The sequence below is a fragment of the Chryseobacterium nepalense genome, from assembly GCF_023195755.1.
GTDB lineage: Bacteria > Bacteroidota > Bacteroidia > Flavobacteriales > Weeksellaceae > Chryseobacterium > Chryseobacterium nepalense.
This window is the reverse complement of sequence record NZ_CP096203.1, coordinates 2537546-2595216: the sequence shown is the minus strand read 5'-3', so window position 1 is coordinate 2595216 and position 57671 is coordinate 2537546. Positions and strand designations below refer to the sequence as shown.

The 57671-nt window shown below is 35.8% G+C and carries 55 protein-coding genes, 3 tRNA genes and 1 pseudogene (2 of these 59 running past the window's edge); 27 read left to right on the top strand and 32 right to left on the bottom strand.

Annotation, left to right across the window (positions count from 1 at the left end):
* The 6 genes from M0D58_RS11455 to M0D58_RS11430 all read right to left on the bottom strand — a co-directional run.
* On the bottom strand, positions 1-330 hold the 5' portion of the coding sequence (locus M0D58_RS11455; protein ID WP_248389353.1) for an NlpC/P60 family protein. It extends 312 nt beyond the left edge of the window; 330 of the gene's 642 nt are visible here — the first part of the coding sequence; its start codon is at positions 328-330; the stop codon falls past the left edge of the window.
* Positions 331-619: 289 nt separating this feature from the next.
* Positions 620-1681 (bottom strand): PKD domain-containing protein, encoded by a 1062-nt coding sequence (locus tag M0D58_RS11450; protein ID WP_248389351.1) that lies wholly within the window; start codon positions 1679-1681, stop codon positions 620-622.
* A 74-nt stretch (positions 1682-1755) separates the two neighbouring features.
* On the bottom strand, positions 1756-2598 hold the full coding sequence (locus M0D58_RS11445; RefSeq protein WP_248389349.1) for a thiopeptide-type bacteriocin biosynthesis protein: 843 nt from the start codon (positions 2596-2598) through the stop codon (positions 1756-1758).
* A gap of 18 nt (positions 2599-2616) precedes the next feature.
* Positions 2617-4815: a lantibiotic dehydratase family protein gene (locus tag M0D58_RS11440; RefSeq protein ID WP_248389347.1), complete on the bottom strand. Its 2199-nt coding sequence runs from the start codon at positions 4813-4815 to the stop codon at positions 2617-2619.
* Between the two features lie 2 nt (positions 4816-4817).
* Positions 4818-7022, bottom strand: coding sequence for a prolyl oligopeptidase family serine peptidase (locus M0D58_RS11435; protein WP_248389345.1), 2205 nt, complete (start codon positions 7020-7022; stop codon positions 4818-4820).
* Between the two features lie 114 nt (positions 7023-7136).
* Complete coding sequence (locus tag M0D58_RS11430) at positions 7137-7349, bottom strand: hypothetical protein (RefSeq protein WP_248389343.1); 213 nt, start codon at positions 7347-7349, stop codon at positions 7137-7139.
* A 130-nt stretch (positions 7350-7479) separates the two neighbouring features.
* Between M0D58_RS11430 and M0D58_RS11425 the strand changes: the two genes are divergently transcribed.
* The 10 genes and pseudogenes from M0D58_RS11425 to M0D58_RS11380 all read left to right on the top strand — a co-directional run bounded on the left by M0D58_RS11425 (position 7480) and on the right by M0D58_RS11380 (position 16982).
* Positions 7480-9243 carry a helix-turn-helix domain-containing protein gene (locus M0D58_RS11425; RefSeq protein ID WP_248389341.1) on the top strand — a complete coding sequence of 588 codons (1764 nt, stop codon included), beginning with the start codon at positions 7480-7482 and terminating at the stop codon, positions 9241-9243.
* Between the two features lie 224 nt (positions 9244-9467).
* Complete coding sequence (locus tag M0D58_RS11420) at positions 9468-9662, top strand: hypothetical protein (protein WP_248389339.1); 195 nt, start codon at positions 9468-9470, stop codon at positions 9660-9662.
* A 50-nt stretch (positions 9663-9712) separates the two neighbouring features.
* On the top strand, positions 9713-10207 hold the full coding sequence (locus M0D58_RS11415; RefSeq protein WP_248389337.1) for a hypothetical protein: 495 nt from the start codon (positions 9713-9715) through the stop codon (positions 10205-10207).
* An 85-nt stretch (positions 10208-10292) separates the two neighbouring features.
* Positions 10293-11201 carry a grasp-with-spasm system ATP-grasp peptide maturase gene (gwsG, locus tag M0D58_RS11410; protein WP_248389335.1) on the top strand — a complete coding sequence of 303 codons (909 nt, stop codon included), beginning with the start codon at positions 10293-10295 and terminating at the stop codon, positions 11199-11201.
* Positions 11191-11391, top strand: a complete 201-nt coding sequence (locus M0D58_RS11405; protein WP_248389333.1) for a hypothetical protein — start codon at positions 11191-11193, stop codon at positions 11389-11391. Before gwsG ends, M0D58_RS11405 begins: the two co-directional genes overlap by 11 nt.
* The gene (gwsS, locus tag M0D58_RS11400; RefSeq protein ID WP_248389331.1) at positions 11388-12485 is read left to right on the top strand and encodes a grasp-with-spasm system SPASM domain peptide maturase; all 1098 of its coding nucleotides are present in this window, start codon (positions 11388-11390) and stop codon (positions 12483-12485) included. Before M0D58_RS11405 ends, gwsS begins: the two co-directional genes overlap by 4 nt.
* Entirely contained in the window at positions 12463-13290 is an 828-nt protein-coding gene (locus M0D58_RS11395) for a GLPGLI family protein (protein WP_248389329.1), read from the top strand. Before gwsS ends, M0D58_RS11395 begins: the two co-directional genes overlap by 23 nt.
* 144 nt (positions 13291-13434) lie before the next feature.
* A pseudogene (locus tag M0D58_RS11390) lies at positions 13435-15626 on the top strand (peptidase domain-containing ABC transporter).
* Between the two features lie 178 nt (positions 15627-15804).
* A complete protein-coding gene (locus M0D58_RS11385) occupies positions 15805-16329 on the top strand; it encodes an HlyD family secretion protein (RefSeq protein WP_248389327.1) in 525 nt (174 codons plus the stop codon).
* Between the two features lie 65 nt (positions 16330-16394).
* On the top strand, positions 16395-16982 hold the full coding sequence (locus M0D58_RS11380) for an HlyD family secretion protein (RefSeq protein ID WP_248389325.1): 588 nt from the start codon (positions 16395-16397) through the stop codon (positions 16980-16982).
* 116 nt (positions 16983-17098) lie between these two features.
* Here the strand turns inward: M0D58_RS11380 and M0D58_RS11375 are convergent.
* The 3 genes from M0D58_RS11375 to M0D58_RS11365 all read right to left on the bottom strand — a co-directional run bounded on the left by M0D58_RS11375 (position 17099) and on the right by M0D58_RS11365 (position 17351).
* A tRNA-Leu gene (locus M0D58_RS11375) sits at positions 17099-17182 on the bottom strand.
* Between the two features lie 5 nt (positions 17183-17187).
* Positions 17188-17263 (bottom strand) — tRNA-Gly (locus M0D58_RS11370).
* A 6-nt stretch (positions 17264-17269) separates the two neighbouring features.
* A tRNA-Leu gene (locus tag M0D58_RS11365) sits at positions 17270-17351 on the bottom strand.
* Between the two features lie 179 nt (positions 17352-17530).
* Here M0D58_RS11365 and M0D58_RS11360 point away from each other — a divergent pair.
* The 3 genes from M0D58_RS11360 (at position 17531) to M0D58_RS11350 (ending at position 19502) form a co-directional block, all read left to right on the top strand.
* Positions 17531-17908, top strand: coding sequence for a DUF3127 domain-containing protein (locus M0D58_RS11360; RefSeq protein ID WP_066438267.1), 378 nt, complete (start codon positions 17531-17533; stop codon positions 17906-17908).
* A gap of 63 nt (positions 17909-17971) precedes the next feature.
* The gene (gene aat, locus M0D58_RS11355; RefSeq protein WP_248389323.1) at positions 17972-18622 is read left to right on the top strand and encodes a leucyl/phenylalanyl-tRNA--protein transferase; all 651 of its coding nucleotides are present in this window, start codon (positions 17972-17974) and stop codon (positions 18620-18622) included.
* Entirely contained in the window at positions 18612-19502 is an 891-nt protein-coding gene (locus M0D58_RS11350) for a DMT family transporter (protein WP_248389321.1), read from the top strand. Before aat ends, M0D58_RS11350 begins: the two co-directional genes overlap by 11 nt.
* Positions 19503-19547: 45 nt before the next feature.
* On the opposite strand, the gene M0D58_RS11345 is transcribed toward M0D58_RS11350, so the two are convergent.
* From M0D58_RS11345 to M0D58_RS11325, 5 genes are all read right to left on the bottom strand, one after another.
* Positions 19548-20936, bottom strand: a complete 1389-nt coding sequence (locus M0D58_RS11345; protein WP_248389319.1) for a tetratricopeptide repeat protein — start codon at positions 20934-20936, stop codon at positions 19548-19550.
* A gap of 123 nt (positions 20937-21059) precedes the next feature.
* Entirely contained in the window at positions 21060-22442 is a 1383-nt protein-coding gene (gene glmM, locus M0D58_RS11340; RefSeq protein WP_248389317.1) for a phosphoglucosamine mutase, read from the bottom strand.
* A 234-nt stretch (positions 22443-22676) separates the two neighbouring features.
* Positions 22677-24710, bottom strand: coding sequence for a ferrous iron transport protein B (feoB, locus tag M0D58_RS11335; protein ID WP_248389315.1), 2034 nt, complete (start codon positions 24708-24710; stop codon positions 22677-22679).
* Entirely contained in the window at positions 24710-24916 is a 207-nt protein-coding gene (locus M0D58_RS11330; RefSeq protein ID WP_248389313.1) for a FeoA family protein, read from the bottom strand. The genes feoB and M0D58_RS11330 overlap by 1 nt, the downstream gene beginning before the upstream one ends.
* Positions 24917-25093: 177 nt before the next feature.
* On the bottom strand, positions 25094-26002 hold the full coding sequence (locus tag M0D58_RS11325) for a GLPGLI family protein (RefSeq protein ID WP_248389311.1): 909 nt from the start codon (positions 26000-26002) through the stop codon (positions 25094-25096).
* A 204-nt stretch (positions 26003-26206) separates the two neighbouring features.
* Here M0D58_RS11325 and M0D58_RS11320 point away from each other — a divergent pair, with 204 nt between their 5' ends.
* The 7 genes from M0D58_RS11320 (at position 26207) to M0D58_RS11290 (ending at position 32238) form a co-directional block, all read left to right on the top strand.
* Positions 26207-26701 (top strand): hypothetical protein, encoded by a 495-nt coding sequence (locus tag M0D58_RS11320; RefSeq protein WP_248389309.1) that lies wholly within the window; start codon positions 26207-26209, stop codon positions 26699-26701.
* Between the two features lie 23 nt (positions 26702-26724).
* On the top strand, positions 26725-27564 hold the full coding sequence (locus tag M0D58_RS11315) for a YoaK family protein (protein ID WP_248389308.1): 840 nt from the start codon (positions 26725-26727) through the stop codon (positions 27562-27564).
* Positions 27565-27824: 260 nt separating this feature from the next.
* On the top strand, positions 27825-29612 hold the full coding sequence (gene mutL / locus M0D58_RS11310; RefSeq protein WP_248389307.1) for a DNA mismatch repair endonuclease MutL: 1788 nt from the start codon (positions 27825-27827) through the stop codon (positions 29610-29612).
* A gap of 3 nt (positions 29613-29615) precedes the next feature.
* Positions 29616-30344 (top strand): rhomboid family intramembrane serine protease, encoded by a 729-nt coding sequence (locus M0D58_RS11305; RefSeq protein ID WP_248389306.1) that lies wholly within the window; start codon positions 29616-29618, stop codon positions 30342-30344.
* Positions 30345-30350: 6 nt separating this feature from the next.
* Positions 30351-31346, top strand: coding sequence for an endonuclease/exonuclease/phosphatase family protein (locus M0D58_RS11300; RefSeq protein ID WP_248389305.1), 996 nt, complete (start codon positions 30351-30353; stop codon positions 31344-31346).
* A gap of 111 nt (positions 31347-31457) precedes the next feature.
* Positions 31458-31796 carry a hypothetical protein gene (locus M0D58_RS11295; protein WP_248389303.1) on the top strand — a complete coding sequence of 113 codons (339 nt, stop codon included), beginning with the start codon at positions 31458-31460 and terminating at the stop codon, positions 31794-31796.
* Between the two features lie 34 nt (positions 31797-31830).
* Positions 31831-32238, top strand: a complete 408-nt coding sequence (locus M0D58_RS11290) for a hypothetical protein (RefSeq protein WP_248389301.1) — start codon at positions 31831-31833, stop codon at positions 32236-32238.
* A gap of 63 nt (positions 32239-32301) precedes the next feature.
* On the opposite strand, the gene M0D58_RS11285 is transcribed toward M0D58_RS11290, so the two are convergent.
* From M0D58_RS11285 to M0D58_RS11275, 3 genes are all read right to left on the bottom strand, one after another.
* On the bottom strand, positions 32302-33819 hold the full coding sequence (locus M0D58_RS11285; RefSeq protein WP_248389299.1) for a GH3 auxin-responsive promoter family protein: 1518 nt from the start codon (positions 33817-33819) through the stop codon (positions 32302-32304).
* Positions 33820-33924: 105 nt separating this feature from the next.
* Entirely contained in the window at positions 33925-34335 is a 411-nt protein-coding gene (locus M0D58_RS11280) for a BrxA/BrxB family bacilliredoxin (RefSeq protein ID WP_248389297.1), read from the bottom strand.
* A gap of 125 nt (positions 34336-34460) precedes the next feature.
* Positions 34461-35156 (bottom strand): NUDIX hydrolase, encoded by a 696-nt coding sequence (locus tag M0D58_RS11275; protein ID WP_248389295.1) that lies wholly within the window; start codon positions 35154-35156, stop codon positions 34461-34463.
* 123 nt (positions 35157-35279) lie between these two features.
* Here M0D58_RS11275 and M0D58_RS11270 point away from each other — a divergent pair, with 123 nt between their 5' ends.
* A complete protein-coding gene (locus M0D58_RS11270; protein WP_248389293.1) occupies positions 35280-35921 on the top strand; it encodes a DUF1579 domain-containing protein in 642 nt (213 codons plus the stop codon).
* 139 nt (positions 35922-36060) lie between these two features.
* A complete protein-coding gene (locus M0D58_RS11265) occupies positions 36061-36270 on the top strand; it encodes a hypothetical protein (RefSeq protein ID WP_248389291.1) in 210 nt (69 codons plus the stop codon).
* A 41-nt stretch (positions 36271-36311) separates the two neighbouring features.
* Here M0D58_RS11265 and lepA read toward each other — a convergent pair whose 3' ends face one another.
* The 4 genes from lepA to M0D58_RS11245 all read right to left on the bottom strand — a co-directional run bounded on the left by lepA (position 36312) and on the right by M0D58_RS11245 (position 40276).
* A complete protein-coding gene (lepA, locus tag M0D58_RS11260; RefSeq protein ID WP_169231635.1) occupies positions 36312-38108 on the bottom strand; it encodes a translation elongation factor 4 in 1797 nt (598 codons plus the stop codon).
* Positions 38109-38573: 465 nt separating this feature from the next.
* Positions 38574-39071 carry a hypothetical protein gene (locus tag M0D58_RS11255; protein ID WP_248389289.1) on the bottom strand — a complete coding sequence of 166 codons (498 nt, stop codon included), beginning with the start codon at positions 39069-39071 and terminating at the stop codon, positions 38574-38576.
* A gap of 8 nt (positions 39072-39079) precedes the next feature.
* A complete protein-coding gene (locus M0D58_RS11250; RefSeq protein WP_248389284.1) occupies positions 39080-39706 on the bottom strand; it encodes a hypothetical protein in 627 nt (208 codons plus the stop codon).
* 18 nt (positions 39707-39724) lie between these two features.
* Positions 39725-40276 (bottom strand): RNA polymerase sigma factor, encoded by a 552-nt coding sequence (locus M0D58_RS11245; protein ID WP_248389282.1) that lies wholly within the window; start codon positions 40274-40276, stop codon positions 39725-39727.
* A gap of 333 nt (positions 40277-40609) precedes the next feature.
* On the opposite strand from M0D58_RS11245, the gene M0D58_RS11240 reads away from it, so the two are divergent.
* The 4 genes from M0D58_RS11240 to porW all read left to right on the top strand — a co-directional run bounded on the left by M0D58_RS11240 (position 40610) and on the right by porW (position 45129).
* Entirely contained in the window at positions 40610-41359 is a 750-nt protein-coding gene (locus M0D58_RS11240; protein ID WP_248389280.1) for a Rossmann-like and DUF2520 domain-containing protein, read from the top strand.
* Positions 41349-41867: a KdsC family phosphatase gene (locus tag M0D58_RS11235; RefSeq protein WP_248389278.1), complete on the top strand. Its 519-nt coding sequence runs from the start codon at positions 41349-41351 to the stop codon at positions 41865-41867. The genes M0D58_RS11240 and M0D58_RS11235 overlap by 11 nt, the downstream gene beginning before the upstream one ends.
* A gap of 10 nt (positions 41868-41877) precedes the next feature.
* Complete coding sequence (locus M0D58_RS11230; RefSeq protein WP_248389276.1) at positions 41878-42432, top strand: Maf family protein; 555 nt, start codon at positions 41878-41880, stop codon at positions 42430-42432.
* An 87-nt stretch (positions 42433-42519) separates the two neighbouring features.
* Positions 42520-45129 carry a type IX secretion system periplasmic lipoprotein PorW/SprE gene (gene porW / locus M0D58_RS11225; protein WP_248389274.1) on the top strand — a complete coding sequence of 870 codons (2610 nt, stop codon included), beginning with the start codon at positions 42520-42522 and terminating at the stop codon, positions 45127-45129.
* Between the two features lie 26 nt (positions 45130-45155).
* Here the strand turns inward: porW and tsaB are convergent, their stop codons facing one another.
* The 8 genes from tsaB to rpiB all read right to left on the bottom strand — a co-directional run bounded on the left by tsaB (position 45156) and on the right by rpiB (position 52340).
* Complete coding sequence (gene tsaB, locus M0D58_RS11220; protein ID WP_248389272.1) at positions 45156-45824, bottom strand: tRNA (adenosine(37)-N6)-threonylcarbamoyltransferase complex dimerization subunit type 1 TsaB; 669 nt, start codon at positions 45822-45824, stop codon at positions 45156-45158.
* A 34-nt stretch (positions 45825-45858) separates the two neighbouring features.
* Entirely contained in the window at positions 45859-46296 is a 438-nt protein-coding gene (locus M0D58_RS11215; protein WP_248389270.1) for a nuclear transport factor 2 family protein, read from the bottom strand.
* The gene (locus M0D58_RS11210; RefSeq protein WP_248389268.1) at positions 46296-47045 is read right to left on the bottom strand and encodes an SDR family NAD(P)-dependent oxidoreductase; all 750 of its coding nucleotides are present in this window, start codon (positions 47043-47045) and stop codon (positions 46296-46298) included. Before M0D58_RS11210 ends, M0D58_RS11215 begins: the two co-directional genes overlap by 1 nt.
* A gap of 72 nt (positions 47046-47117) precedes the next feature.
* Positions 47118-47489, bottom strand: a complete 372-nt coding sequence (locus M0D58_RS11205; RefSeq protein ID WP_248389266.1) for a YraN family protein — start codon at positions 47487-47489, stop codon at positions 47118-47120.
* Positions 47490-47564: 75 nt separating this feature from the next.
* On the bottom strand, positions 47565-48500 hold the full coding sequence (locus M0D58_RS11200; RefSeq protein WP_248389264.1) for a S66 peptidase family protein: 936 nt from the start codon (positions 48498-48500) through the stop codon (positions 47565-47567).
* Entirely contained in the window at positions 48497-49183 is a 687-nt protein-coding gene (locus M0D58_RS11195; protein ID WP_248389262.1) for a LysE family translocator, read from the bottom strand. The genes M0D58_RS11200 and M0D58_RS11195 overlap by 4 nt, the downstream gene beginning before the upstream one ends.
* A 207-nt stretch (positions 49184-49390) precedes the next feature.
* Positions 49391-51544 (bottom strand): ribonuclease R, encoded by a 2154-nt coding sequence (gene rnr, locus M0D58_RS11190; RefSeq protein ID WP_248389260.1) that lies wholly within the window; start codon positions 51542-51544, stop codon positions 49391-49393.
* A gap of 361 nt (positions 51545-51905) precedes the next feature.
* Positions 51906-52340: a ribose 5-phosphate isomerase B gene (gene rpiB / locus M0D58_RS11185; RefSeq protein ID WP_248389258.1), complete on the bottom strand. Its 435-nt coding sequence runs from the start codon at positions 52338-52340 to the stop codon at positions 51906-51908.
* Positions 52341-52979: 639 nt separating this feature from the next.
* Between rpiB and M0D58_RS11180 the strand changes: the two genes are divergently transcribed.
* Entirely contained in the window at positions 52980-54170 is a 1191-nt protein-coding gene (locus M0D58_RS11180; protein WP_248389256.1) for a phosphoglycerate kinase, read from the top strand.
* A 218-nt stretch (positions 54171-54388) separates the two neighbouring features.
* On the opposite strand, the gene M0D58_RS11175 is transcribed toward M0D58_RS11180, so the two are convergent.
* The 3 genes from M0D58_RS11175 to ybeY all read right to left on the bottom strand — a co-directional run.
* A complete protein-coding gene (locus tag M0D58_RS11175) occupies positions 54389-55210 on the bottom strand; it encodes a class I SAM-dependent methyltransferase (protein WP_248389254.1) in 822 nt (273 codons plus the stop codon).
* A gap of 113 nt (positions 55211-55323) precedes the next feature.
* Entirely contained in the window at positions 55324-57186 is a 1863-nt protein-coding gene (gene mnmG, locus M0D58_RS11170) for a tRNA uridine-5-carboxymethylaminomethyl(34) synthesis enzyme MnmG (RefSeq protein WP_248389252.1), read from the bottom strand.
* A 239-nt stretch (positions 57187-57425) separates the two neighbouring features.
* Positions 57426-57671, bottom strand: partial view of an rRNA maturation RNase YbeY gene (gene ybeY, locus M0D58_RS11165; protein WP_248389250.1) — the 3' portion only. It continues 165 nt past the right edge of the window; only the last 246 of its 411 coding nucleotides appear in the window; its start codon lies off the right edge, out of view; it ends in the stop codon at positions 57426-57428.

Genomic DNA, 57671 nt, shown 5'->3' with positions numbered 1-57671 from the left:
TTGTTTTTCAAGAGACTGTTTTTTATAGGGCGTTCCCAGCCATTCATCAATATAGGAATAAAGCCTGTAATCTGTGATTTCCCTAGGCATTACTTCCATAATAATTGAATATTTTTCCTTAATTTTCAATACGTCATCATCTAAAATCTGAGAATTATTACCTTCTATAGAATGCGGGGATCCAATGTCATTTGCCAAATTCCGGCTTTTGTGAGAATATTGATCTGAATAATAATAAGGGATTTCTGTAATGTATTTCTTGCCGCTACATGAAAGTATAGCGATATATATAAACAGATATAGAGTAATATGAAATACATCTTTTCTCATCGTGTTTTAATAAAATTTGTGTTTATTCTGTTACTGTATTTTTTACAATAATGATAGAACTTAAAGTATCAAATATATCAATTTATTATGAAATAATTAATAATTACAATTCAAATTAAAATAATTTAAAATAAAATGACTCAATAATTAAATAGTTAACAATTAATTTCGGTTTTGCTTTTTGTAATATTTAATTATCGTGTAATTTTTTTTAATCAATTTTAAATTACATTGCATTTTTAATAATCACATTTGTCCTTTTAAGGCTGGAAAATTTGTTTTCTATAAGTCATTCTTCCATCCATAACATCCATTTTTTTACTTTATAATGAATACTGATACTCTGAATACAGTTTTTAGTATTTTTATTCATCCTGAGAGCGGTAATTTTAATTTTTTTACCGGCAATTTCCTGACAAAGCTGATCGAATGGTATCAGTTTTTTTTCGTTCACAACAACAGGAATATCATATCTTTTACACATGAAATCTTTAAAGTCGTCCTTGGTTTTGGTTTGTGCCGCAACCTGCCCAACCATAATCCGAAATTGTTCATTGGAAATTTCCGGAGCTTTCTTCGCAGCAATGCCTGAGTCTTTTTGGGGTTTCATTTTCGGAGACACGGGAATATATTGCAACATATCTACAAGAGGATCTTTCTGAGCTTCCCCGGGAGGTAAAGAAAACGCGGAGTGAGGTTTTTCAAATTTATAGGATTTAATATTTACCTTTTGTTTTGCCCGAATCACTTTAGGAGCAACATATATTGTTTTTACTGCAGTATGCTCTACGTCTCCATTAACGATAAGGGTAATTTTTTTATCACCTGTCGTTTTGAACCTATAAACGGGCGCTTTTTCTAAAGCATCTGTTGATCCGGTTTCCCCAAAACTCCATTCCCAAGATTCGGCGGCTTCTTTTTCAGCATTAAAATAGACCGGCTCGCTCACGGTTGTCACATTCGGAGCTATGATAATGGGAAGATAGCCATTTTGCTGACTAATACTGGTAATAGTCACCGGTTTTTCGTGTATACAGTTGCCGTTGATTTTTAATTTTACAATAAATTCTCCCGGCTTTTTGTAGTAATGAAGAGTTCGCTGCCGGCGATCAGCCGGTGTGTTGTCCCCAAAATCCCACTCCCAGGATATAGCTCCCTTAGTGTTATCATTAAATTCAACTACTTTGTTGACGATATACTCATCTGCATGAATATAGAAGTTAGCATTTTCACAATCGATGTGGCGGAAATACTGATAAACCAGGAAAACAAGACTGAGTAAGAAAATGATTCCAAAGCTTAGATAGATTCTCGGATCAATATTCGGAAGAAAACTGGTTCTTTTTTTCATTTTATATCATTCGTGTGGGTTACAAATGTATTTATGTTTTCGGGTTTAAACAAATTTTATTTTCCTTTTAAAATTTATGCCTTCATCCAAACCTGTGATTTATAAAACCTCATCATATAATCATAAATTATCATTTCAAACAGCCTTTGTTGCGAAACAAAAAGCCTGTTGATATTCATATGAAATATGCTTTGAAAGAATTCCCGTAAGGGCATTTCTAAAGATTGATCTGCATAATAGCGAGCAATAGAATCTACAGCAACATCACTTTTTTCAATAAGGGTAGTAACTTTATTTCTTTCATCTGAAAATTCATCGGCCTGAAGAAATTCTATATATTTTGATTTAAACTTCCTGTATTTCTTATCTATGCTGGAATTCAGCTTTTTATCTGCATTAAATTCAGCTTTAAAAGCGGCGTTAAAATCATTAATCCAAATAAGTCTTTCCCAAATAGAAAGTCCGATTTTGTTCAACAGTTCATCAATATAAAAAATACTTATTATAATTTTTTCCTCATCATCATAGTGAAGGCATTGCAGCGTAAATTCGCTGTTTTTATGGAAGAATGACTCTGCTTCTTCTATGGTGTTTTTACCATAACGTTCAATTTCACGATTATAGGTATCAATCTGAATATTTGAAATTTCTCCGCTGTCGATAAATTGCTCAAATAACTGATTAATTTTTTCAAGCATTTCATTGTAAAAAATGACATTATTCAACAGCAACCTTACTCTCAAATGCGGTTTAGGATCGTTATAGCGAATAAAAAACCATTTTGAAATATATTCTTTTTGCTGAAAATATTCTACAAGAGGCTGTATTTCTTCCTCCAAAATAAGATCAGCTGTTTTCACTCCTGTACAGATTTTCAGGTAAAGCCATTCGCTTCCGGGAGGGAATTTTCTTTTCATCGTTTAAATTGTGTTTCTCTATTTTACTTTGTACATCGGGAAGATAAATTCACGCTTAAAATCGTCGTTTTCATTGTACAGAAATTCTTCAATAATGATTGCCTTCTCTGCTTTCAGGGTTTGGAAGAACAGCTGTACCATATCGTAATTTTCAAGGTTGAAGGTTAACGTATTATCAGATTTTACCCATTGAATCCATTGCGGAATTTTTCTTTTTTCTCTCCAGTTTTTAAAGGTTGTTAAAGTCTGGCTTTTATCTGCAGACATTTCCACTGCGGAAATATCTTTTTCATTGATCTTCCAATGTGCTTTTGAGAGAATGATGTTTTTATATTCTACTCTGGGTAAAAAATGGTAAATCTGACTTAAACTTCCCCAATCGAAATATAATCCGGTTCGCATATTTTCTGAATTAAGTTCGGAGAGAAAATGATAAACAGGAAGTGTGTTGATATAGTAATTATGTGCATTTGTGAGATAAGGTCTGATCTTTTTATTCAGCCTTTTGGACCTTAAGACAATCTTATTGTTTTGTAAAGAAATATATAGATCATCAATGGGTATTTGCATCTCCTTCGATAATATAGATTGCGCCAGATAGGATATTTCGTAAGATCGCATTGTCGGTCTGCGGATGATATTTCCTATTCTTGCTTCCGGTAGATGGATAATTTCCGCTAAGATCTCATCGTTGCCATATTCTGCCTGTCGAAGCTTTTCTTCTTTTTGGGCAATGGCTTTTGTAAGGTGCTGTACGCCTGCTTTTTCCGAGCAAAACCTTCCCAGGAGATTAGCCGCACTGCTTCCGCCTCCGTTTCCTATATATAATTTTTCATTTCCGCTTTCCGAAATTATTTCTGCCATAAAAGACATCGTATCCGGCAAATCATCCCAATTTTCAATAAACCCGTCAAAATCTTCGTCAGCCAAGCTGATTACCTGGCGGTTTTCTATAATCGCTTCCTGCAATTTTTCATTGAGAATTTCCTGAACGGGATTCAGACTAAGTTTCACAACCTGCTTTTGAGGAGAATCAAAAATTAGTAAATCTTCCAGATAAGGGTGAATTCCGTTTGATGCGATGTTCTGTTTGTATCCTATTCCTATTTCGGTGTCGAGCACATAAGCCAAAGGCATTTCCTGCGTTTCAAACCGCTCATAAAAAGCTTTTTTAAATTCTTCCAAATAAGATTGTTTCTGAGATAATGTAATTTTATTAAGAAAGCTGATCCCTTTTTTGAGTTCTTTTTTCCATTGTCCGGGCAATAGAAATTCGTCTTTGTAATACAGATCGGTCTGGAAAAGGTATTTTTGTTCGTATTCGGTATCGAATATTTTAATGAGGCTTTCAATTTCAGTATATTTTGAAGCGGGATTTCCGATATTCTGATCCAGTTCGTTTAGCTTATTTTTTATGTCGACTAAAATTTCGACTTTATCATTTGCTTTTATCTTATTTAAAACAGCAATGATGGAATCTAAAAAATCATTTCCCGAAACATTCGGCTCCAGCTCGCTTACCAATACCTGATTGCTGATGAGTTCCTCTACAAATTCTTCTGCTTCCCATGTTGCGGTTTCTTCATTTACCAAAATCCCGGCAATTTCATCTATGGGTCTTTTCTGCTTTGAAAAATGCAATACCCGTTGCAGCTCTTCTGAAAGCGGTGCCGAAGAAATAATATATTCTCTTTTTCCTTCAGTGTACTGATATTCGACATAGCGAATCTTACTCCCTACCTTATAAATACTGTTGTTGGGGAAAAATAAAAGTTTTTTTCTTACCTCCGGTAACTGCACAAAATGCTGAGCAAGGGAGACCAAAAAATGCATGTCCAATTTCGTATCCCTGACTTTTTCTGAAACCGGAATTGTCATCCTGACTTTGTCGAAGGATCCCAACCCTACTCCCGAAAATAATCCGAAAGGTGTACACCGGCAGCTTATTCTGCTATAATATTTTAACAGGGTTTGTTTTAGTTTCTGAAATTCTTTAGAAGAAAAGTCTTTTTCTGACTGGATCCATTTACAGGCTTCATCGTGAAGGTTGGGTGACGCGAGATAAAGCGCCTCCAGAAAAACAGGATTTCTGCAAATTTCTTGTAACTCCGAATCAGGAATTTCATTTCTGCTCAGTTGCTCCTGAAAGTCTTTCCGCGAAAATAAAGGAGTACGAACAACGAACTCATCAAAAAACTGATACGGGAAACGGGGCATTGTTATTTTTTTGGGTTTTCTTTGGGTTGGTAATCGGGATGTCCTAGCTGCCAGAGAGCAAAAGCAAAAATATCACCTATTCCGGCATATCTCTTTACAATAGAAATGTCTTTTCCATGCCCTCCCTCATAATCTATTTTTAATAATTTAGGATTAGATGAAATATCATTTGCTAAAAGCTTAGCCACAAATTTTGTAGACATCCAAGGTTTAACTCTTGGGTCATTTATTCCTGCTGTAATAAGCATGGCAGGATATTTCTGTCCATTTGTAATATGATAATAAGCGTCCATTTCCAGTAAACCTTTAAATTCAACAGAATCTTTCGGATCACCATATTCTTTTACGGTAGTTCCTCCTGTACCATTTTGCTCCACTCTTATTGTATTTAACACTCCTGATTCAATAATAACCGCACCAAATAAATCCGGTCTTTCAGTAACAGCCCGCCCCATTAAAATACCTCCTGCACTTGCGCCTAATAAGGCTATTTTTTGTGATGAGGTATATTTATTTTTTATTAGATATTCTGCGCAGGCAATAAGATCTTTCCATGAATTAGGTTTTTTCATTTTCTGTCCATCAATGTGCCATTGATCTCCTTTTTCTCCTCCTCCTCTGACATGGGGCACTGCTATCATGCCTCCTTGATTTGCCCAAAGCAAATAACTAATAGAAAAATACGGAGAATAAGATTCTGCAAATGCACCGTAACCATTCATCAATACTGGAACTGTCCCGTCTCTTTTTATATTTTTATTATATATTAAAGATAAAGGAACTTCTACCCCATCGTAGGATCTCACCGTAGTTTCCTCTACAACAATATCTTTAAATTCAGGATATTCAATAACTGGAGCAAGATTTTCCAAAGTAAAATCATTCGTTTTTAGGTTATACTTGAACCGTTGCTCATCATTTGCCCATCCGGAACAGCTTACCCATATATCAGAGAAGTCTTTTCCTTTTGATGACAAAACAATATCTCCTGATACATAAGGAAGTTTTATAGGAATCTCCTTACCATTTTTATACAAGTATAATTTTGCTTCAACACCATTTTTCGTGGTAGTAAAATAAATTCCATCTTTGGTAATTGTATAACTGTTGAAAACTTCATCTTTTTTTTCACCTACAAGTATTTGTGGATTTATGAAATTAGGCTTTTTAACACTTGTTTTACATAATTTATAATTAGAAGAATTATATCCTGAGAGAAAAGTAATTTCTTCACCTATTAATTTAATATTGTGCACTTTACTATCCTTATCATATAGCTTTTTCCAATTCTTTTTTCCGGCTAATAAATCTTTTTTATTAATAATAAATGTTCTTCTAAAATCTTCCGAATCTACCAGTATTCCGATGTAGTAAGCATCATCAGGATTAAAAGCAAGTATTGAAGGAAAAACTTCTTTATCAATTTTAAGATCGGGATTATTCATATTTGAAAAAACAACCTTTCTGTTATTTGGATTATTTCCAATTTTATATAATACCGACTGGGTATTTTTATTAAACAATTGAGATTTTGTATCTGTAACAGGATAATAAACGTAAAAAAACCCGGAATTGTCTTCTAACCACCTAATCCCTCCAATATTGGAAGGATTTGACTGATTAATAACTTCAGGATAAATATATTTATTTTTTACCTCCAATATTATAATTTCTGATAACTCTTTTCCTTTTTCAGATAAAGAGATAGCAATTCTGTTTCCGTCCCAACTAGGGCTTATCAAATTAATAATAAATTCATGAGTTGCTTCTTTTGTGCCATCTTCATTAAATGAAGAGATAAAAGATGAAGGATCATATAATAATTTTTCTTCTCCTAAAAAACTTTCTTTATAATATAATTTCGCTGTTTTTTCTCCTGCGTTTCTCTTTAAATAAAAATATTTGTCATTCCCTGTTATTCTTAAATCAGATATAGAATAACCTTGTCTTTTATCAAATTCCAATCTTTTATCTAAATAATAGTTCCGATTTGGAATTTTAGCTAATAATGAACTAGTATAATCTGATTGAGACTTCATCCAAAATATTGTCTGCTCATCTTGTAAATTTTCCAAGTTTCTATAATCATCAATTATTTTAGTCCCAAAATATTCATCTGCAAATGATTTTGATGGGGCAAGATTATATTTCTGACCATTAATCAATACAATCGAAAAGAAAGAGATGACAAATATTTTAATTTTCATGTTGATTTAGATATGCAATTAGAAGTATTTATAGGTACTATTTCTAGATAATGCAATAGAATATATTAAATATGTAAGGAGTCATCTTTCTGTTTACTAGCATTCTCTGGGTACTTAACAACCATCGCCACCTTCTAGTTCTAAGTTTTGGTTAAATTGAGTACCTCCTAAAATTTTCTGAAGATTATTAATTTTAGTAAGCTGTAATTTTTTAAACACCAGCTTTTTAGTTTGTGTTTGTTTTTTCATCATTATAAAAATTAAAATTTGTGATACAAATAAAGTTAGATTTTCTTGAAATATAAAATATTTAATCAATAAATTCATGAATTTATAAATCATTTAATATAAATAAATAATTTATAATCAGTAAATTAACAGGTTTAAATGTAATTTTTTTATGAAAAATAATTACTGATTATAGAAAAGCAATACTTTTGCAAAGCACTTATAAAAAATGATGAAATCTCTAATCTATATATTACTCATAGGGTGGCCTATAAACAATATGTTACATGCTGAGAAAAACGAGATTCTCAATGACACTTTAGCCACTTATAATTATTCTGAACTTGAAGAGAAATTTTATGATTTCAAGGAAAGTAATAAAATTGATAAAGCTAAATTGATTGCTCAATATTATCTGCTAAAAGCTAAATCAGAAAAAAATAATAATCACATCGCAGAAGGTTATGTAATGCTTCATTATGACCAGCCTTTTAAACGTTCATTACAATACATCGATAGTTTAGTCCTTTTTGAAAAATATTTACCAAAAGAAAACTATCCTACCAGAATTTATTTATTAAAGGGGCGGATATATTATGACTATGATAAAGAAAAGCTGGCATTAAATAACTTTATAACCGCTTTAAAATATGCAAAAGAAAAAGATAACAAGCGGCATATTGCTATCGCAGAGATTTATATTGCATATCTCAACAACTATATAGGAAAACATGCAGAAGCAAAAAAAGTACTGCAATACTACTATGATAACGGAGATTTCCTAAGCGATAGTGAACATGAACATGTAAGGCTGAACTTAGCAAGTACTCTATTAGATATTAATAAGCTTGAACCTGCAATAAAATTAATACATGAAGGATTAAAGAATACTTCTGAAAAAAAAGACATTGAAAGATATAATAAATATTTATTATTTCTGAGTTTATATAACTTAAAGTCAAAACAATACAAACTAGCTATTAATAATCTAAATAAATGCAAAACATACTTTTTAAAAAAATCTGATGATTTAAACTCAAGTTATACATTATTATATTTGGGACAAGCCCATGCTCAATTGCAAGAAATAGAGAAAGCTGTTGAATATTTTATAAAAATTGATTCCATAGTTCAAAAAACACATACTACTTTCCCAGAACTTAAAGAAGTATATCCATATCTTATTGAATATTATAAAAGCAAAAATGATAAGGAAAAACAACTTTATTATATCGAACGGTTTTTAACGATATATAAAGAGCTGGATTCTAAGTTCAGATACATCTCAAGGGAGTTACCAAGAAGGTATGAGGCTCCTAAACTTCTACAGGAAAAAGAAAATATTATTAGTGAAATAGAACACAAAAGAACGACTTCCTATGTAATTGCCGGAATCTTGTTACTCGGTATGAGTATATTAATTCCATTATATTTTCTTTCCAAAAAAGCAGAAAAACGAAGTAGAAAAATTGCGCAAGAACTGATACGGTCAGTAAATGAAAATAAAGTAGTATTAAATAAAGATAATTCCCGGAACGACGATAGTCCTGGCGATACTACAGAACGAGAAGATATAATAGGTAAAACCAGCAATATTATACCTGATTATGTTGTTGAAAACATTCTTAAGGAACTAGCCATTTTTGAGAATAAAGAGAACTTTCTAAAAAAAGGAATCACGTTATCAAACCTTGCTAAAAAAACTAAAACTAATTCCAAATATTTGTCTGAAATCATTAACACACATAAAGGAAAAAACTTTGCAGCTTATCTGAATGACTTACGAATAGATTATGCTATTAAAAGGCTTGCAAGAGATAAAAAATTCCGTTCTTACAAAGTCCCATTTATTGCTGAAGAGTTGGGATATAATAACGAGCAGGCATTTACTCTAGCATTTAAAAAGAAAACAGGAACACCGCTTACAACCTACTTAAAAGAAATTGAAAAAGCAGAAAACAGTCAAATAAAACACAGTATATCAATCAATTAATACTTATAATTTTATGAATTTATAAGCATAGATTCATGAATTTATAAAGTATTTACTTGTACAGTCCATCAAACTTCCTGCATCTTTGCTTCAACAAAAAACACAAATGTTTATTTTTTGTAAGTGCGCACTGCAAAAGTATAAATCAAAACCGCTGATCAGCAAAAACCCATGCCGGGGTTTATACGGCAAACAAAATCTTTAATTTTAAAAAATCAACAAAAATGAAAAAAACATTAGGGTCATTAAATAGCAAAAAAATCAAAAAGAATGATTTAATCGCAGTAAAAGGAGGGCTATCAAACCCTGGTTCCAGTACTATATCTTCTGGATGTGACACGCTTGTAATGACAGGAAGAAAGGGAGATGCTCATCCTTCGAATGACGGAACATGTGATGACAGTGATTGGGCATGTTAAATAACATCACAAACAGGTTGGTTGCGGCTTTTGCCGTAGCCACCTTTCTTATGGCATGTAAAACATCTACAGAGGTTACAGCTCTAAAAGATGAAAAGTTCAGTTATATTATAAAGAACCATAAAAATGCTGTTGCATTCAAAAGTTTAGGTCTCAGGAAAAATTCTAAGTATTATTTTCATAAAAGTTATGGAAAAAGAATTTTCAGCAATCGACAAAAATCAATAGTGAATAATTATTGTGGTAATAATATTATTACCTCACTATTTCTCATAAAAAGTCTTCCTGACATTTCAGAGAAAAAAAGTAAATTGATTACAACTGATGATGGCAAAAAATACCTCTGCTATGATAATATTGAAGATATTGGAATGCAAAAAAAGATGCTGAAAAGGTATTTTTCTTATAAAGACCAGAATTATCTTTTTGTCGTGAAGGAAATAAAAATTTGCAGAAAAAATAAATCTACTGAAGCACTAAAATTAAGCTACGACCTTGACATAGAATTATATGCCGATCAAGAATTTAAAGGTCTTATCTTATGAGTAAAATCTTAATAATTTCAAATCTTTTTTTGATGAAACAACTAATGATATATGTTGCTGGTTGGATTTTCACAAAATTACCTATGTGAGACTTAATATAGATGAAATAAATAATCCTAAACTATACAATATCTTTATTGATTTTCAATCTGAAAAAATAATAATAACCGATGTCTTACTAAATCATAAAGTCAATTTAGAGGAAATTAAGATCGTATGGTGTCGGAGATTTATTGACCAAAGCAGTGAAAGTATTACAAAAATGGCTGGTATAATTGATCATAATGCTGTTACTCTTTCAAAATTCATTTTTGCAGAAACTAATAAATTTTTAAGAATATTGTTTGATTTCTATCCCAATTGGAAATGGTATGATTACTATAAAGATATATTGTCCGTAGAAAAAATGCACGTTCTAAAAATTGCAAAAAAGATAGGATTGACCATTCCAGAAACATACATAGCAAATAATTTGCATCCCTTACAAAATATTGAAAAAGATCTAATTACTAAGCCTATATATGAGGCGACAAGCTTTAATGCTAAAGAAGGTGGAATATTTGTCACCCATACAAAAAAAGTTTCGGATATAAAAAGTACCGGGAAAAGTTTTTCAAATTCTCTTTTTCAGGAGGAAATAAAAAAAAGATTTGAAATTAGAGTGTTTTTTTTAGAAAGTAAATTTTATTCCATGGCAATTTTTTCCAATAAAAATAAGCATACAAAGGTTGATTTTAGAAATTATGACTTTAAACGACCTAATAGAAGAATCCCTTTTAAACTTCCTCAAAAAATAGAGGATATGTTGAGAAATCTGATGAAAGAATTACATCTGACGATGGGCTCTATTGATTTGATTAAAAGCTATGATAATCAGTATTATTTTTTAGAGGTCAATCCGGTGGGTCAATTTGGGATGGTTTCATATCCGTGTAATTATTTTATTGAAGAAGAATTAGTATTACACTTAAAAAATAAATTATATGCAGAATAATCATGAAGCATTGTTAAAAAATAAATTAAAAAAAATCAATGCAAGCTTTATACTACTCGATTTAGAAAAATTAAAAGTGAAGAAAAATATTCTTGATAATAATGAGAATTTACAAATTAAAGGACATAATAAAATAAAAAATTCTATTATATTTTCAAGAAAACTATATAAGCCCATATCAAAATTATGACATATAAACTATTTAGTGATATTATTCTGTGCAAGGGTCATGTGAGAACATTGCTATTGGATACAACAAGAAATTTATATTACTATATACCCAATGACTTTGCTAATATTTTAATCGATAATATCATTATAGATTTCGAATTATTAAAGAAAATATACCCAGAAAGTGTAAAAATAATCAACGCTTATAAAAAATTTCTGTTAAAAGATGAATTAATTTTTGAAGTTTTGGACGAAGAAGAGGCGTCATCATTTCCTAAAATTAATTTACAATATAAGCAGCCGTTTGGAATAATAAACACAATCATAGACATAGATGCTGAATCTAATCTATCATATTTAGAAAAAATTGAATATGATTTTGAAAAGCTACGCGTACAAAGTTTACAAATTAGAATTTTTTACATAAATGATATTAAAATATTGATAAATTTCATAGATAAAATTTCAAAGTCAGGAGATAACTTCTTGAAAGATATTCAAATTATCCTAGTAAAAAATGACTTCTTAAATTTTAATTGCTATAAAGTTGCTAAAATACTGCACAATTATAATATTATTACACAAATAGATATTTATAATTACACAGAAAAAAATGTAGACAAAATGTCTTCAGATAAGATTTTTTTGCATAAAAAAAAGATCCATAATTGTAAAAGTTGTGGAGAAATAGCAGAAAATATGAGCACAATTAATTTAAGAATAGTTTCCGAATCTCACCATCATAACTCCTGTCTCCACAAAAAAATATCAATTGACGCAGAAGGAAATATCAGAAACTGCCCTTCTATGCCACAAAGTTTCGGCAATATAAAAGACACAACATTAGAAGAAGCGTTACAGCAATCTGATTTCAAAAAATACTGGAATCTTACCAAAGACCAGATTGAAGTCTGCAAAGACTGTGAGTTCCGCTACATCTGTACAGATTGCAGAGCGTACACAGAATGCAGCCATATTAATAAAGAAGGATTAGACACTTCAAAACCTTTAAAATGCGGCTACAATCCATACACAGGAGAATGGGAAGAATGGAGTACCAATCCTTTAAAACAAAAAGCAATACAATACTATGAACTGGAAAATATTATTTAAAACATTATGTGTTCTTATAACATTAATTTTTAATCAGTCGATTGCACAAAATTACAAAGTATATTATCGTATGAATTACAAAACAGATTCATTAGAAGAAGAGATTAAAAATAAAAATATGATCTTACTGATAAAAGACGATAAATCTAAATTTTATTCTCAAGAGCAATTTGAAAATGATTCCACAGTAATTGAAAATAGAAAGAAAGGAGTTAAGAGCCAGATTAAATATGACTATGCCTTTATGATTATAAAGGATTCTAAGACAAAAAAATTATCAAAATTTACCTCTTTATTCAGTGATCTATATCAGCTATCGGAAAAAGCTCCAGATTTTGACTGGAAAATAATGCCTGAAACAAAAAGCATTGCTGGTTATACCTGTCAGAAAGCATCATTAAGTTATTCTGGTCGTAATTGGGAAATATGGTTTACATCTGATATATCTTTACAGGAAGGTCCATCTATTTTCAATGGATTACCCGGACTGATTATTTATATGAAAGACACTAAAAATAATTATGAATTCAGCTTTACAGGAATAAAAAAAGATGAGATTACAGATATAATTTTTTTCTCTACACCCTTCCTGGAAGTAACAAAGAAACAACTTGCAAAAGTTCTTATTGATCATTACAACGACCCATATAGAGAAATGAAAACAGGAAATATAAAAGTTCTCTGGCAAGATGAAAACGGCAAACCATTTAAGCCTGATTACAAGGAGCTTACAAAAAATGAACAGCAATACATTAAGAAAAACAATAATCCGATAGAATTAGCTGATGCAATAAAGTACCCTTAAAATCATTGATATTCATTAATATCCGTTTATATTTATAGCTGCAGTTTATTTTTTCAACAAATTGTTTGTTTTTAAAGATTAAAAAATATTCTAAAAAGTAGTTGCCAGAATGACGCCATTTATTGCATATAAATTGATTAAAAATTGAAATCCTTTCCCTTTTACCTTCAGCCTGATTCCAAAGACTGCGGACCTACGTGCCTTCGTATCGTCAGCAAATACTATGGTAAAACCATTTCCCTGCAGCAGATCCGCAACCTCTCGGAGACCACCCGCGAAGGAAGCAGCCTTCTGGGGCTAAGTGATGCTGCCGAAGATTTGGGATTCCGTTCCATGGGCGTTCAGATCGACTTCAATATCCTGGCCGAAGAAGTACCCCTCCCTGCATTGTGCACTGGAACAAAAACCATTTTGTGGTCATTTATAAAATTGACAAAAACAGAAAAGTATATATTTCCGATCCAAGCTACGGGCTCATTACCTACGCTCCGCAGGAATTCATCAAGCTCTGGATTGGTGAAAACGCCAATGAAAAAACAGAAGAAGGCATTGCCTTGATTTTAGAAACAACCCCTGCGTTCTTCCAGACCGAATTTGACGATAAAGAAAGCAAAGCCAGCTTTTCCTTTCTTTCAAAATATCTCTTAAAATACAAATCCCTGGTCATCCAGCTGGCCATAGGACTTCTGGCAGGAAGCTTATTGTCCCTGATTTTCCCTTTCCTTACCCAGAGCATCGTAGACGTAGGCATCCAGAACCAGGACCTGAATTTCATTTACCTGGTCCTTCTCGCCCAAATCATGCTCTTTATCGGAAGAATGGGAATCGAGGTGATCCGGAGTTGGATTTTACTGCACCTTTCCGCAAGGATCAATATTTCCATTATCTCCGATTTCTTTATCAAGCTCATGAAGCTGCCCATCAGCTTTTTTGATACCCGAATGACGGGAGATATCATGCAGAGGATTAATGATCATCACAGGATCGAGCAGCTCTTAACCAGCTCTTCGCTTAACACGCTCTTTTCCCTGGTGAACCTCATTATATTCAGCATCGTCCTTCTGTTTTATGATTACAGGCTGTTTGTTGTATACCTGGTGGGTGCGGCAGCTTATATCGGGTGGATCAGCTTTTTCCTGAAAAAAAGAAAAGAACTCGATTATAAAAGATTTTCCCAGGTTTCCCAGGAACAGAGCAAAGTGATTGAGCTTATCAACGGCATGCAGGAAATTAAAATGCACAATGCCGAAAAACAAAAACGCTGGGACTGGGAGTTTCTCCAGGTAAAGCTTTTTAAAATCCGGATCAAATCTCTATCCCTGGAGCAGTGGCAGTCCGTGGGAGGAAATTTCATCAACCAGATGAAGGATATCCTGGTAAGCTTTCTTTCTGCAAAACTGGTGTTAAGCGGAAATTTAACGCTGGGAATGATGCTCTCCGTGCAGTACATCATCGGACAGCTCAACAGCCCTTTGCTGCAGCTTATCGATTTTATCAAACAATCCCAGGATGCCAAAATTTCACTCGAAAGACTGGGCGAAATTCATGATAAAGACGATGAGGAAAATCCGGACGAGCAATATACCCATGATCTTCCCCAAAAGGATATTGAAGTTGAAAATCTCTCTTTCCGCTATATCGGTTCAGAAGCGCATGTTTTTGAAAATTTAAATTTAAATATTCCTTATCAGAAAACTACCGCCATTGTTGGGGCCAGCGGAAGCGGGAAAACAACCCTGCTCAAGCTCCTGATGAAGTTTTATGAACCCAATGAAGGGGAAATAAGGCTGGATAACACCAAGCTTAAAAATATTTCTCCCCGTTTCTGGAGGGATCATTGCGGAGTGGTGATGCAGGAGGGCTATATTTTTAATGATACCATTGCCAACAATATTGCGGTGGGTGAAGATTATCCTGATAAGAAAAAACTGCGTAAAGCAGTAGAAATAGCCCATATCAAAGATTTTATCGAAGAACTTCCTTTAAGCTACAATACCAAGATCGGAAATGAAGGCCTGGGAGTAAGCGGCGGACAAAAGCAAAGGCTTTTCATCGCAAGGGCCGTATACAAATCCCCGGAATATATTTTCTTCGATGAAGCCACCTCCGCACTGGACGCCAATAATGAAAAGGTAATTATGGAAAACCTAGAGCAGTTTTTTAAAGGTAAAACGGCCGTGGTAATTGCCCACAGGCTTTCCACTGTAAAACATGCCGATAAAATCATTGTTTTAGACAAAGGAAAAGTGGTGGAAGAAGGAAACCATGCTCAGCTCGTGGCTTTAAAAGGAGAATATTACCGTCTGGTAAAAAATCAATTGGAACTTGGAAATTAATGGACTTTGTTAAAGTTCCCAAGCTTTGACAAAGTTTTACAATACAACATATTTTGGAAACGAAGAAAGACATTTTAGACAATATAGAACTCCGTTCTGAAAGCGTTCAGGATATCCTTACCCAGCCGCCTCACTGGATGATCCGCTGGGGAAACACCATTATTTTTTAATCCTGGTGATGATTCTCATCATGAGCTATATCATACGCTATCCGGAATTTATTCCCGCTTCTATTGTGGTTACCTCACAGAATCCGCCCGAAAAGCTCGAGGCACGTACCAATTCGAAAATTGAAAAAATATTCATCAAAGACCATCAGCATGTTAAAAAAAATGAAGTCCTGATGGTGATGCAGTCAACGGCCAATTATAAAGACATCCTACAGCTGAAAAAGCTGGTAGACTCTATTACACCGGATCAGCTGGCCCGATTTCCACTCAGCGAAACTTCCCATTTTAAACTCGGGGAACTGCAGGGCGATTACAACAGTTTTGCAAAGGCGTTTCAGGATGAAGCCTTGTTTACAAGGTTACAGCCTTATGCCCCTGAAAATATTGCCGCCAACCAGAGCCTCTCCGAATACAGAGTGAGAATCGCAACCCTTAAACAACAGAAAAGCCTCGAACAGGCAAAGTATGAAATCACCAGAAAAAATTACCAGCGCTCACAGGAATTGTTTAACCAGGGGTTATTGCTGCCGTAGAACTGGAAAATGAGAAAATTAAATTCCTCCAGGCGCAGCAGAACCTGGAAAACATCAATATTTCCTTGTCCCAGATCGAAGAAGGAATCTCTAATGTCAATAAAACAAAAAGCGGAACGATAATCAATACCGAAAAAGACAAAATTACCTATTCTTCACAGACATTACAGCTTTTTGAGCAGCTCAGGAAATCCCTCAAACAGTGGGAACAAAATTACCTGATCATCTCCAATACCGATGGTGAGGCCAGCTTTCAGCAGTTCTTCGGGGAAAACCAGTTTGTAAAGGCGGGAGATGCCATTTTATCTATCCTCCCGGACAACAGAGAAAAACTGGTGGGAAGAATGTCTGTTCCAGCAACGAATTCAGGGAAAATCATTACCGGGGAGAAAGTGCTCATCAAGCTCGATAATTACCGATACCAAGAATATGGCATCGTGGAAGGAAAAGTCCAGAACATCTCCCTCTCTCCAGACAAAGAAGGAAACTACTACGTAGATGTAGCACTCCCTAAAGGTCTGAAAACTTCCTACAATAAAACGCTTCCCTTCGATAAAGAATTAAAAGGAAATGCCGAAATCGTAACACAAGACCTCAGACTCATCGAAAGATTCTTCTACCAAATCAGAAAATTATTGGGGTATCAAAGGTAAAGAGGATGTTTGTTTGTAAAGATGACCGGAATATTATTTCTTTAGATAAGCTTCACTTTCAGGCATAAAAAAAGCTCTCTTAAAAAAGAGAGCTGTATGCTGAATCTTTCAGCTAGTACCCCAGGCGGGACTTGAACCCGCACGCCAAAAGAGGCACAGGATTTTAAGTCCTGCGTGTCTACCAGTTCCACCACCAGGGCAGGCGTGGAGCGAAAAACGGGATTCGAACCCGCGACCCCAACCTTGGCAAGGTTGTGCTCTACCAGCTGAGCTATTTTCGCAAACTGTGCGGATGAAGGGACTCGAACCCCCACGCCTCTCGGCACCAGATCCTAAGTCTGGCGTGGCTACCAATTACACCACATCCGCGTGTTTTTTGTTTTACTGATTTTTAATGATCTTCTCTCGTTTTCAGTGGTGCAAAGATAGGATAAATTCTTTTACCTCCAAACTTTTCAGAAGAAAAAATTAAAATTTTTACATTTTTTATCCCCGACCCCCTTTATTACATTTCATTTTATTACTTTTACATCGTTAATTAATATGATATGGAATTACAAGGAACGGTAAAGAAACTTTTTGATGCTCAGACTTTTGCGAGCGGTTTCCAAAAAAGAGAAATGGTTATTTTAACCCAGGAGCAGTATCCACAGCCGATAAACATAGAATTTTTGTCTGATAAGATCAGTTTATTGGATAACCTGAAAGAAGGTGAAAATGTAAAAGTAGGAATCAACATCAGAGGAAGAGAATGGGTTTCTCCGCAGGGCGAAACAAAATACTTCAATTCCATTACAGGATGGAGAGTGGAGAAAGTTTCTGATAATGCTTCAGAACCTACACAGGCAGCTCCTTCACAATCTGCATCTTCAGTTTCCAACGAAAATCCTTTCGCCGGAGACGATGATGATGATTTGCCTTTCTAATAATTAAAAAATACGATTGAAATACAAATCCTGCTTTCTTAAGTGGGATTTTTTTTCCCAAAAATGATTCGACTAGACGAAAACGAGATTTCTTTTCCTGATCCGGAGCTGTACGACGGCCACGAAGGGATCATTGCTTTTGGCGGAGACCTCTCGGTAGAAAGAATATGGTTTGCTTATCAATTGGGCATATTTCCCTGGTTTAATCCGGGGGAAGAGATTCTCTGGTGGTGTCCGGACCCAAGATTTGTCCTTTTTCCCGAGGAAATAAAGGTTTCAAAATCCATGAAAAAAATACTGGATCGAAACGTCTTTACCTTCACTGAAAACACAAACTTCCGAGAAGTTATCAAAAACTGTCGGGATATCAGCCGTAAAGGACAATCCGGAACCTGGCTTTCGGATGAACTGATGGAGTCTTTCATCAAGCTTCATGATTATGGATTGGCAAAAAGTCTGGAAGTCTGGCAAAACGAAGAGCTGGTGGGTGGTTTTTATGGCCTTCAGATCGGTAATGTGTTCTGTGGAGAAAGCATGTTTTCCAAAGTGAGCAATGCGTCGAAAGCGGGATTTATCCATTTTGCTCAAAAATATAGAAACAAGCTGGAGCTCATCGACTGCCAATCCCATACCGATCACCTGGAAAGTCTTGGCGCAAAAATGATTCCCAAGCGGGAATTCCTGAAAATTTTACATAAAAACAATGAATACTGATAGAGAAAAATGGGTTCTTCTGATTCTCCTGAGCATGATCTGGGGATCGTCTTTTATTTTGATTAAAAAATCCCTGGAACATTTCAGTCCTTATCAGGTGGGTGCTTTAAGGGTATTGATTGCCGGAATCATTCTGATGCCGATTGCGATCTCAAAATACAAACTTTTCCCCAAAAAACATCTGAAGTGGCTTTTGCTGGCAGCTTTTACAGGAAATTTTATTCCGATGTTTCTGTTTCCTATCGCCGAAACAGAAGTCAGCAGCAGTATTGCCGGAATTGTGAATTCCATGATGCCGATTTTTGTAATAATAGTGGGTGCGCTGGTATGGAACTTTGGTACTACGAGGCGACAGATTACGGGAACATTCATAAGTTTTACCGGCGTTTGTATCCTTGCTTTCGGAGGGGATGCAGAAAGCGGAACTTTTAAGCTTATTCCTATTTTATTGCTCTTACTAGCTACTTTGTGCTATGCAGTAAGCACAACGACCGTAAAGTCAAAATTAATGGAAATTTCTTCGACAGTATTATCTGCCTTCGTTTTTACGTTTGTTTTGTTTTTACCTTCTGTGATCGCTCTTACCTTTACCGGATTTTTTTCAACCTTTAGCTTAGATAAAGATCATCTTACAGGATTAATGTTCGTAAGCTTACTGTCGATTTTCGGAACCGGACTGGCGATGATGATGAATTACCGTCTCCTGAAAGTTTCCTCTCCCTTGTTTGCTTCAACAGTCACTTTGCTGATGCCTATTGTCGCGATCATCTGGGGCATTCTGGACGGCGAAAAGCTTACTTCGCTACAGTTTGCAGGAGCTGGAGTTATTATTGCCGGACTTATCTTTCTGAGAAGTAAACCTAATGTTATAAACAAATAAATCCCGCGAAATGCGGGATTTATTTTTATTGTAAGTGAGTTTTAATTAACCTTCGGAATTTTTCTTTTTCACTCTGGCTTTTGCTTTTTTCACCTCATCTTTAATGAAAGGATATTTTTTCTGCATATCCGAAACCAGAGACGGATCAAGATCCAAAGCCTGAAGCAGTACTTCTTTGCCCTTTTCCTGATCTTTCAGGTTGAAATAACAATTGCTAAGCTGGTAATATAATTCTGCTCTGTGATGTGTTTTTACGGCATTATTTAAAACCAAGATAGCTTCTTCATATTCGCCCAACAGCATCAGCACTTCAGAATAAGCGTACCAATTATAAAACCTTGACGGCTCTGTATCTACCAGCTTTTTCAGGCAGGTAAGACTTTCCTCAAATTTTCCTGCATCAATAAATAAAAATGCCAGTCTTTTTTGATAATCAAGATTGTTTTCATTCAGGTGCGTCGCCTCTCTTGCAAAATGTAAGGCTTCGCTCATCCCGCCCATTTCTTCGTAGATATAGGATTGTTCCATCATCGCAAGATAAAATTGAGGATCTTCCCGTAATGACTTCTGGAAAGCGTTTAAAGCCACAATCGGTTGTTTTAAGGCTTTATAACAAAGTCCGATTTTATAAAAGGTAAATGCTTTTGTGTACTCCAGTTCAAGCATTTCTTCGTAAACGGATATCGCTTTTTTATAATCTCCTAAAGCTTCATAACAGGCTGCCTTGTTGGCATACACTCCTACCGAGCTTGAGTTGATGGCCAGTAAATAATCGTATCCTTTAATGGCTTCGTCGTAATTTTTCCTGTTAAAGTAAAATTGTCCATATTCAAACCAGGCAATTTCCGAATAGGCATATTCATCAAGATATTCATTCAGGAATGCAATTGCCTCATCACTCTTATTCAGATCGGAAAAGCAGACCATACAGTTTTCCAGTGCATAATCGTCTGTAGGATCTTCTTTAAGTGCTTTTCTGTAATGTTTAAGAGCGTTAAAAGGATCTCCAAGATTTACATATTCATCAGCAATAAAATTGTGAAGGAAGTTTTCTTCTTCTTTCAGTTCTAATGCTTTTTTACAGATATCAATGGATTTTCTTGGGTTTCCTAAATTCGAATAATACTTTGCATAGCAGACCAAAAAGTCTGTGTTTTCCATAGAAGAACCTTTCAGCTCATCGATCAGCTCTTTAGCCGTATTATAATCTTCCCATTCCAAAAGAATTTCAAGCTTTTTGATCTTGATGTCTAAGGAATTTGGGTGAAGCTTGAGTCCATAATTTACTGCAGTATCTGCATAATTAAAGTCTCCCAGCTCCAGGTAATAAACAATAATGTCTTCCAGCTCTTCTGTATCAAAGTAGAATTCATCATTATTTTCCATCATTTCCTCGAACTTTTTTACAAGTTCATTTCCAAAATATTCTTCCAATATAAAACAGTTTTAAGATTTAAGACCAGAGATATGAGATATACTAATACTCGCTTCTGAAAATCTTAGTTTTAAATTTAATAATAAATACGATTAAAATGATGAAAAGGTTGTTAACTTTTATTAAATCAAGCTATTGATTTTAGCTATCATTTCATCACCTAACCGGTCGGCTTCTTCCTGCGATTTAGCCTCGGTATAGATTCTGATAATAGGTTCCGTATTTGATTTTCTCAGGTGAACCCAGTTATTTTCAAAATCTATTTTTACTCCATCGATGGTGGAGACCTCTTCATTTTGATATTCTTTTTCCATTTTGGTTAAAATATCATCTACATTTATTTCCGGGGTAAGCTCTATTTTCTTTTTACCCATGAAATAGCTCGGGTACCCTGCTCTTAGTTCAGAAACCGTTTTGTTTTCTTTGGCAATATGTGTTAAAAACAAAGCAACTCCTACTAGAGAATCTCTACCGTAATGAAGATCCGGATAGATAATTCCTCCGTTTCCTTCACCGCCGATAACAGCATTTTTCTCCTTCATTAATGTAACTACATTCACTTCTCCAACTGCACTTGCAAAATAGTCTGAGTTGTGACTTTTTGCAACATCTCTTAATGCACGGCTTGATGAAAGGTTTGAAATAGCTACACCGTTTTTGTTTTTCAGCAGATAATCTGCAACGGCAACCAACGTGTATTCTTCCCCGAACATTTCACCTTTTTCGTCGATTAAAGCTAATCTGTCCACATCAGGATCTACTACAATTCCGAAATCTGCTCCTTCTTTTTTTACCAGTTCACAGATGTCTCCTAAATGCTCTTTCAATGGTTCCGGATTGTGCGGGAAATGGCCGGTTGGTTCACAGTATAATTTTACTGTTTCGCAACCAAGTTTATCCAACAGCATTGGAATGGCAATTCCTCCAGTTGAATTTACAGCATCCAATACTACCTTGAACTTTTTAGCTTTAATAGCTTCTACATCAACCATCGGAAGATCTAAAATTTGCTGAATATGAATATCAAAAGCATCATCTCTTGTTTCATATTTTCCAAGATCATCAACTTCCGCATAGTTGAAATCTTCACTTTCTGCAAGGGCTAAAACTTCGGCTCCGTTTTCTCCGCTGATGAATTCACCTTTATTATTGAGTAATTTCAGGGCATTCCATTGTTTTGGGTTATGAGAAGCCGTTAGAATAATTCCTCCGTCGGCTTTCAGTTCAGGGACCATAATTTCCACGGTTGGCGTAGTGGAAAGCCCCAGATCGATTACGTTAATTCCCAACCCTTGTAATGTAGCGGTAACGAGAGAGGACACCATCTGCCCGGAAATCCTTGCATCTCTACCAATAACGAGGGTAAGGTCTTTTTTATTGTTGTTATTCTGAAGCCAGGTTCCGAATGCGGAAGCAAATTTCACCACATCAAGCGGTGTAAGGTTATCATTTATTTTTCCTCCGATCGTTCCACGGATTCCTGAAATACTTTTTATTAGTGACATTATGGGTGTTTTATAGTTTTAATTTTTAAATAATTTAATTATAAGCAAAATTAAATATTATTTGTCACACCCCATCAGAAAGTTATGAACAACCGCAATCCTTATCACAGTTTGTTCGCTTGGAGCTGAACTTTTTCGGCGCAAAATTCTTTCTAAGTATTCTGAACAAAGAGTAGCAGGCAAATGCTACCACAAGAAGAACAACAATATATTGTAAAAGCAAGGAAGAATCCATTATTTTAAGATTTGATATGCAAACATGGACACAAAATATGCCAATCCTGTCATCATGATCACCTGTAAAGCTGTCCATTTCCAGCTTTTGGTTTCTCTGTAGACTACTGCGAGTGTAGAAATACACTGCATTGCAAATGCGTAAAAGAGAAGTACTGAAACCCCTGTTGCAAAGCTAAACACTTTTTCGCCGTTCGGTTTTACATCTCTTCTCATTTTATCAATTACTTTTACTTCCGGCGCATCATCTTCAAGGCTGTATAGTGTAGACATTGTTCCTACAAAAACTTCCCTTGCGACAAAACTTGTCAGGATTCCGACACCCATTTTCCAGTCGTATCCGAGAGGTGCAATTACCGGCTCTATACCTTTACCCATTTTGGCTAAGTAAGAATGATCAAGCTCAACGTTGGTCGCCACAAATTGATCCGGTTTTTGTTTGGGTCCGAAATAGCTTAAAAACCAAATGATAATGCTTACGATGAAAATAATTTTCCCAGCTCCTGTAATAAAGTCCCACACTTTCCCCAGAACCATTTTAAAATCATATCCGAAAAGCGGCTTCTTGTACGTTGGCAAATCCATTACCAGATATGTTTTACCTTTATTTTTAATAAACCTGTTAAGAACGGCGGCTGAAAACAAAGCAACCACAAAACCCAGAAGGTACATTCCCATCAATACCAGCGCTTTATATTTTATTCCTAAAAACGTTCCGTCCGAGATGATAAGTCCGATAATGATGCTGTAAACAGGAAGTCTTGCAGAACAAGTCATGAAAGGCGTTACCAGAATTGTTAATAACCTTTCTTTAAGGTTTTCTATATTTCTTGTTGAAATTACCGCAGGAATTGCACAGGCTGTCCCGGAAACCAGCGGAACAATACTTTTCCCGTTCAGTCCGAAAGGACGAAGAAGCCTGTCCATAAGGAAGACCACTCTTGCCATATATCCTGAATCTTCAAGAAGGTAAAGAAAGTATAACAAAATTCCGATCTGCGGTGCGAAGATGACAATCCCCCCGATTCCAGGAACAATTCCATTAGAAATAAGTGAATTTAAAGGTCCTTCCGGAAGGTGCTCTCCCGTAAAAGCGGAAAGCCATGCAAAGAATTCATCGATCCAGTTCATCGGATATTCCGCAAGGAAAAATACGCTTTGGAAAATGACCAGCAGAATCATCATGAAAACAACATATCCCCAGAATTTATGAACCAGTACCTTATCTAATTTCTCGGTTAATAATTCTTTAAACTGAGGTTTTTTAGAAATAACGTTTGATAAAATACTGTCAATATTCTGATAACGTCTGACCGTTTCCTGTACCTGTAATCTTTTAGGAACAAGACTTTTCGAATCGGGCTCATTTATTTGCTCAACAACAGAATTAATTTTTCCCAAATCCGTCCCGAGTGATAATGTAAGCCAGGTTTTATATTCGTTATCTATACCTTTGTATGAAGCAACTTTATGGATAAAATCTCTATGTTCTGACGGTATTTCAAATGATTGAGCAGAAGTTTTCAGAAAATTATTCTGGAAAACAGCTTCTTTCAGTTCTTCAATACCAATCTGTTCTTTTGCATTGGTACGAATAATTGTAATACCTATCGATTCTGAAAATGCGTCAATATCAATAGAAATTCCTCTTCTTTCGGCCTGATCGATCTGGTTTACCACCAGAATCATCGGAATTCCGAGGTCTTGGATCTGCTGAAACAGAAGCAGTCCTCTTTTTAGGCTTAATGCCTCAAGAATATAGATTACCCCCGCATAATCTTTTTGATTTTCCATCACAAACTTCGAAAAGATCGCTTCATCTTCCGAGCTTGGATAAATACTGTAGGATCCCGGCAGATCCACCACTTCCACCACTTCATTTTTATAGGTATAAAATCCGGAATGGCTGGCTACCGTAACACCTGCATAGTTCCCTGTTTTCTGCTTTTTGTTGCAAAGCGCATTGAAAACCGTGGATTTCCCTACATTAGGATTTCCGACTAACAGTATTTGTTTTGTATGATTTCCCTGCATCAATTCAATTCTTCAACAATAATATATCTGCCCTCTTCTTCACGAAGCGCAATCCGGCTTTTTTCTTCCCCGAATTCTACATACATCGGTCCTTTGAAAGGGGCCTGATACAGAATCCTGAACGAGGTTTCCGGAAGAAGCCCCATTTCGATAATTTTGTTAGGCATTTTAAGGCTGTCGTTATCATACCCTAAAATCTTTCCCATTCTGTTTTTGGGAAATCCACTTAATTTATGTAAACCCATCTCTTTCAAAGCCAAAATTTTGTATGCAAATATACGCTATTTAAATTTAATCTAAATAACAAATTGATATGAAAGAAATCAACCCAAATGCAAAAATGCACTTGGGTTGATTCAATATAATTAGTTAAATATGAATGCTTATTTTTTCTTTTTATCTGCTGAGGAATAAGTAAGTTCTATTGGGTTATCGTTGGAATTGAAGAAATCTTTGTACATTTTCTCCTGTTTTTTCATCATATCTCCAATCGTTCCGTCCATTCCCGGTATTGTTTTAGACATAATTTCCTGAGTCATCATTGGTCTTGCAGTAGCAAAAGGATCTTTCTTGAAATCACTGAATGTCTTTTCAAATTTCTCTCTCGGCATATCTGTTACTTTCAGAGACATATTGGAAATTTTTTCTGAATAAGAAAGTTCTTCCCAATTCTGAACTTTTTTATTTCCCTGCAGGATCCAAGAATAATTTTTACCTTCGTCTTCGATCTTTACAATGAGCCCCGGTAATCCTGAAAATTTAAAAGGTCCATCCTGAAAAGGAAGTTCCGTACTGAACCATGCTGTCCACTTTCTTCCTCCGAAATCTACTGTTGCTTTTTGAGCATTATAGGGTCCTATTTTCTCTTTTTCATTAGAAATTTTCCAGTCAAACTTGATGGTTTCGTTGTATGCAATAGCCATTGGTGAAAACCCGCTTGCTATTCTTTCAACATACTGCACTTTCATATCCGGGTAATATTTTACAATCTTCTCTGAAAATTTTGGCATCCTGATCGTTTTTGACAGGTCTTTGAATACTCCTGACTTTTGCATGGCCTCCACTTGAACTTTGATAATAGAATCCTGTCCTATTACGGTATAATCTCTGTAAACAGAACGGTCTTTAGCAATATCAAGTACAGTAAGTACTTTATCCAGTTTTGCAGAATCTTTCTTCGGTTTAAAGGTAAGCTCATAAAAAAAACGGTTCGCCGTTTCTTTAGAATCTTTGTCCTGAGCACTTACAAAAGCAAAAAGCGCGATAAAAAATATTGAAAATAGCTTTTTCATTGTTTTTCTGATGTTTTATATGGTATTAGTTGGCAACCTCCTCTTTTTGTTACACTTTTTTGTATTTCTTTTTTTAAAAATGCATATTCTAATCTGATTTTAATCTCTTTAATGACATTTTAATTCCATTCCAAAGAACTTCTAATCTGGTCATTTTAGTTTTGTAACATCAAAAAAGATAAACACGACCTAAATCTTAAAAATATGATCAGAACGATTTTAATAGCTACAGATTATTCTCTTGAATCTTTGAACATCCTTAAGAAAGTGATGCGGGAGAAAGATGCTGCTGAAGACCAAAATCAGTATACTATTCTTTTGGTTTCAGGATACGATACGGGAGATTCTATCAGAGATCTTCTTTTTAATACAAAAAGTACGATTTTCAATAAATTAAGGCCACAGGAATTCTGTGAAGCGTATACCATTATCAAAAATAAATATCCTCACCTCATTAATAAAATTGTGTGTGATATTTTCACGGGAAGCTTCCAGAGAACCTTTAACAATTATGTAAAAGCTGAAAATATCGAGGAGGCTTATTACGCTTCGTCTATTAAAAGTAAAGGAAACGGAAAATTTGATGTAATTCCTTATATCAAAAAATGCAAAGACCTTAAAAGCTACGAAATTTCATTAGAAGTTAAAAAACACATGCCTGAAAAAGGAAGACTGGCAGAAATCTTTGTGGAAGTTTAAATCAGACTTATAAAATTTTAAAAATGTTAAGGAATTATAGTAACAGCAGGACGTTGGGAGACAACATAAGACTGGGAACGCTGACTGCCTTTACGGCGGGTACTATAAATATTGCTTCCCTGTTGATATTTCTCTCGTTTACGTCAAACGTAACAGGGCATTATGCTATCCTCGCAGCAGAAATCAGTAAAGCCAACTGGTCGCAGGTTGCCGTAGTGGGAGGCTGGATTTTTCTTTTCTTCTTCGGAGGGTTTGTATCCAATTTTATGGTCATCAACTTCAACAGGAAGAGTAAATATTTCGCGCATGCCATGCCGTTGGTGCTTGAAATAGCATGCCTCCTTTTTGTAGGAATCTATGGACAGTTTTATTATCGTAAAACCCTTGAGGAAACAGAATATCTGGTCGCATTAATGCTTTTTGCTACAGGACTACAGAATGGTTTAACGGCAAGTATTTCCAACTTCTCCGTGAAAACAACCCACCTTACCGGTACTACCACCGACCTTGGAATTCTGTTTTCTATGTTTACCCAGAAAAAATTCAGGAAAAACGGAGAGTTGGTAGCAAGAGCCAAATTGTTAATGAGTATTATGCTTGCGTATGTTTTGGGAGCGGTATTTTCCGGACTTACCTATTATTATCTTGAGTTCAGAGTTTTTTATGTGATCAGTCTTTGCTTGCTGGTTGTAATTGGATATGATGCCTATAAAATTCATCTGAGACATTATAACACGCAATATAGATACAGCAAAATATATAGAAAACCTAACTTTTTAGCTTTTCTGTATGATAAGATCCATGGAGGTTCGGGAATCAAACAAAAAGGAGAGAAAAAGAGAAAACTTATTTTCGAAGAATAAATGTTCTTATAAAGATTTCTTATTTAAAGACAATACATATCAGTATTAATTTTGTGTAAACTAGCTGTGAATCAATCCTCTAATTGTGTAATACAATTGGGGGATTGTGTTTTTTAGAAAATGCTTACGGAAGATCGTTTTAGCTGAAATAAAAACGTCGCAGGAATGTTGATATGTTGATAATTAATTTTTAATTCAGGGGGTTATTGTTTTAATTCTTATTCTGAATGCCTATTTTTGTAAGTTGATTTACTTTTTTTATGTCAGATATTATTCAGCTTTTACCGGATCATGTAGCCAACCAAATTGCGGCAGGAGAGGTGGTGCAGAGACCTGCATCCATTGTAAAAGAACTTTTGGAAAATGCAATTGATGCCGAAGCCACGAAGATTGAACTGATTGTAAGAGATGCCGGAAAAAATCTGATTCAGGTGGTAGATGACGGAAAAGGAATGTCTGAGACGGATGCAAGGATGGCTTTTGAGAGACACGCCACTTCCAAAATCAGAGGAACGGAAGATATTTTTAAAATTGCCACAAAAGGATTCCGTGGCGAAGCACTTGCTTCTATTGCAGCAGTCTCCCAGGTAGAACTGAGAACCAAGCAGAAAGATACAACCATAGGAACCAATATCTATATAGAAGGCGGAGTGTTTCAGTTTCAGGATCCTGTTCAGACGGCAGACGGCTCCAATTTTTTAGTAAAAAATCTTTTCTATAACGTTCCGGCCAGAAGAAAGTTTCTTAAAAATAATAATATCGAATTCAGACATGTTATTGATGAATTTCAACGTGTTGCCCTGGCGCATGAAAATCTTGAGTTTTCCCTTTTTCATGACGATGAAGCGGTTTTCAGATTAAGAAAAGGAAGCCAGATGCAGCGTATTGTGGATATTTTCGGAAGAAAACTGCAGCCCCAGCTTATTCCTATTAAAGAAGATATCATCTGGTGTAAACTTCACGGGTTTGTAGCTAAACCTGATGGAGCCAAGAAAACGAGAGGAGAACAGTTTCTTTTTGTAAACGGAAGATATTTTAAAAGTCCGTATTTCAATAAAGCGGTGCAGGAAGCTTTTGAAGGATTGCTGCTGCCGGGATATATTCCTACGTTTTTTCTTTTTTTAGAATTAGATCCTGAAAAGATTGATGTCAATATACATCCTCAGAAAACGGAAGTAAAATTTGAAGATGAGCATCTGATCTTTGCATTGTTGCGCTCTACCATTAAAAGATCATTGGGAATTTACAATGTTGCACCAAGCCTTGATTTCGAAAAAGATCCGCACCTGGATGAAATCATGCAGAAAACATTTCCAAGCAAAAGCAACGGAGGCGGAAGCGGATTTATCAAAATGCCTGAAATTATTGTAGACAAAGATTATAATCCGTTTCTGGAAGAAAGAGGAGTAAAACAGGCAGAAATTCAGAATCTTGCCGAGATGTACCACCAGAATATTTCAGCCGAACCTTCAAAAATAAACCTTTTTGAAGATGAAGATTTTGATGAAGATCTGATGCGACTCCCAAATGGCTACTGGCTCTTCAATAAAGGAGATAAAACCCTGATGCTGGATCTTGGAAGAATGCACAGGCTTGTGGTTTCCGAAAACACAAAACCTGTAAAAAAAGGAACTACGAACAGCCACTCCCTGCTCTTTTCTCTCGAGTATCACATGAATGAGATTGAAAAGAACAAATATAAATCAATCAAAAAATTTCTTCCTGAATTAGGATTTGAAATGAGCATCGCCCATGAAAGTGTTCTAAGGATTGATGCTGTACCGGAAGGTTTGAAAGAAACCCAGGTCATGAAATTCCTGGAGAATCTTTTTGACATTCTGGAATATAAGACAGAAGAAGAATTCCTGCAGTTTTACCAGAATCAGTGGAACAAAATGCAGTCGAAGTCAAGATTTGATTATATCTACAAAAAAGATGCGGAACAGCTGATCAGAGATTTTACAGCATTAGGTTTCCCGGAATTTTTACCCAATGGAAAAAGATGCTTTTTTGAAGTTCCGTTCAATGATTTTAAAAATAAATTTTAAAGTATGTTTAATAGTATCCCTCCTATCACGAGAAATATCATCATCATCAATGTAATTGTATTTATTTTGGTTGGTTTTATATTCCCTCAATTTTACGTTTCCCTATCTGCATTTTATCCTTTTTCACCCAATTTCAGATCATGGCAGATTATTACGCATATGTTTATGCATGGAGGATATGCTCATATTATTTTCAACATGCTTACATTATGGAGTTTCGGACCTGTGCTGGAACAAGTTTTAGGAGAGAAAAAATATTTGATTTTATACTTTTTGAGTGGTTTAGGTGCTTTTTTCCTTTTTAATTTATGGAACTTTTATGAGGTTCAGCAACTTACTTCTGCCCTTACAGATGCCAATATCAATGTTTCGGAGATTTTTATGAAAGCAGACCTCAGTAAATTTAATTTTAATCCCATACCTTATACAAATAATGAAGATGCTTATAATCTTTATATTGCATTAACATCACCAATGGTAGGAGCTTCCGGAGCGATTTTCGGGGTTGTGGCAGCGTTTGCAACACTTTACCCTGATGCAAAAATCGGGATCATGTTTATTCCGATTCCTATGAAAGTTAAATATTTACTGCCAATTATTGTTATAGGCTCCGTATGGCTCGGAATTTCAGGTAATGTAGGAGGAATAGCTCATTTCGCCCACGTTGGCGGAGCATTAGTAGGATGGATTCTTGCAAAAATCTGGAGAAAACATCTATATCGATTCAATTAAAAATTCGTGAAAATCATTCGTCTTATATTTTTCATCGTACATGTAGGAATATCTTTCCTGCTTGTCGGAACACTTCTGAATGCATACGTACCACCAAAAACATTTCCGTGGTTCAATCTGCTTTCTTTAGGTTTTCCTGTATTCATGATCGTATATCTTTTGCTCACTCTTTTTTGGATTATAAGCTGGAAAAAGAGAGCATTCGTTTTTTTACTTTTCGGACTGCTGTTTTTCAAACCGGTAATCCGGTGGATCAATTACATGCCTCAGAAAAATGAGATTCCGGACCTGAAAATTATTTCATTGAATGCCAAAGGCGGTTTCTACGGAAAAGGAAATATAGAGTCCTATATTAACAGTCAGAAATCGGATATTGTTCTGCTTCAGGAATATGGTATTAATAAAAAATATCAATTTAATGGAATGAAAGAAGGTTCACAAGGTCACATCATTACTGTTTTTTCAAAACACAGATTTATAGAGCAGAAGCAGCTTATTGAAAGTGATTATGAATATAATAATGCGTATGCGTCCCAAACCGACATTGAAATAAAAGGAAAAATATACCGTTTTATCAATGTGTACTTGCAGCCATTTAAATTTCAAAAAAGTATGGTAAAGCTTAATGGCAATAGCGAAGAAGATGAACAGAAACTAAAAGATGTAGTGAAAAGACTTATTCCTACCTTCAAAATGCATCAGGAACAGATCAGCGCAGTCAGAAAAAGCATTGATGAATCTCCCTATCCTGTAATTTTAGCAGGAGATTTCAACTCGGTTCCCAATTCTTACGAATATTATCATTTACTTGAAGGCTTACAAGATGCCTTTGTAGAAGCAGGAAGGGGAAGCGCTACAAGTTTCCACGATTACAAATTCCCGATAAGAATTGACTATATTTTCTCTTCGCTATCGGTAAAACCGCTGAGTTATAAAGTAGACCGTTCCGTAAAGCTTTCCGACCATTTTCCTGTTATTGCAACATTTAAATCCGAAAAATAAAACATAATAAGTTATTTAATTATTAAATCATTGTCAGTTGAACTGAAACTTATGATAAATTGTCCTGCAAGCTGTGCTTTTAATTGCAGAAATTCTGTTAAATTAGTTCTTATGAAAAATTTGTTTTGTATACTTTTCTTTTTATTAATTTCAGCCGTTTCATGCTCAAAAAAAGAACCTCAGGATCTTTATCCTGCAGACAGCCCGAAGGCGGACTATGATACAGTTGCTGTTGATTCTTTTTCAACCGGAGCCATATCGGTTGATGTTGCAGAACAGATCAGAATGTCTTCCAGAAAATACCAGGACTCTTTGAAAGAAGCTCTTAAACTTCAGGAACAGGAGAAAAAAATTAAAGAAGAACTGGAAAAAGAAAATAAGAAAAAAGCAGAAGAAGAGAAAAAACAAAAAGCCTCAGAAACGGCCGAAAGCGATGTAAAAAAGGAATAACATTTGAATTTCAACTAAAAATTTATCAATACATATGAAAAAAAACTTTTTATCAGGATTAATGATTGCAGCATTGATGATATCATGCACCAAATCAACCTCAAAAACCGAAACGGTAGAAAATCCGGACGGAAGTGTTACTACAACCACCACTGTTTCTGAAAGCGGATTGGGCGTTGATACAGCAAAGATTAATGGAGTAAAGGAAAAAACGGAATCCAGAATCAATGCTGCAGGAGAAAAGATAGACAATGCTGCAGAAGATGCCAAAAATAAAATTGATGCTACAGCGGATAAAGCCAAAGCGAACCTTCAGAAAGCAGGACAGGATATCAAAACCGAAACTGATAAAGTAGGTAAGGATGTAAAAGATGCTGCAGCAAAAGGTGCCGGAAAAGTAGAAGACGGTGCAAAAAAGATTAAGGAAGATTTAAGCAGGTAAATAACAACTGTTATACATTTAGATAATAAAACCCGCAGTCTAGACTGCGGGTTTATGTTAATTTTATTTATTATTAAGTTCAAGCAAAGGATCAATATATTCTCTGTCATTGCTTAATCTCGGCACTTTATTCTGCCCTCCCAGCTTACCCTTTGATTCCAGCCAGCAATAGAAAAGATTAGGTTTTGCGATGTGTACGATAGGTCTTTTAAGAGTCATATTGTTATAACGTTTCGCCTCATAATCAGAATTAATCGCTTTTAAATGATTATCAAAGACATCAATAAAACGTTCCAGATCGTCCGGCACACGGCAAAATTCAAAAATCCATTCGTGTGCACCACCTTCATTTTCTTTCATGAACACAGGAGCACCTGTAAAATCTGAAATGGAAGCATGGGTCTCCTCACACGCTTTGGTAAGGGCAGATTCTACGTTTGTGATCATCAGTTCTTCACCAAAAGCATTGATGTAATGCTTCGTTCTTCCCGTAATTTTTATCCTGAACGGACTGATGGAAGTAAATACCACCGTATCGCCGATAAGGTATCTCCAAAGGCCACCATTCGTGGTGATAACCATCGCATAATTCTTACCTATTTCAACGTCTTCCAGGCTCACTACTTTAGGATTGGAAAGGTGAAACTGCTCCATCGGAATAAACTCATAGAAAATCCCGTAATCCAGCATCAGCAGCATCTCATCACTGTTTGACCGGTCCTGAATTCCAAAAAAACCTTCAGAAGCATTATAAATTTCGTAATAATTGATATTTTTCCCGATAATCTGTGTGTATTGCTCCCGGTATGGTTTAAAGCTGATCCCGCCATGAAAGAAAACTTCAAGATTCGGCCACAATTCAGAAATATTGTTGATTCCTGCTTCATTTATAACACGTTGAAGAAGCACCATCATCCAACTAGGAACCCCCAGAATGCTGCCTACATCTTCATTTTTAACTTCAGAGATTATTGCTTTCAGTTTGCTTTCCCACTCTCCCATCAGCGAAACCTTTTTGCTGGGTGTTGTTGTTATTTCTACCCAGAATGGCAAATTATCAATAAGGATCGCTGAAAGGTCGCCGAATTTGGTATTAAAATCCGCATACAGTTCCGAGCTTCCTCCAAGCCGGAGATTTTTATAGTTGAAAAGCTGATTTTCAGGATGATTGTTGGCATAGATGGACACCATATCCTTTCCTGCCTTCATGTGACAATATTCCAGGCTTTCTGCGGAAATAGGAATAAATTTACTTTTGGCATTTGTAGTTCCTGAGGATTTGGCAAAATGCTTAATATATCCGGGCCAGGTAACATCTTTCTGTCCCTGTCTTGCTTTTTCAATATAGGGTTCAATCTCCTCATAAGTTACGATCGGGACCTTGTTTTTAAAATCCTGATAGCTGGAAACAGAATTAAAGCCATACTTTTTGCCATACTCCGTATCTTCTGCGTGAAACAGTTGGGAAAATAACACCCCTTTTTGTGTTTCAATAGGATGATCTATAAAATTCTGAATCTGGTCTATTCTCTGACGAATAAACCAATTGACCACAGTATTGAAAAGTGCTTTTGTTGCCATTCCAACAAATATAACAATATTTGTATTTTCAGGGAATATTTTATTATGTTAAAATAAAAAACCGTTACTTCATCAGTAACGGTTTCTATTAAATATAATTTTTTATTAGCAGTATTCATCGTAGGCTGCCTGAAGGTTGGCTGCAATTGCTCCTGCAGGGTTTCCTTCAATATGGTGTCTTTCCAGCATGTGAACCAGCTCACCATCCTTGAAAAGAGCTACACAAGGCGAACTCGGCGGAAAAGGGGCAAGGTGTTTTCTTGCTTCCACCACTGCTTCTGTATCGAAACCGGCAAAAACGGTTGTAAGATGATCCGGTTTTTTATCTCCTGTTAAAGAATACACAACTCCGGGTCTTGCCGCTCCTGCTGCACATCCACAAACGGAATTGATTACCAAAAGGGTTGTTCCGCTTTGTTTTAATGCTTCTTCTACTTGTGACGGAGTGGTCAGGTCTTCGAAACCTTTATCTGTAAGTTCAGCCTTCATAGGCATTACTAAATCTGTTGGATACATATTTTTGTTTTTAATTCAGGTACAAATTTAAGCAATTCTTTAGTTTTGTTCAATATATAAAAACTATCAGTCTCTTTAGTAAATGAAATGGTTTCAATAAAATTTTACATTCTAAGCTATTAGTATTATTTAATTTCAAAATAAAATCCCTGTTCTTCCAGTTCTTTGTATTTTTTTTGATTAAAAGTAAAAAGTCTTCCGGGCCTGCCGCTGCCTTGCTTTTTAACGTTTTCGGTTTCATTTAAAAGTCCGTAGCTCATAATTTTTTTCCGGAAATTCCGGCGGTCAATTTCCTGCCCTACAATAGTTTTATATAAATTTTCAAGGTCTGAAAATGGAAATTCTTCATTCAATAAATTAAATCCTATCGGCTGATACTGGATTTTGGTACGAAGTCTTTTTAATGCCGTATCAATAATGATCTGATGATCAAAAGCGAGCTCGGGGAGTTCATTGACACTGAACCATTGGGCATCATCTGCATCGGAATCAGCAGAAAGGTTGTGATAAGAAGGATTTACCAACCCCAGATATGTTACGGAAACCACTCTGTTTCTCGGATCGCGTCCCACGTTTCCGAAAGTATAGAGTTGCTCCAGAAAATCCGGCTTTATACCGGCTTCCTCATACAATTCTCTTTTCACGGCATCATCCAGGCTTTCATCATCAAGAACCAGTCCTCCGGGAAGCGCCCAACTTCCTTTAAAAGGTTCAATATTTCTTTTAATAAGGAGAATCTGAAGATCCTTTTTATCAAAGTATCCGAAAACAACAGCATCTACTGCTACTTTTATATCCTGTAACTTTTTTGGAGTATTCATTATGCTGATTTGTGTTGTGAATACACAAAATTACAATTTAGAGAAATAGTATCACATTAAAATAAAATTTATTTGATCCTTATTTTTTTATTACATTTATAAACAACTTAAAACGAATTAATTATGAAAAAATTATTACTTGCTGCTTTTGCAGCTTCCGTATTTATCGGATGCGATAAAGTGAAAATGGATGTAAAAACTTCATCCGATGCAACGGATTCTACAGCAAATGAAGAATGGAAACCTGTAGATTCTGCAACGGCTACAAAAGCCTGGATGGATTACGCAACTCCGGGAGAAATGCAAAAAATGCTTGCCAAATCGGACGGAAACTGGGTAGGTGAAACTAAAATGTGGATGGAAAACGGAAGCCAGCCTATGATGAGCAAATCTGAAGCAACCAATAAAATGGTTTTTGACGGACGTTACCAGATGAGCACGCATAAAGGTGATATGATGGGAATGCCTTTTGAAGGAATCAGTATTGTAGGCTATGACAATTCTAAGAAAAAATTTGTAAGCTCATGGATCGACAATATGGGAACCGGAATTATGAATATGGAAGGCATATGGAATGCCTCTACAAAATCTATAGAATTTAAAGGAAAAATGACGGATCCATCAAGACCTGGTAAAGACTGTAATGTAAGGGAAATTTACACATTTGTAGACGATAACACCCAAAAAATGGAAATGTATGGTCCTGATGCTAAAACAGGAAAAGAGTTTAAGACCATGGAAATAAACTACACCCGAAAAAAATAATAAATCATCAGTAGATTTCCGGTAACAAAATAGTGATTTTACGTATTGATTTCCTGAATATTATATTCAATTTTGGTATATACAAAAGGTAACGCCGAAATCCTGAAAAAGTAGGCATTAGAAACTAATTTACACCATTATGAAATCAGTATTAAGAGTATTTATTGTACTCATCATTATTATTGGCGGCGTTCTCATTATTGTTGCAGGAAAAAAGCCTTTTCCCGAACCGGAATGTCTCGTTTGCGGTCCTAATCTTGTGAGAATTTTAGGGATTGCTGAAATAATCCTGGGATTGGGAGCTTTGGTGATTCAGGGGAATCTTATAGAAAAGCAGAGAAATCTCTGAAAATAAAAAGACCGATAGTTGGAGTATCGGTCTTTTTTATATTAATCATTCAGTTTAAGAACGGCCATGAACGCTGATTGCGGTACTTCTACTCTACCAATCTGTTTCATTTTCTTTTTCCCTTCTTTCTGCTTCTCCAAAAGTTTTCTCTTTCTGGAAATATCTCCTCCGTAACATTTTGCGGTAACGTCTTTTCTTAACGCTTTAATGGTTTCCCTTGCAATAACTTTCGTTCCCAGTGCGGCCTGAACGGCAATATCGAATTGCTGTCTTGGGATCAGCTCACGAAGCTTTTCACACATTTTTTTACCAATGTGATAGGCATTGGAATCGTGAATCAGGGAAGACAAAGCATCTACCATGTCTCCATTGATCAGGATGTCCATTTTCACAAGCTTGGAAGCCCTGAATCCGATCGGATGGTAGTCGAATGAAGCATAGCCCTTAGAAATTGATTTTAAGCGGTCATAAAAGTCGAAAACCACTTCTGCCAAAGGCATATTGAAAACCAACTCTACTCTTTCTGAAGTCAAGTAGCTCTGGTTAACGATTTCACCTCTTTTTTCGATACACAGAGTCATTACCGCACCTACAAAATCTGATTTTGTAATGATGGACGCTTTAATGAAAGGCTCTTCTACCCTATCCATAATCGTAGGATCCATCATTTCTGATGGGTTGTTGATCAAAATCGGAACTTCCGGTTCTCTTTTGGAATATCCAAAATAAGATACGTTGGGAACCGTTGTAATCACATTCATATTAAACTCACGGTCAAGCCTTTCCTGAACAATTTCCATGTGAAGCATTCCTAAAAATCCGCATCGGAAACCAAATCCTAATGCTGCTGAACTTTCCGGTTCAAAAACTAATGAAGCATCATTCAGCCTTAATTTTTCAAGAGAGAATCTCAGCTCTTCAAAGTCTTCGGAATCAATAGGATAAATTCCGGCGAAAACCATTGGCTTTACTTCCTCAAATCCTTCAATCGGTCCATCTGCAGGATTTTCAAATGAAGTGATGGTATCTCCTACTTTTACTTCTCGGGCATCTTTTATCCCCGAAATCAAATAGCCTACATCTCCACACTGGATAGTTTTTTTCGGAACCTGCTTCAGCTTCAAAGTTCCCACTTCATCCGCTCCGTATTCTTTTCCTGTTGCGAAAAATTTAACCTTTTCATTTTTGGAAATGCTTCCGTTCACCACTTTAAAATAAGCCTCAATCCCTCTGAAAGGGTTGTAAACCGAGTCAAAAATCAGCGCCTGAAGCGGGCCGTCGGGATTTCCTACCGGAGCCGGGATTCTTTCAACAATTTGCTCAAGCAAATGATGAACTCCTTCTCCTGTTTTACCTGAAACTCTTAATACATCTTCATATTCACAGCCGATAAGATTCATGATTTCATCAGTTACCTCTTCCGGATTTGCCGAAGGAAGATCGATTTTATTCAGAATCGGGATGATGGTTAAATCATTTTCCAAAGCTAAATATAAGTTACTAATAGTTTGTGCCTGAATACTTTGTGCTGCATCTACAATCAAAAGCGCTCCTTCACAGGCAGCAATGGAACGGGAAACTTCATAAGAGAAATCTACGTGTCCCGGTGTATCAATAAGGTTTAAAATATATTTTTCTCCTTTGTATTCATAATCCATCTGGATTGCGTGAGATTTGATGGTGATCCCACGTTCTTTCTCCAAATCCATATCATCCAGGGTCTGAGACTGCAATTCTCTTTGGGTCACCGTGTTGGTATACTCCAAAAGACGGTCTGCCAAGGTACTTTTACCATGATCAATATGAGCGATTATGCAAAAATTTCGTATGTTTTTCATTTAAGAATCTTGTAATTTGCAAAGATAATAAAATGCAGGATAATTCCTTGCTCTAATTTTTAGTGTGTATTATTTACTTTAACTAATACACCCTGTTTAACTTATTTAAGACTGAATTAAATAAACATTCTTATGTTATTTGGCTTTACCAAAGTCTTCGGGTAAGAGGTAATGTCCTGTAAGAGGATCCAATGCTTTCTCAGTTTCTGCCATTGCCTATATGCATGTCTGGCCTTTGGTCAATTACTGTAAATGTTTTAACAGAATTATTTTTATCACTGATTGATTTGGAAAGCTCTATTATTTCAATTTTCTGTGCAGATAAGATTGTACAGAAGAATAGAAAGAAAAGTATATGTTTCATGGTATAAATTTCCGCAAAACTAAGAATAACCTTTAAATTAAACGACTCCCACAATAAATTGCAAGAGTCGTCCAACATTAAAAAAATAAACTATTATGGTTTTATCTTTGTCTTGTAGCGTTATTTCCGCGAGGTTTTCTTTCATTTACCTTTTCCCTCATCATACCCTCTGTCTGAAAAAGCTTCAAGACTTTTTGGCAAGGAATTACCTGCTGCATTTTATCAGCGTATTTTTTTCTGTTATCCAAAAGCTTCTGCCCTACTTCAAAACTTTGTTGAAGCTTGGCTTTAGCCTCTTCATCAGATAAATTATCAGGATTAAAATCAGAATTAAACTGGTTTTTGATCTGTTTCTGGCTTTCGAGATATTCGTTGTAAATATCTGTGAATTCATCTTTATCACCGGGATCTATATCCAGATTATCCATCACCATATTATTTCTGAATTTAGTCAGAAGTGCTTTTCTTTCTTCCGGAGAAAGACTGTTAATGACCTCTTTCCTTTGTTTGGGGTCCATTTTTTTCCAGTCATAATCCGTTCTTTGGGCATTAAGACCAAATCCACAGATTATTAAAAGCGTAAATAATATCTTTTTCATCTTTCTTTTTAATTATACAAATCCAAATAAACGTCCTGCGTTGAATTACTTGCCAGTTCCGAAATTTCAGAACTTGTGAATGAATCAAGATATTCGTTCATCTGAGTTTCCTGCTTCTTGGAAGCTGATTTTACAGGCTGAGCTTCGGTTTTTTGCTGTTTCCCGGTTTCTTTCTTTGCAATAGATTTATTATCATTCTGGGCTACTACTTTTTGATCATTGTTTTCAACAGAAGTTAAATCAGATTGCAGGGTCTCATAAGCGATTTCGCTTTCCGTTTTGGGCTCATTAACAGCATAAGTGACATTTTCATCTCCGTTTGCTTTTGTAGCTTCATTATCAGAAGTGAAAACAAAAGTCGCTCCAAAAATCAATGCCAAAGATGCAGCAACGGCATAGGCCCAGTTAAGTCTGAAAACAGGTGCCTGTCTGCGGGAGATCACTTTATTTATTACATGATTCTGAACATCATCATACATATTTTCAGAAACGGTATAAATATTTTTACGTTCCAGCTTTTCCAGATCAAAATCATTCAGCCCGCTTAATACTTTCCCCTGAATATTTTCAAATAAATTTTCAGGTACTGTGTAAATATTTTTACGTTCTAATTTTTCTATGTCGAACTCTTTCATTGTCAGTTGTCTCAAAAATTATCTCTCGTAATTTTCTTTAATATATTCTTCAATTTTTTGTTTAGCATAATGATAATTTGTTTTCAGAGTTCCTACGGACATATCTACGATTTTAGATATTTCTTCGTAAGGCAAATCATCATAATACCGCATCATAAATACCAGTTTCTGCTTTTCAGGCAGGCTTTGTATGGCTTTCTGTAACAAAATCTGTATTTCTTCAGCGTCTTCGCCTGCATTATCTGCAACAAGATTCTGCATGTGATATTCCGGATCTTCATCAGTTTTCTGCATTTTCTTCAGTTTATTGATCTGCTGCAACGCCTCATTGGTTGCAATTCTGTACAACCATGTATACAATTGGCTGTCATTTTTAAACTGATGAAAATTCTGATAAGCTTTAATAAAAGTCTCCTGCAAAGTGTCCTGAGCAAGATCTCCGTCCACAATAATTCTTCTTATGTGCCAATACAATCTGCTTTGATAAGCATCCATCAAAGCGCGAACTCCTTTTTCCTGAGTTCGTGGATGTTGCATCAACGAAATAATTTCCGCGTCCTTAATCTTCATAAGATGCTTTCATTGTTTTGGATTACAAAAATAACTGAAAGTTAAATTAAGTATTCAATTTTTAGTCCAATATACTCATTATTTATAAATATTTATGTGCATGAATCTCATGAATATTGTATTTGTGCTGATGCATTTTCCTTTTTAATGTTATGTTAAATTGTATATCAATAAATTGTTTCAGTCTAAACGGTCAGAATAAATTAAAACTTAATCATTTTAATTCCAATTGATATTACACTGTTGAAAATATCTTGAAAGAATTTTAAAACAGCAATCAAAAAACTTCTGTCTTCTCTCTCCCATCTTCCATCTAAATCATATCTTTGTTAGATGCAAATTGTAATTATCGGTTCCGGAAATGTGGCCTATCACCTGGCGAAAGCTTTTGTCCTCAACAACATTCCTTTAGCCCAGATTTTCGGCAGGAATGAAGAAGAGCTGCGTAAAATCTCCGGAGAGCTCAATATACATTTCTCTACGGAACACCTTCAGGAAGCAGATCTTTATATCATCTGCGTAAGTGACCGGTCTGTAGAAGATGTTTCGAAAATGATTGTGCGGAAAGACTGTCTTGTGGCGCATACTTCAGGATCGTTGCCTAAAGAAATTCTGGCAGGAGATTACCGTAAAGCAAGTTTTTATCCTTTACAGACCTTTTCAAAATTCAAAGCACTGGATTATTCAAAAATTCCATTTTTTGTTGAGGCTGAAAACGAAAATGACCTCCAGACACTTTTCACGATAGCTTCTAAGATTTCAGAAAATGTTATGGAAAGTACCCATGAAAAAAGAAAATATATTCATCTGACCGCTGTCTTTGCCTGTAATTTTGTGAATCACCTTTTTGCAAGAGCTAAAGAAATTTCAGACTTGCAGGAAATTCCGTTCGATTATTTTCTGCCGCTGATTGATGAAACCGTGCAGAAAATTCATGAAATCGATCCTAAATCTGCGCAAACGGGTCCGGCGGTAAGAAATGACAGAAGAATTCTTGAGCTCCACCAGCAGCTGTTGCAGGGAGAAAGCCTTGAGATCTACAAAACCATGAATCATTCTATCAAGAAAATGTATGAGCTATAAAGAAAAATTAAAAAATATTAAAGCATTTGTATTCGATGTAGATGGTGTTTTCACAGACGGAAGCGTATATCTGCTTCCCGGCGGAAATATGTCCCGGGTAATGAATGTTTTGGACGGTTACGCTGTCGTTAAAGCATTAAAAAACAACTATGTAATCGGAGTTATTACTGGAGGGAATGACGAAATGGTAAAACACAGAATCAACTATCTCGGCATTGAAGATTATTATGCTAAATCCCATAATAAGATGGCTGATTTTGAAGATTTTAAAAAGAAACATCATCTTAAAAATGAAGAAATTCTGACGATGGGAGACGATATCCCGGATCTTCATATCATGAAAAATTCTGCTATTGCAGCATGCCCCGAAAATGCCGTTCCTGAGATCAAAGGAATTGCAGGCTATATTTCACCGGTAAAAGGAGGAAGCGGCGCCGTACGCGACGTTATCGAACAGGTGATGAAAGCCCAGGGAAAATGGCATGATGATAATACACAATCTGTCTAAAATATATTAAATGAAATTATTACTGGCGTCACAATCTCCAAGAAGAAAAGAATTACTGTCCAATCTCGGTTTTACTTTTGAGGTGGTGAAAATTGACTGTGAAGAGATTGTTCCGGAAGATATTCTGGTTGAAAATTCTGCAGCTTATCTTTCTGAACTTAAAGCCAATGCATTTCGTTCTCTGGAAGAAGGAGAAGTTCTCCTGACCGCTGATACTGTGGTTGCCATGGACAATCAGTTTCTGGGAAAACCACAAGATGAGGAAGATGCCACGAAAATGCTAAAACTCCTTTCCGGCAAGATCCATCAGGTTTATACCGGAATTACCATTAAAACCCCTGAAAAAACCGTTACAAAAACTGATGTGGCGGAGGTAGAATTTGATGATCTTACGGACAATGAAATAGAATATTATATCCGCCAGTATCAGCCTTTCGACAAAGCAGGAAGCTATGGAATCCAGGAATGGCTCGGGATGGCAAAAATAAAAAGGTTAAACGGCAGTTTTTATACCATCATGGGACTTCCTACCCATTTGGTTTACAAAATTTTGAAAGAAATATAGCAAGTTCCCACATAAAATTTTATTATTTTTACAGAATTATCAAACCGCTTTATAATAAAAAGCGGATTAGCGAGTTATATTGAAATAATGAAAAAAAATATTTTATTCCTTTTAACACTTTGTATTGTTGCTTCCTGCGCTACAAAAACCAAGAAGCCGGAGCAGCGTTCAAAGTTCATGAAAGGATTTTCAACATACTACAATACGTTATTTAACGCTAAAGACGCCTTAAATAATGAGTTTGAAACCAGAGATAAGGCCCATAAAGACAATTTCTATGCGCCTTATATTCCTATTCTTACCTATGAAGATCAGCCTTTGGGAAGTGACCTTGGACAGTCTTCTGCATTTGCAGAAAATTCCATGAAAATGGCTGAAGTAAACCGACCTTCTGGAAATAACGGCAAAAGAGGAGGGGGTCCTCCGGGAATGCCACCAGGAATGCCGGGAAATAATTCAGCAGGTACCATGGGAAATAGTTCCGGTGACCCTAACCAACCCGAACAAAAAGGCGCAACGACACTCGAAATTGCAGAAGCCAAAGCCTTAAAGGCAATCAACAAATATTCTGTAATTAAACACGGTGAAGAACAAAATAAGCAGATTTTTGATGCATACATGATTCTGGCACAGGCAAGAATTTACAGAGGGAAATCGCTGGATGCTCTTGATGCCTTAAATTATGTTTTCACCCACATGAAGGACGATAAGAGAATTCCTCTGGCAAGAATTTACCAGGGTCTCGCTTACGACCAGATTAAAAATTACCATAAAGCCCACGAAACTTTCGCCAAGCTGAAAAGTGAAAAAATCAGTAGAGAATACGAAAAATTATTAAGTATCTATTATTCTGAATCACTATTGGATGCCGGAAAAAAACAGGAAGCAGTAAAAGAGCTTGATGATGCCTTTGAACTGAACAGCAACCGGAAACTTAAGAGTAGGATCGCTTACCTGAGAGGACAGGTGTTGGAAAGTCTTAACCAGAACGAAAAAGCCAGAGAAAGCTTTATGGCTGCCTATAAATATGCCAATGATTTTGAATTTGAAGTAAAATCCCAAATCGAGATCGCTAAAACCTTTAATGGAAACGGGGATTACAGCGGGGCAAGAAAATACTTGGAGGACATCAGTAAGAAAGGAACGTACGGATCAAGAAAAAATGAATTTTATTACGCACTTGGATTAATGGCCAACAAAGCCGGAAAAAAAGAAGAAGCCCAGGAATATTTCAGAAAATCACTGAGAGAAAAGGTTTCCGACGGACAGATCCGTGGTCTTGCGTATTACGAAATAGGGAAGGGGTACCTTGACAAAAATGATTATATTGGTGCTGGCGCATATTATGATTCAGCTTTAGCGGTCATGACTTATGAGCCTTCTAAAATTCTTCTTGCAGACCAGTCTGTTTATATTAAAAAGATCTCCAAAAACTATTACCTGATCAAGAAAAACGACAGTATTCTGAACCTTGCTAAAATGTCACCGGAACAGAAAACAGACTTTTTTACCAAATACATCGCAAAAATCAAGGTAAAGGAAGAAAAAGAAGAACTGGAAAGAAGACGTGCGGAGAGAAGTAAAGGCTTTGATACAGGAGATTATAATTCAACGTCGATTTTCGCAAACAGTTCAAACTCTTTTGAGGATTTCGGAGTCGCTTCAAAAGGCTTTTATTTCGGCAATACAGGAACGGTTTCCAAGGGAACGCAAACCTTTAAACAAACCTGGGGAGAGCGTGCACTGATAGACAACTGGCGTTTTTCAAAGAAAATGGCAACCATTGAGGATATGAAAAACGATGCATTGGGAACAACTGCTGCACCGAACCCGAGACGTTTTGAACCTGCCTTTTATATCGAGCAGATTCCTACCGATATAGCCAAGCTGGACCAGCTGAAGAAGGACAGGGATACGGCTTCGTTAGGTTTGGGTGTCATGTATCAGAATTACTTCACCAATACCCCTTTAGCAACAAAAACCTTGTATGATCTTGTTGATGTAAAACCAGAGGAAAAAGTAATGCTGCAGGCTTTGTATGAAATTTTTGCAATGAATTATGAGAAAAATCCACAGGCTGCCGAAAAAGCAAAACAAATATTATTAAGAGATTATCCTTATACTTCATACGCTGAATTTGCGAGAAATCCGAAGAACAGTACTTTTGTGAAATCTTCAGCAGATGTTGAAGGACAGTATAAACAGGCCTATGCATTATATGAATCTGAAAAGTTTGCTGAAAGTAAAGATCTTATTGACAAGACCATCAAGGAATATCCAAAGGATGCACTGGTTCCAAAACTTTATCTGCTGAATGCCTTTAATTCCGGAAAATCGAGTGGGAAAGAGGTTATGATTCTTCAACTGGAGCAGATTGCTTTAAATTACGGTAAGACGCCTGAGGGAGAGAAAGCCAAAGAAATGCTTACGTATCTTAAAAGTGATCTCAGTTTCCAGGCAACGGATAATAAAGGAAATATGATCTCTCAGAATCCCGGGAATATGGCTAATGGCAATCCACAGCAACCCAGTCAGCAGAATAATGCAACAGGAGTTCCCCAACAGCCGGGAAATAATTTACTGAACAATTCCCAGCAGAGCCAGCCAATGAACAACAACAGCAATAAATCGTCTAAAATACAGAACAACAATCAGCAGCTGCAGCCTACAAATACTGTTCCTGCGAGACCTCAATAAAAAAAAGCGAAGATTACTCTTCGCTTTTATTTTTTCTTAACGCCATGAAAATCTTTCAGATAAAAAGGTTCGAAATAGGCTACATCCTCAAACTCTTTCTTTTCTATTTTTTCGATGGTTTTCCTGATAAGATACTGAGCAGAAGGGTAGACCTCTTCATTGAAATCAGCATTCTGAAGCTGTAAAATTTCTTTTGCTTTTTTTGCTCCGTCTCCTACGAATAATATTTTTTTATCTTTAAATTCCCGAAAAGAAGTTTCATCCAAAATTTTAGCTTCGGTTACAGAGGTTTCCTGTCCTGTTTTCCCGTCATAAACGGCTGTATAAACCTCCATTCTTCTTGCATCGACCAATGGAATGATAAAGTCATAGTTTTTGTCTAAAAAAGGCTCTATCATACTTTCCATTGAATTGACGGCGATAAGAGGAATTTTCAATCCATAGCAAAATCCCTTTGCCGATGATGCACCGATTCTTAGTCCCGTATAAGATCCCGGGCCTCTTCCCAGGGAAACCGCTTCAATGTCTTTAAGTGAAATTTCTGCACCTTCCAAAGCCCATTCTACGAAGGTATGGAGGCTTTCAGACTGTTTATAGTTTTCAGAAACTTCTTCGGTAAGGCAAAGTAGTTTTTCATTATCTGAAATAGCTACTGAACAGTTTTTTGAGGAAGTTTCGAGATATAGGATTTTCATTTTTATAATTTAAATACACTTTGCTGGTGCAAATTTATGGCTTTATTTCTATACTTTGTCGGCTCCACAGTTTCCAGAATGATTTCTCTTTTTTCCAGATTTCCAGTAAACCGAGCATCATTTTAAAATCCTGGTTTTTATACATTCCGGAAACTTTTATTTTCCTTCTTACAGAATAAACGTCGTTATACTTTTTAGCCTCGTATATTTCAATCTGTTGAATATTGCTGTACATTACTTTTTTCGAATTAAAATCCTTTTTAAAATCTTCAAAACTCTGCACCCACCCGTTTGAATGGCCAAAAGAAACATCCGGACAGAGAAGAGTCAAAACTTTTTCATCATTATTTTCCATCAGTTGATCCAACCGGTGAATATTTTCCGCCAATTTTGGTTCTAATGAAATTTGTACTGTTTGAGCATTCCACAAACAGCTAAAAACAATCAGAAATAAAGAGAAAGCTATCTTCATTATTTTCTGTAAATCGTTCTCGGCTCTGCCTGAGCAGTAGGGTAGATGGTCATATCCGAAATACAGACATGTTTCGGAGCATTGATACAATAAGCTATAGAATCTGCGATATCTTCGGCTTTCAGTGGCTCATAACCTGCATAAACAGTAGCTGCCCTTTCCTCATCTCCTTTGAATCTTACCACTGAAAAATCTGTTTCTACAGCTCCCGGCTGGATGTTTGTAATTTTAATTCCGAATTCCGTAAGCTCAATTCTCATTCCTTCCGAAATAACATCAACGGCTTTTTTGGTGGCACAATATACAACGCCATTGGCATACGTTTGTCTCGCCGCAACTGAACTGATATTCACAATATGTCCCGAATTTCTTTCTTTCATTCCCGGAATAATCATTTTGGAAACATATAAAAGTCCTTTCACATTTCCATCAATCATAGAGTCCCAGTCATCGGTTTTTCCTGCTGAAAGCGGATCCAGTCCGTGTGCATTTCCGGCATTGTTGATTAGAACATCAATATCTTTCCATTCTTCAGGAAGGGAATTAATGGCTGTTTCCACTTCTTCCAAATTTCGTACATCAAACCTTAAACTAAAAATTTCGGTGAATTGTGAAAGTTCCTTTTTCAGCGATTCAAGAACTTCAGATCTTCTGCCACAGATGATGATCCTGTTGCCTTGTTTTGCGAGAAGTTCTGCTGTAGATTTTCCTATTCCGGAAGTTGCTCCGGTGATTAATATTGTTTTCATAAAAAATAAATTTCAAATATACCAATGTAACAATTTACCAATATAACAATCATTGATACATTTTTAAATTAGTTAGTTGGCATCGAATGCTTCAAATGCATCCTGAATATGTTCAATGGTCAGGTTTTGTTTTTCATCGGGAAGAACAGAAATTATATCAAAGCGGACTTCGTTCAACACATTAAATTCCTGTAAATAATAATCCGCAGCAGAAACCAGCAGCTTAATTTTTTTCTTATTCACCGATTCCTGAGGGAGATTAAAAACATCGGTAGACCGTGCTTTGACTTCGCAAATAATAATCAGGTTATCTTTTGCTGCAATAATATCGATTTCAGCTTTCTGATACCGGAAGTTTCTCGCAAGGATTTTATAGCCGTTTTTTAATAAAAAGTCAGCAGCGAGGTCTTCTGCTTTTTTTCCAAAATCATTGTGTTGTGCCATTTTTTGTGGAAGGGTTTGAGAGTTTTAGTGTCTTGTGTTTTTAGAGTAAATTATTTAAAAATATCATAAATTATTCTATTTTTCAAACTCAATCTTAACTTGATTCTCAACCTTTAAGTTCACATTTCCTCCGATAATTAAAGGTCTGTTGTCTTTAATATGACCATTCGGAAATCCGAAAACTACAGGAAAATCATACTTTGAAACTCTTTCAGAAATGAGCTGATAAGCAAATTCATCAAAACTGTCATTGTACGCTGTATTTTCTTTTTCATTTCCCATATTGGTCATCCCACCAATAATCAATCCTTTGATTTTTTTGAATACGCCGCCCAGTTCCAGACTCATCATCATTCTATCTAAGGCATAAAAGTTTTCACCAATATCTTCAATAAAAAGGATTCTGTTTTTAAACTTAAATGAATAATCGGTTCCCAAAAGCGCATAAACCAGTGCTAAATTACCTCCAATCAATTGACCCTCACAGGAACCCATTTTATTAAAATGATGAGATTCTAAGACATAATGAGGCGTTTTCCCCTCTAAAATATCAAAAATTAATCTGTAGCTTTCATCTGTTACCCCAAAGCTTGAGGTTTTTACCGTCTGTCCATGAATAGATGCAAATCCTTTTTTCAATAAATAGCTTTGAATAACAGTATTATCGGAATATCCAATATACCATTTCGGATTTTCGGAAAAGTTTTTAAGGTGAATGCTCCTGAGGAGATGCTGACAGCCATAACCTCCTCTTGATGCCCAAATAGCTGCTATTTCACTGTCATTAAAAGCCCAGTTGATATCATTAATTCTTTGTTTTTCCGTTCCTGCATAATTGTAACCTTTCGAAAAGCTGTTGTAGAGATGTTCTCCAAAAACAGGTTCATAACCTTTATTCCGGATCATTTCTATGCCTTTTTCAAGCTGGGACGGTTCTACTGCGCCTGCGGGTGATATTATGGCTATTTTATCGCCTTCTTTTAATGATTTCGGGAAAGTTATTTTTTTCATTTTTCTCTGTGATATTTTACTTCGGTTTTTTCGGCTTCTTCCAGCCTTTTATCGAACTGATTGAATTTTTTAAAGCTTTGTAAAAAAATAAAGAAACTGAAGATAATGAGAATTCCGCCAACAATTCTTCTTATTCTGTTGGCAAGTTTCTGTGTGAGCTTATCATGAAACTGTTTGGCGAGAAAAATTTTAGCCAGATCAATACATAAATAGGTAGCAATCACGACACCGATGTATAGAATAAAATTGCCGGTATCGGGATACTGATTTCTTACTGAGATTACCGTTACCAGCCAGAAAAGAATGACCCCCACATTAAGGAGATTAAAGAAAAAACCATTCATAAACGTTTTAAAATAATTCTGACTGATGAATTTCTCTTCTCCCGGAATATGCATTTTGGTCCTCGTCACCATCATTACTACACCATAGACAAAGATGAGAATGGCTGTGATCCTGTAAAAACCCGGATGCTTATCAATTAAAGTTACAATATCGGCACTTGCATAGTAGGCTGCGAGAATACAGAGAAGATCTGCAGAGATTACTCCGATATCCAAAGCTAATGCGTGTTTTGGTCCTCTGGAAAAGCTGGTTTCTATTAGAAGGAAAAAAATAGGTCCTATAAAAACCAGGCTCAGCATGAATCCTAATACGATGGCAGATAATATAAGTTCAAACATCAAGTAATTTTTTAAATGAAAATCTGAATTTCCATTCCATTTATACAAATGTAAACTTTATGATTTAATTATTCAATAACTATGGATTTAAGAAAAGTATTATTTAAAATAATTTCATTCAAATTATTACTATTTTTAACTATAAAAACAAAAATCCGTTTCACTTTAATGTAAAACGGAAATTATTATTAAAATTTTTAATATTTATTACTCTACAATCTTAAAATCAAGCTGTTTCTGGATAAGGTTTGCCTTCACTACTTTGATTTGTACCTGGTCTCCCAGCTGATAACGCTTTCCGTGTCTCATACCATACACGGCGTGCGTTTTGGCATCATATGAGTAGGAATCATCCACAAGATCTCTTAGTTTAATTAAGCCTTCCGCACCGTTTTCAGGAATTTCCACCCAAAAACCAAATTCCGCTACTCCTGAAATTACGCCTGTAAAAGTTTCTCCAAGATGTTTTTCCATAAATTTCACCTGCATGAATTTAATGGAATCCCTTTCCGCATCTGCCGCTAAGCGTTCCATGGAACTGCAGTGTTTTGCTTTTTCTTCGAGCTCGGCTTTGTTTGGGGATTTTCCTCCGTCCAGATAATGCTGAAGTAAACGATGGGCAATAAGATCCGGATAACGACGGATAGGCGAGGTAAAGTGTGTGTAAAAATCGAAACCAAGTCCGTAGTGACCAATAGGTTCCGTAGAATAGACCGCTTTGCTCATGCTTCTCATGGCAAGCGTTTCAATCATATTTTCTTCGCCTTTACCTTTTACATCATGCAATAATCTATTCAAAGATTCGGCTACTTTCTTACTGTTGGCAAGATCCATTTTATATCCGAAAGTGGATACAAAATCTCTCAACGATTCCAGTTTTGCAGGATCCGGATCGTCGTGAACCCTGTATATAAAAGTATTTTGGGTAATATCTCCTTTTTTGTTCAGGGAAATAAATTCCGAAACTTTTTTATTGGCAAGCAGCATAAACTCTTCAATCAGGTGATTTGAATCTTTACTGATTTTAAAATATACACCAACCGGTTCGTTATTTTCATTAAGATTGAACCGCACTTCGCTTCTGTCGAAGGTAATTGCTCCTTTCCTGATTCGTTCTGCACGCATGATTTTTGCCAGCTTATCCAGCACATTAATTTCTTCCTGCAGATCACCTTGCTTTGTTTCGATTCTTTCCTGAGCTTCCTCATACGTGAATCTTCTGTCAGAATGGATCACCGTTCTTCCGAACCATTGCTTTTTGATATTAGCATCATCATCTAATTCGAAAACCGCTGAAAAAGTAAATTTGTCTTCATTCGGACGAAGAGAACAGACATCATTACTCAGCACTTCCGGAAGCATGGGTACAACGCGGTCTACAAGGTAAACGGAGGTTGCTCTCTGATACGCTTCATCATCCAGAATTGTTCCGGGAACCACATAATGTGATACATCAGCAATATGAACCCCGATTTCCCAGTTTCCGTTTTCCAGTTTTCTGATGGAAAGCGCATCATCAAAATCTTTGGCATCTTTAGGGTCGATGGTAAAAGTTGTAATCCCACGCATATCCCAGCGTTTTGCCACTTCAGCTTCATTAATACTTCTGTCTATTTTGTCGGCATCTCTTTCTACTTCTTCAGGAAACTGGTATGGCAGCCCGTATTCAGCAAGAATAGAGTGAATTTCTGTTTCATGCTCACCCGGAGCTCCCAGTACCTGGATAATTTCTCCTTCCGGATTTTTATCGCCGGGTTTCCACTCGGTCATTTTTACGACAACCTTATCACCATCATTAGCACCTCCAAATTTTCCTTTCGGAATAAAAATATCAGTATTGATGGTCTTTTTATCACAAACCACAAATCCGAAATCTTTATGAGCAACTACCTGAAGCGTTCCTACAAATTCTGTTCTACCTCTCTCAAGAACTTCCAGAACGGAACCTTCCAGCTTTTTACCTTTATAAGTGTAGGTTACAATTAAAACTTTGTCGCCTTGCAGGGCATCTTTCACATTTTTGGAATGAATGAAGATGTCATCTTCCAGACCTTCAACATTAACATAGGCATTTCCGGACTGGTTAAAGTCGATAACTCCCGTCAATGTTCCTTTGATATTAAGATTAACGATATATTTTCCTTTTTCGGCTTCTTTAATTCTTTCCGTAGCCTGCAGCTTATGCAACGCCTGGATGACTAGCTCGCGCTGTCTCGGATTTTTATAGTCTATTCCTTCTGCAATCTGCTTGTAATTATAGACTTTCGTTGAATTTTCATTCATAAAACGCAGAATCAGTCTCCCGATTTCCTGCAGTTTATGATCATTTTTCTGACTTATATATTTTCTTTTTTTTGGCATTCTAAAATTATTTTTTAATATGTTCTAATGAATATCATATTTCGTTCTGTTAGCATTCCTTATTAAGAATAGTTAGAACTGTCACGGAATATTCATTAAATAATAGACTGTATCATGAGACATGTATGAACTCATCTACAGCAACATCAATTTTCTTTCCATTTCTATCATTGATGGAACTTTTAGTTTTGCATAAATTTAATACAAAAATGGAGAAGAGTAGGGAAAACCTTTTATTAAATATCTTTAAATATAATACAGGTTCAATGGAAATGACAGGATGGTAAATCCTCCGGACGCCGCAAATATACAAAATTAAAAACAAATAAGGCTTGTAATTTGATTTACAAGCCTTTATATTTTAGCAGTATGCGATTTTATCAACTCTGTTTTGATGTCTTCCGCCTTCGAAGTCCGTTGAGAGAAATTTATCTACGATTTCTATTGTTAATTCTTTAGAAATGAATCTTGCAGGAATGGAAATCATATTCGCATCATTATGCTGTCTTGCCAATGAAGCGATCTCCGGCATCCAGCAAAGGGCGCAACGGATTTTTTGATGTTTGTTGGCTGTGATTTGAACTCCGTTTCCGCTTCCGCAGAATAAAATTCCAAGCTCATTTTCTCCGTTTTCTACCGAAGTTGCTGCGGGATGCACAAAGTCCGGATAATCCACACTGTCTGTGGAAAACGTTCCAAAATCTTGAACTTCAAAGTTTTCTGACAAATAGTTTTTAACAATTTCTTTATATTCGAAGCCCGCATGGTCTGCGGCAATGGCAATTTTTCTTTTCATAACTGTTTATTTAGCCTTTTTAGATTTTATTTCATAGCAAAGGTAAGAATTATAACAATCTTTGTTAGTCTTTCGGGAGTAAATTGTGAAAAGCATTGTGAATAACTGTGGATAACTGCGGCAAAATAAATGTTTCGTAACATTGAAAAAATTTGTAATGGAAAGTATGACCAAAAAAAATGTTAAAATTTTCAAAAAACTTTCTGGCAGGAATTGTTGACTTTTTCCATAAATCAGTTATCCATAAAGCAAATTGGGGAAAAGTTATCAATAATTGTTAGTAACGAAGTGAAAAATCAGATTTACAACCTTTTATAATGTAAATAAAATGTGAATTGAATATAAAATTACCTGTTATGAAATTTATCGTGAAAACTTATCCCCTAAATTCACATCACTCAACAACAATAGCGTATTCTTTTTTTTAAAGAGAAAAAAATTGTTGATAGCTGAATGTTGGGTTTGCGAAAAACTTTTCTGAAAACTTTTCAAAGGTTGCCGCGATTCAAAAATTTTAAAATCTTACATTTGTGAAAAGAAAAACTCAACGATATTGATGGAGCCGTCTGGCCGCAGGTTTATACAATGCTGCAGGGACAGTCGGCTGCCTAAGACCGAAGAAATAATATACATGTACATATGAAAACAATCAATGATTTCAATTTTAACGGTAAGAAAGCACTAGTAAGGGTAGATTTCAACGTTCCTCAGGATGACCAGCTGAAAGTTACAGATAATACCCGTATAGTAGCCGTAAAACCTACAGTGGATAAGATCCTGCAGGACGGTGGAGCTGTGATTCTTATGGCACACCTTGGAAGACCAAAAGGAGAGGTGAAAGATGAATTTTCACTAAAACATATTGTAGAAGAAGTATCTCATGTTTTAGGCCATCAGGTAAAATTTGTTGATGAATGTGTAGGAGAGAAAGCTGAACAGGCAGCACAAAATCTTAATGCCGGTGAAATTCTTTTACTGGAAAATTTACGTTTTCATAAAGAGGAAGAAAAAGGAGATGAGGCTTTTGCGGAAAGTCTTTCAAAACTGGGTGATGCGTACGTGAATGATGCTTTTGGAACCGCACACAGAGCACACGCTTCTACAGCTGTAATCGCTAAATTTTTCCCTTCAACTAAATTTTTCGGTTTATTGATGGCTAAAGAACTTCAGGCGATTGATAAGGTTCTAAAATCTGGCGAACGTCCTGTAACTGCGATACTTGGAGGATCTAAAGTTTCTACTAAAATTACAATTATTGAAAACATGTTGCCGGCGGTAGATAATCTGATTATTGGTGGCGGTATGGCTTTTACATTTATTAAAGCACTTGGTGGTAAGATAGGGAATTCTCTTGTAGAGGAAGATAAACTACCATTGGCGTTGGAAATTTTAGGTAAAGCCAAAGAACATAAAGTGAAAGTTTATCTGCCATCTGATACCATTATTGCAGAAAGTTTCAGCAATGATGCCGAAAGAAAAGAAGCAGATATATATTCTATCCCTGAAGGATGGATGGGTCTTGATGCGGGACCAAAATCAAGAGATCAGTTTAATGATGTACTGCTGGATTCAAGAACAATTTTATGGAACGGACCGATCGGTGTTTTTGAAATGTCGAATTTTGCTGCAGGAACTGTTGCTTTAGGAGACAGTATTGCTGAAGCGACAAGACAGGGAGCTTTCTCATTAGTTGGAGGGGGAGACAGTGTTGCATTTGTAAAGCAATTCGGATATGGTGAGAAAGTAAGCTATGTTTCTACCGGTGGTGGTGCAATGCTTGAAAGTCTTGAAGGTTTGGAGCTTCCCGGAGTGGCTGCAATTAATCAATAAGAAATTTTTCTTCATAAATAAAAAACCCAGCAAACCTGCTGGGTTTTTTATTTTGTATATTCTTAAATAAAGGCTTAGTAAAAATTTTTAAGCAACTCTCAGAGACTTTTACTGAAAATTAAAAAAGGCTAAATATTTTCTAAATTTCATATTTACTAACAAATTTTCAGCAATATGTTGAAAAAATGACCTTCAGAAATAGGCTAAATTTCCATTTTCTACTTTTTTTCGATTATGTATATCAAGCTCGAAAATTCGTTTGAAAAAAGGGCTTTTATGTTCGAAATCGTTCCGTAGATCGCTGCTTTTAGCCAAAAAATAGAAGATTTTTGATATTTTTCGCTTAACATGGAGATATAATAGGAATCAAGAACCAAAGGTTTAATCTTTCTCAATTTCCAGTTCGGTTTTTTTGAGATGAGATTTTCCATCCCCTTTTTTGTAAAATGATAAATGTGGCGTGGTACATCATAGGCGGCCCAATATTCTTTATAATGTTTTGCATCATAGGAAGTAGGGTTGGGAACGGCAATAATTACAATTCCTTTTTCCTTCAATTTTCTGTTAAATATTTCCAGCATTTCATCCTGATTTTCGATGTGCTCGAAAACATGCCAAAGGGTAATGGCATCCAGACTGTGATCATCAATAAAATTAATATCATCTAAAATTACAGCTTTAGATAATTTTCCTGCTGCTGCTTTTCTTGCATCGGAATCAGGTTCAAATCCGAACGCCTCAAAATCATTTTCTATATATTTTACAAATTCGCCGGCACCGCATCCGTAATCCAAAACTTTTGAATTTTTAGGAATTCTGTCAAGCAATATTGTTTTTTTATATTGTAAGTTGAATGATTGTAAAAATTTGTATAGTTTTTCTTTCAGACTACCGGAATCCTGATGATGGGAAATATAATCTTCACTTTCATAATATTTTGAAATGTTAGATGGAATAGGGGAGGTCTTATAAACACCCTTAGTTTCTGTTTCCTTGATTTCAAATATTTCCTGAGAAAGAAAATGATCTTTAATTTTCATTGTAATGCAATCTTTATAAATAAAATTAAGGTGTTTAAGTCTTGTTAAAAGGTTTTAAAACACCTTAATTTATGCTGTAAAATTATTTATGTTTCACGTGAAACATTTATCAATTAACGTCCCAAATAGACCAGTAAAACGTTGATATCAGCCGGTGAAACACCACTGATTCTTCCTGCCTGAGCAATCGTTTTTGGTCGTACATTAGACATTTTTTGTTTGGCTTCAGCAGAAAGACTTGATATTTTAGTGTAATCAAAATCTTCTGGAATTTTAATGTTTTCCAGTCTGTTTAGTTTGGCTACATTTTCTTTTTCCTTTTCAATATAGCCTTTATACTTAATGTTAATTTCAGCTTGTTCTCTTACTTCGTCATCATATTTAGATGCATTTTCTCTGATGGCTTCAATATTTTCAAGCTTTTCCAGGGTCATATTGGGTCTTGTAAGAATTTGGGCTGCTCTGTATGCCTGATCTACCGGGCTGCTTTCAATAGTTTCCAGGATAGGATTAATCATTCCCGGTTTTAAAGAAGTTTCTTTAAGGAAGCTTTCAAGTTCTTGGCTTTGAGCAACTTTCTCTTCAACTCTTTTTAAACGTTCTTCTTTTGCTAATCCTAATTCAAATGCTTTTTGTGTTAATCTGATGTCTGCATTATCCTGTCTCAGCAATAGCCTGTATTCAGCTCTTGAAGTAAACATTCTGTAAGGTTCTTCCGTACCTTTTGTAATTAAATCATCAATTAAAACACCAATATATGCTTCATCTCTGTTAAGAATGAATTCTTCTTTTTCGTGTACTTTATTGTGGGCATTGATCCCTGCAATTAGCCCTTGTCCTGCAGCTTCTTCATAGCCGGTTGTTCCGTTGATCTGCCCTGCAAAATACAGATTGTCGATCAATTTTGTTTCTAAGGTATGCTTTAATTGGGTAGGAGGGAAGTAGTCATATTCAATAGCATAGCCGGGACGGAAAACTTTTACATTTTCAAAGCCCGGAATATGTTTCATTGCTTTAATTTGTACATCTTCCGGAAGGGAAGAACTAAATCCGTTAACATAAATTTCTACTGTTTTCCAACCTTCCGGTTCTACGAACAGCTGGTGTCTATTTCTTTCTGCAAAACGGTTGATTTTATCTTCGATACTCGGACAGTATCTTGGTCCCAAACTCTGAATGGTACCGTTGAACATTGGACTTCTGTCGAATCCTTCACGTAAAATATCATGTACTGTTTCGTTGGTATAAACAATATGACAGCTTAATTGTTTGGTTAATTTAGGAGTATCTAAATAGCTGAATTTTTGAGGGTTTTCGTCCCCTTTCTGTTCTTCCATTTTAGAATAATCCAGGCTTCTTCCATCTACACGCGGTGGAGTACCGGTTTTCATTCTTCCGGCTTCAAAACCTAAAGAGACAAGCTGTTCCGTAATACCGAAAGCTCTTGGTTCGCCCATTCTTCCTCCTCCTAGTTGTTTGTCTCCAACATGTATTAATCCATTGAGAAAAGTACCATTGGTAAGAACAACAGAATGAGCTTTGATTTCAATTCCCAATGAAGTAACTACACCTGTTACTTTATTATTCTCCACGATAAGCTGTTTCACCATATCCTGAAAGAAATCCAGATTCGGTGTATTCTCTAAGGCCAAACGCCATTCCTCTGCGAATAGCATTCTGTCGTTTTGTGTTCTTGGAGACCACATGGCAGGACCTTTCGAAAGATTAAGCATTTTAAACTGTATGGCAGATTTATCCGCTACAATTCCGGAGTAACCTCCCATTGCGTCAATCTCACGAACGATTTGTCCTTTGGCGATACCGCCCATTGCGGGGTTGCAGCTCATTTGTCCGATCGTCTGCATATTCATTGTAATAAGCAATGTTTTCGATCCGAGATTGGCTGCTGCAGCGGCGGCTTCACATCCTGCATGACCTGCACCAACTACAATTACATCATATATTTCTGAAATCATCTTTTTCGCTTGTTTTAAGCTTCAAATTTTAATTTTTTTTATAAATGTTTCACGTGAAACATTAAGTGTAATTACGGCTTAAAATCGCCTATAATACGTCTTTTTAGCCCCGATCGCAGCATTTGTCTGAGCTCATTTTCTTTTTTTTTAAAAAGAAAATAGCGAGTGCGGAGAGCGGGATTAGGCTCCTGAAAAAATAGCATCCAAATATGTTGTTTATCTGATTGCTATTCAGTTTTTCAATTGCTGTATTTTGCTAAATAAAAATCTTCTTTGCTTCGCATCAGCTGTTCTTCTTCTTCCGATTTATCTTTATATCCTGAAAGGTGAAGAACACCATGTGCTAAAACCCTTCTCAGTTCTTCTTCATAATCTTTTGACAGATTAGAAGCATTATCTGAAATGCGCTGCAAAGATACGAAAATCTCCCCGCTTATCGTTCTTCCTTTTACATAGTCGAAAGTAATGATGTCGGTATAGTAATC

Coding starts and splice junctions, on each gene's coding strand:
- M0D58_RS11180 (WP_248389256.1), top strand. CDS start 52,980: ATGAAAACAATCAATGATTTCAATTTTAACGGTAAGAAAGCACTAGTA.
- M0D58_RS11210 (WP_248389268.1), bottom strand. CDS start 47,045: ATGAAAACAATATTAATCACCGGAGCAACTTCCGGAATAGGAAAATCT.
- M0D58_RS11215 (WP_248389270.1), bottom strand. CDS start 46,296: ATGAAGATAGCTTTCTCTTTATTTCTGATTGTTTTTAGCTGTTTGTGG.
- mnmG (WP_248389252.1), bottom strand. CDS start 57,186: ATGATTTCAGAAATATATGATGTAATTGTAGTTGGTGCAGGTCATGCA.
- porW (WP_248389274.1), top strand. CDS start 42,520: ATGAAAAAAAATATTTTATTCCTTTTAACACTTTGTATTGTTGCTTCC.
- M0D58_RS11245 (WP_248389282.1), bottom strand. CDS start 40,276: ATGAAGATTAAGGACGCGGAAATTATTTCGTTGATGCAACATCCACGA.
- M0D58_RS11350 (WP_248389321.1), top strand. CDS start 18,612: ATGAATACTGATAGAGAAAAATGGGTTCTTCTGATTCTCCTGAGCATG.
- rnr (WP_248389260.1), bottom strand. CDS start 51,544: ATGCCAAAAAAAAGAAAATATATAAGTCAGAAAAATGATCATAAACTG.
- M0D58_RS11275 (WP_248389295.1), bottom strand. CDS start 35,156: ATGAATACTCCAAAAAAGTTACAGGATATAAAAGTAGCAGTAGATGCT.
- M0D58_RS11425 (WP_248389341.1), top strand. CDS start 7,480: ATGATGAAATCTCTAATCTATATATTACTCATAGGGTGGCCTATAAAC.
- M0D58_RS11200 (WP_248389264.1), bottom strand. CDS start 48,500: ATGAAAAAAATAACTTTCCCGAAATCATTAAAAGAAGGCGATAAAATA.
- M0D58_RS11395 (WP_248389329.1), top strand. CDS start 12,463: ATGAACTGGAAAATATTATTTAAAACATTATGTGTTCTTATAACATTA.
- M0D58_RS11445 (WP_248389349.1), bottom strand. CDS start 2,598: ATGAAAAGAAAATTCCCTCCCGGAAGCGAATGGCTTTACCTGAAAATC.
- M0D58_RS11450 (WP_248389351.1), bottom strand. CDS start 1,681: ATGAAAAAAAGAACCAGTTTTCTTCCGAATATTGATCCGAGAATCTAT.
- M0D58_RS11205 (WP_248389266.1), bottom strand. CDS start 47,489: ATGGCACAACACAATGATTTTGGAAAAAAAGCAGAAGACCTCGCTGCT.
- M0D58_RS11290 (WP_248389301.1), top strand. CDS start 31,831: ATGAAAAAAAACTTTTTATCAGGATTAATGATTGCAGCATTGATGATA.
- M0D58_RS11195 (WP_248389262.1), bottom strand. CDS start 49,183: ATGTTTGAACTTATATTATCTGCCATCGTATTAGGATTCATGCTGAGC.
- M0D58_RS11315 (WP_248389308.1), top strand. CDS start 26,725: ATGTTAAGGAATTATAGTAACAGCAGGACGTTGGGAGACAACATAAGA.
- feoB (WP_248389315.1), bottom strand. CDS start 24,710: ATGCAGGGAAATCATACAAAACAAATACTGTTAGTCGGAAATCCTAAT.
- lepA (WP_169231635.1), bottom strand. CDS start 38,108: ATGAAAAACATACGAAATTTTTGCATAATCGCTCATATTGATCATGGT.
- aat (WP_248389323.1), top strand. CDS start 17,972: ATGATTCGACTAGACGAAAACGAGATTTCTTTTCCTGATCCGGAGCTG.
- M0D58_RS11305 (WP_248389306.1), top strand. CDS start 29,616: ATGTTTAATAGTATCCCTCCTATCACGAGAAATATCATCATCATCAAT.
- M0D58_RS11295 (WP_248389303.1), top strand. CDS start 31,458: ATGAAAAATTTGTTTTGTATACTTTTCTTTTTATTAATTTCAGCCGTT.
- M0D58_RS11280 (WP_248389297.1), bottom strand. CDS start 34,335: ATGTATCCAACAGATTTAGTAATGCCTATGAAGGCTGAACTTACAGAT.
- rpiB (WP_248389258.1), bottom strand. CDS start 52,340: ATGAAAAGAAAAATTGCCATTGCCGCAGACCATGCGGGCTTCGAATAT.
- M0D58_RS11430 (WP_248389343.1), bottom strand. CDS start 7,349: ATGAATTTATTGATTAAATATTTTATATTTCAAGAAAATCTAACTTTA.
- M0D58_RS11175 (WP_248389254.1), bottom strand. CDS start 55,210: ATGAAAATTAAAGATCATTTTCTTTCTCAGGAAATATTTGAAATCAAG.
- M0D58_RS11240 (WP_248389280.1), top strand. CDS start 40,610: ATGCAAATTGTAATTATCGGTTCCGGAAATGTGGCCTATCACCTGGCG.
- M0D58_RS11405 (WP_248389333.1), top strand. CDS start 11,191: ATGCAGAATAATCATGAAGCATTGTTAAAAAATAAATTAAAAAAAATC.
- tsaB (WP_248389272.1), bottom strand. CDS start 45,824: ATGAAAATCCTATATCTCGAAACTTCCTCAAAAAACTGTTCAGTAGCT.
- M0D58_RS11440 (WP_248389347.1), bottom strand. CDS start 4,815: ATGCCCCGTTTCCCGTATCAGTTTTTTGATGAGTTCGTTGTTCGTACT.
- M0D58_RS11420 (WP_248389339.1), top strand. CDS start 9,468: ATGAAAAAAACATTAGGGTCATTAAATAGCAAAAAAATCAAAAAGAAT.
- M0D58_RS11385 (WP_248389327.1), top strand. CDS start 15,805: ATGATTCTCATCATGAGCTATATCATACGCTATCCGGAATTTATTCCC.
- M0D58_RS11270 (WP_248389293.1), top strand. CDS start 35,280: ATGAAAAAATTATTACTTGCTGCTTTTGCAGCTTCCGTATTTATCGGA.
- M0D58_RS11230 (WP_248389276.1), top strand. CDS start 41,878: ATGAAATTATTACTGGCGTCACAATCTCCAAGAAGAAAAGAATTACTG.
- M0D58_RS11435 (WP_248389345.1), bottom strand. CDS start 7,022: ATGAAAATTAAAATATTTGTCATCTCTTTCTTTTCGATTGTATTGATT.
- M0D58_RS11325 (WP_248389311.1), bottom strand. CDS start 26,002: ATGAAAAAGCTATTTTCAATATTTTTTATCGCGCTTTTTGCTTTTGTA.
- M0D58_RS11320 (WP_248389309.1), top strand. CDS start 26,207: ATGATCAGAACGATTTTAATAGCTACAGATTATTCTCTTGAATCTTTG.
- M0D58_RS11285 (WP_248389299.1), bottom strand. CDS start 33,819: ATGGCAACAAAAGCACTTTTCAATACTGTGGTCAATTGGTTTATTCGT.
- M0D58_RS11250 (WP_248389284.1), bottom strand. CDS start 39,706: ATGAAAGAGTTCGACATAGAAAAATTAGAACGTAAAAATATTTACACA.
- M0D58_RS11415 (WP_248389337.1), top strand. CDS start 9,713: ATGGCATGTAAAACATCTACAGAGGTTACAGCTCTAAAAGATGAAAAG.
- M0D58_RS11255 (WP_248389289.1), bottom strand. CDS start 39,071: ATGAAAAAGATATTATTTACGCTTTTAATAATCTGTGGATTTGGTCTT.
- M0D58_RS11235 (WP_248389278.1), top strand. CDS start 41,349: ATGAGCTATAAAGAAAAATTAAAAAATATTAAAGCATTTGTATTCGAT.
- M0D58_RS11265 (WP_248389291.1), top strand. CDS start 36,061: ATGAAATCAGTATTAAGAGTATTTATTGTACTCATCATTATTATTGGC.
- mutL (WP_248389307.1), top strand. CDS start 27,825: ATGTCAGATATTATTCAGCTTTTACCGGATCATGTAGCCAACCAAATT.
- glmM (WP_248389317.1), bottom strand. CDS start 22,442: ATGTCACTAATAAAAAGTATTTCAGGAATCCGTGGAACGATCGGAGGA.
- M0D58_RS11360 (WP_066438267.1), top strand. CDS start 17,531: ATGGAATTACAAGGAACGGTAAAGAAACTTTTTGATGCTCAGACTTTT.
- gwsS (WP_248389331.1), top strand. CDS start 11,388: ATGACATATAAACTATTTAGTGATATTATTCTGTGCAAGGGTCATGTG.
- M0D58_RS11330 (WP_248389313.1), bottom strand. CDS start 24,916: ATGGGAAAGATTTTAGGGTATGATAACGACAGCCTTAAAATGCCTAAC.